Raw genomic sequence first — 57671 nt, forward strand, 5'->3', positions numbered from 1 at the left:
CATGGACTCCCTCCTCCGCCTTGCGATCGCACGCACCAGACCCCGCCGACCCCGCCCTCCGGGCGGACGACGCCGATGTGAAGACACTCCCTAGGGGACCGGTGGAACGAGTGGGGCCCGGCACCTCATGGTGCCGGGCCCCACTCACGGGCGCCGGTCCCCGACGCACGGACGTCAGCCCTGCAGCTTGGCCCAGAACTCGTCCCACGAGAGCTGCCCGTCACCGTCGGCGTCGCCGGCGTTGATCACGGCCTGCGCGACCGGCTCGGTGGTGTAGAAGTCGCCCAGCTCGGCCATGACCTTCTTGTACTCGGCCGCCGTGATCTGGCCGTCCTTGTCCAGGTCGTACCGGTCGAAAGCCCTCTTCGCTGCCTCGATGTCCGCCACGTGACCCGCCCCTTCTCTGTGCCTGATTGACGAGGCCAGATTATCGGGGATTCCGATCGGCAATTCCGTGGCGATAAATAAGTGCGACCGGTCGGTCGTCTTTCTGTTACGGTGCTGCCATGGCAGACAGCGAGCGGCCCGACGGCAGGCGCGTACGCGGCGAGCGGACGCGGCAGGCCGTGCTGGACACGGCCGTGGCCCTCGCCTCGGTGGACGGGCTCGACGGGCTCTCCCTGGCCCGGCTGTCCGGGGCGCTCGGGGTGAGCAAGTCCGGCCTGTTCGCGCACTGGCGGGACAAGGAGCAGCTCCAGCTGGACGTGATCGACCGGGCCCGCAAGCAGTGGGGCGCGCTCGTGATGCGGCCGGCGCAGGACGCGCCGCCGGGAGTGCGGCGGCTGCTGGCGCTGCACGAGGCACGGCTGGCCTTCTACGCCGAGGACGTGCTGCCCGGCGGCTGCTTCTTCGCCGCCGTGCAGACGGAGTTCGACGACCGGCCCGGCGCGGTGCGCGACCGCGTCGCGCAGTCGGTCACCGACTGGGTGCGGCACATCCAGGACCTCGTCGAGGAGGCGATGGCTCTCGGCGAGCTGCGGGCGGACGTCGACGCCGCCCAGCTGACGTTCGAGATCGACGCGCTCGGCGAGGCCGTCGTCACCCGCTCCCGCCTCATGGACCGCGCCACCGTGCACACCCAGGCGCACCGGGCCGTCCTGGAACGGCTCCGATCCTGCTGCACCGACCCTTCGATCCTCCCGGAGAGCTGACCCATGACGACCACCGCCCAGCCGCCGGCCGCCCCCGAGGCGCCGGCCGAGCAGATCTTCCCCGTCCAGGTCCACTTCGACGACCTCGACGCCCTGGGGATGGTCCACAACGCCCGCTACGCGCTGTTCGTCGAGCGCGCGATCACCGCCTACTGGGTCGACCGCGGGTGGTCGTACACCGCCGAGCGCACCCGGTACGACGACACGTTCCTCGCCGTCCGCGAGTTCCGGATCGAGTACCTGGCGCCGATCCTCGGCGCGGGCGACGCGGCCGTGCACATCTGGATCGAACACCTGGGACGCACCAGCATCGTGTACGGCTTCCGCCTGCTGTCGGCCGACCGCGCGACCGTGCACGCCACGGGACGCCGGGCCCAGGTCAAGCTGGACCCGGCCACCCTGCGCCCGAGCCCGCTCAGCAACGAACTGCGGGCGGCCGCGATCCCCCTGATGCTCACGGATTCCATACGCTCCACTGCATAGCGAATCGTTGGAAAGCAAGATCGAGTCACTTCTTATTCGTTGTTTACAAGGCAAGTGGCACAGTTCACTCGCCTATACGCAAGAGATTAGTGGCTAATAGTATCTATTGTCCCAAATAAGGGTTTGCCCGCTCCCTGCCCCCTGTGTCAGAGTCGGTGCCAACGGCCCCCTGACCCGGGCTGAGCCGTTCCTCAGGCGCCGCGGACCACACCCCCCTTGCTTCGCGGCGGTACGAAGAGGCCCTCCCCGTGTCGCACAACGACACCAGAGGGCCTCTTCGCGTTGTGCGGGGACATGCCGGAGGGTTCTTCTCAGCGGTCCAGGACGCGCAGTTCGAACCACGTCGTCTTGCCGCGCGGCTGGAGGTCGACGCCCCAGCGGTCGGAGAGCTTGTCGACGAGGAAGAGGCCGCGGCCGCTGCCGTCGAGTTCGCGGACCGGCAGCAGGCAGGGCAGCGCCCGCGAGGGGTCGCGGACCTCGACGCGGATCCAGCCGCGGCGGTGCAGCATGCGCAGGCCGAAGGTGCGGGCGCCGGTGTGCCGGACGGCGTTGCCGACCAGTTCGGAGACGAGTAACTCGACGGTGTCCGCGAGTTGCGGGAGCGCCCACTGGCGCAGCACCGAGACGGAGAGCCGGCGCGCGGTCGAGGCGGATTCGGGGCGCGAGGTCAGCCGGACCTCTTCCACCGACGGGTCCCCCACCAGATCGAGGGCTTGAGCGGCCTTCTCGTCGGCCACCGCCGACGGCCACTCCGCAGCGGCGATGGTCACCCGCTGCGGTTGCTCGGATGCTCCCCGGCCCGCCATGCGTTCATCATGGCCGCACAGCGAGCGGTTCGGGGTGGATCCGGGGGAATTCGCCGAGCGGAATGAAGGGTTCCACAAGCGTGCACAGGCATATGCCAAAGGCATTCAACGCCTACGAGAAGCTGCGATGACCTGCAGTGATGAGTCGTTGACGATCAGCTACGAGGTCCGTTCGCCGCAGAAATCTTAAGCCCGGCTTAAGGTCGCCTTAAGGTCCTGCCACCCGGTCGGCGCAACATCGACAGCCCCCGAAAGAGGGGCGGGAAAGGACCCGGGTCCACGCGGGACCCGGGCCCGGAGCGGTGCGGGCCGCCCCCGATCGAGCCGTGCCCGGCCCGCCCCCTAACGGAACTTGGCCTTGCCCGGCCCGTCCTCGACGAAGCTCCGCATGCCCGTCTCGCGGTCGGCCGTCGCGAACAGCCCGGCGAACAGGGCGCGTTCGATGGTCAGCCCGGTCTCCAGATCGGTCTCCAGGCCGCCGTCGATCGCCTCCTTGGCCGCGCGCAGCGCGTAGGCGGGGCCGCGGGCGAGGCGCTCGGCCCAGGCGCGCGCCTCGGCGTAGACCTGGTCGGCGGGGACGACCTTGTCGACCAGGCCGATGGCGAGCGCCTCCTCGGCCTTCACCATCCGGCCGGTGAAGATCAGGTCCTTGGCCCGGGAGGGGCCCACCAGGCGGGTCAGCCGCTGGGTGCCGCCGGCGCCCGGGATCAGGCCGAGCAGGATCTCCGGCTGGCCCAGCTTGGCGTTCTCCGCGGCGATGCGGATGTCGGCGCAGAGCGCCAGTTCGCAGCCGCCGCCCAGCGCGTAGCCGGTGACCGCGGCGACGACCGGCTTGGGGATCCTGGCGACCGCGGTGAAGGACTCCTGCAGCGCGCGCGAGCGGTCGACCATGCCCTCGTAGGACATGGCCTGCATCTCCTTGATGTCCGCGCCGGCGGCGAACACCTTCTCCCCGCCCCAGACGACCACGGCGCGTACGTCGTCGCGCCGCCCCGCCTCCTCCGCGACCACCCGCAGCCGGTCCTGGGTGGCGATGTCCAGTGCGTTCATCGGCGGGCGGTCGACGCGGATCGTGCCGACGCCTTCGGCGACTTCGAGGCTCACAGTCATGGTCCGGAGACTACTTCGCCGGGCGGGCCCGAAGAACAGGCCCGCCCGGCGACGGAGGTCACATCAAGGGTCGGTCGATCAGCTGGTCCACTCGCTCCAGGAGAGGTTCCAGCCGTTGAGGCCGTTGTACCACTGCACGGTCTTGTCCTTGGAGTTGATCACCTGGACGACGTCGCCCACGATCGACTGGTTGTAGAACCAGGCGGCCGGGGTGGACGGGTCGCCGGCACCCCGGGTGTCGGAGAGCCCCACGCAGCCGTGGCTGGTGTTGGAGCTGCCGAAGATCGACTTGGCCGCCCAGTAGTTGCCGTGGATGAAGGTGCCCGAGTTGGTCAGGCGGATCGCGTGCGGCACGTCCTTGATGTCGTACTCGCCGCCGAAGCCGACCGTGTCGCCGTTCATCCGGGTCACGTCGTACTTCTCGGTCATCACCATCTTGCCGTTGTACGTGGGGTTCGCCGGGGCGCCCGCGCTGATCGCGATGGTGCGGATCACCGAGCCGTCACGGCTGACGGTCATGGTGTGCTTCGCGGCGTCCACGACGCTGACCTGGCTGCGGCCGACGGTGAACTTCACGTCCTTGGACTGCTTGCCGTAGACGCCGGGGGCGCCCTCGACTCCGTCCAGCCGCAGGCTCAGCGTCACCTTGGTGCCCGCCGCCCAGTACTTCTCGGGGCGCAGGTCCAGCCGCTGGTTGCCGTACCAGTGGCCCTTGACGGGGACGGACGGCGAAGCGGTGACCTGGACGGCCGCCTCGACGGCCTTCTTGTTCGTGATCGCCCGGTTGAAGTTGAGCGAGACCTCCATGCCGACGCCGACCGTCTGGCCGTCCTCCGGCGTGTAGAAGCCCACGAAGGAGTCCTTCGGCGTGATCGTCGTGAACACCGCGTGCTTGGCGGACTCACGGCCGTCACTGTCCTTGGCGATCGCGTCCACCGTGTACTTGGTGGAGGTGCCCAGGTGGCCGTCCGGCGTCCAGCTGGCGCCGTCGGCGGCGATGTCGCCCTTGACCGCGGTGCCCTTGTCGTCCTTCACCACGACGGAGCTGAGCTTGCCGCTCGCGGCCGTGACCTTCAGGGCGCCGTTGGTGGCCACGTTGTTCGCGCCGTCCTTCGGCGTGATGGTCACCACGGCGGCCGAGGCCTTGGTGTCCGCGCTCGTACCGGCCTGCGCGCCGGCCGGCTTGTTGTTGCCCGCACCGCCGGTGCCGCCGTTGTCCGTGCCGCCGCCGCCACCGCACGCGGTGGTCACCAACAGCAGCGCCCCCAGCGCCAGTGCCAGCAATGTCTGCCTGGCGCCCGGCGCCGCCTGTATCGGCTTCAACTCTCTGCTCCCCTCACACGGCCGCCCGCCCACGCGTCCGGAATGCCCGACTACGGCACCCTGGTTGCGATTCTGCCCGGCCGATCCGACCCTGACCCCCCTGCACGTGGCCGCTGCAGAGCCGCTGGGGCTTCTGCGCGCATGATGCTCACGCAAGCGACAGATAATCACACGCAAGGTAGGGCCGGTGACACGGGATTGTCACCATTCAGTCCCAGTCGGCTGTGAACGCCGCATGAGGCGTCCCGAGGCTCCGGAACCGCTTCCGGAACTGGGGCCGGGCCCGGCCCCAGCCCGGCCGTCGGCCGGGGGCGGACCGGGCCCGGGGAGGGCCGCGGAGGTGCCGCGTCAGGAGGACGTCAGGAGGAGGGGTCGGCCTCCCGGGGCAGCGCCGAGCCCGCGCGCCACTGCTGCCAGCTGAGATTCCAGCCGCCCATGCCGTTGTCCGCCGCCACCGTGCGGTCGTGGGAGTTGACGACCTCGACGGTGTCGCCGACGAGCGAGTGCTCGAAGAGCCACCCCGCGGGCGTCGACGAGCGGCCGCCCTTCACGTCGGCGAGCCCGACGCAGCCGTGGCTGGTATTGGTGGCGCCGAAGGTCCCGGGCGGGGCCCAGTAGTTGCCGTGCAGGAAGGTTCCGGAACGGGTGAGGCGCATGGCGTGCGGGACGTCGGGGATGTCGTACTCCCCGCCGAAGCCGACCGTCTGGCCGTTCATCCGGGTCAGGGCGAACTTCTCGGCGATCACCATCGTGCCCTGGTACGTGGGGTGCTCCGGGCTGCCCGCCGAGATCGGCAGCGTCCTGAAGACCTGGCCGCCGCGCCGGACGGTCAGGGTGTGCGCCTCCGCGTCGACGGTGCTGCTCTGGTCGCGGCCGATGGTGAACCGGACGTTCTTGTCCTGGGTGCCGTACATCCCCTCGGCGCCTTGGACGTCCCGCAGCCGCAGCGACATCGTCACCACGGTGCCGGCCCGCCAGTGCTTCCTCGGGCGCAGGTCGAGGCGCCGGTTGCCGAACCAGTGCGCGGCCACGTCCACCGCGGGCTTCGCGCGGACGGTGATCGCCCGCTCGACCGCCGCACGGTCGGTCACCGGCCGGTTGAAGTTGACCGTGATGATCATGCCGGTGCCGACGGTGGAGCCGGCCTCCGGCGTGTAGAAGCCGATGAACTTGTGCTTGGGCACCAGCGTCGTGAACACGACGTGCTTGGCGGCCCGCCGGCCCTGCCCGTCCACCGCGTACGCGTCCACCGTGTACTGCGTGGACAGCGCCAGCTTGCCCGTGGGCAGCCAGCCGGCGCGGTCCTCCGCGAGGGTGCCGGCGACCGGGACGCCCTCGCTGTCGGCCACCTTGACCTGCGTCAGCTCGCCCTGCTCCACCCCGACCCGCAACTGCCCGGCGGGCAGCACGTCGTGCGCGGCGTCCTCCGGGGTGATGGTGATGACCGCCTGCGACACCTGCGGGACGACGTCCCCGGGGGCGGCCCCGTCGCTTCCGGGGACGTCGTCGCCGCCGCTGCCCCCGCCCGTCCCGCCGCATCCGGCGAGGAGCCCGCCGAGTACCACCGCTCCTACCAGTCCCGCCCCGGCGCGCAGGGCGCGCCTCACCACGTTCGTCACGCAGGGTCAACGAGAGGGGCACCCCTGGGGAAACGTCCGGCCGCCCACCTGTACGGAAACGGTTGCGCAACAGGTACGACACCGATCACACGTGTGACTCCACACGCTCCGATGGGAAGGAATGGTAGGAGGAGACGGCACCGACCCGGCACGGGACGCCGGGAAGGGCCGCGCCCGGCCACGGCTTTAGTGGGACGCGTGGGGTTCCGCCGTACCGTGGCCGCGGACGCGCATGGCCGGATCCTGTCGAGCCGCGGGAGGCGAGCACGTGTCAGAGACACGCGAGCACGAGGCCATGGAGGCTGCCCGGGCGGTCCCCCGGCCGAACGGCCTGCGGACGGCACCTCCGCCGACGCTTGCGGGGCCCGTCCAGGAGCGGTCCGCCGCGGCGGACCCGGGCGACGCGGCCGGCGGCGCGCCGCGCACCGTCTGGCCCGGCAGTTCCGAGCCGCTCGGCGCGCGCTTCCACACCGGCCCGGACGGCCGCCCGGGGACCAACTTCGCGCTGTGGGCGGGCGGCGCCGAGTCCGTCGAGCTCTGCCTGTTCGAGGCGGACGGCACCGAGACCCGGGCGCCGCTCACCGAGCTGACGCACGAGATCTGGCACGGCTTCGTGCCCGGCGTGCTGCCGGGGCAGCGCTACGGCTACCGGGTCAGCGGCCGCTGGGACCCGTGGACCGGGGCCCGCTGGAATCCCGCCAAGCTGCTGCTGGACCCGTACGCCCGCGCGATCGACGGGGAGTTCACGCTGCCGTCCGAGGTCTACGCGCACGTGCGCGACTGGCCGGAGCGGCAGATCGCCGACACCGTACGTGACAACCGGGACTCGGCCCCGTTCGTGCCCAAGGGCGTCGTCGTCCACGACGACGACGACTGGTCGGACGACCACCGCCCCAAGACGCCGTGGTCCGACTCCGTCATCTACGAACTGCACGTGAAGGGGTTCACCAAGCGCCATCCCGGCATACCGGAGGAGCTGCGGGGCACCTACGCGGGGCTGGCGCACCCGGCGGCGATCGAGCACCTCACCCGGCTGGGCGTCACCGCCGTCGAACTGCTGCCCGTCCACCACTTCGCGCACGAGGAGCACCTGGAGCGGGCCGGGCTGAAGAACTACTGGGGCTACAACTCCATCGGCTACTTCGCGCCGCACGCCGCCTACACGGCCGGCGGCACCCGCGGCGAGCAGGTGGGCGAGTTCAAGCGGATGGTGCGCGCCCTGCACGCGGCCGGCATCGAGGTCATCCTGGACGTCGTCTACAACCACACCGCCGAAGGCGGTGAGCAGGGCCCCACGCTCTCGCTGCGCGGGATCGACAACCGCGGCTACTACCGGCTGCAGGACGACCCGCGCCGCTACGCCGACTACACGGGCTGCGGCAACACCCTGCACGTCGTGCAGCCGCACGTGCTGCGGCTCATCACCGACTCGCTGCGCTACTGGGTGACGGAGATGGGGGTCGACGGCTTCCGCTTCGACCTCGCCGCGGCCCTCGCGCGCTCGATGCACGACGTCGACATGCTCTCCCCCTTCCTCGCCGTCATCGCGCAGGACCCGGTCCTGCGCCGGGTGAAGCTGATCGCCGAGCCGTGGGACGTCGGGATGGGCGGCTACCAGGTCGGCGCCTTCCCGCCGCTGTGGACGGAGTGGAACGACCGCTACCGGGACGCCGTGCGCGACTTCTGGCGCGGCGCCCAGCACGACGTGCGCGACCTCGGCTACCGGCTCTCGGGCTCCAGCGACCTGTACGCGTGGGGCGGCCGGCGCCCGTACGCCTCAGTCAACTTCATCACCGCGCACGACGGCTACACGCTGCGCGACCTGGTCTCGTACCAGTCCAAGCACAACGAGGCCAACGGCGAGGACAACCAGGACGGCACCCACGACAACCGCTCGTGGAACTGCGGCGCCGAGGGCGAGACCACCGACGCCTCGATCAACACCCTGCGCCGCCGCCAGCTGCGCAACCTGCTCTCCACGCTGCTGCTGTCCACCGGCGTCCCCATGCTGGTGGCCGGGGACGAGATGGGCCGCACCCAGGGCGGCAACAACAACGCGTACTGCCAGGACAACGAGATCAGCTGGATCGACTGGTCGCTGCTGGACGACCCCGACTGGCAGGGGCTGAGCACGCTGGCCGCCCGCCTCATCGCGCTGCGCCGCGCCCACCCGGTGCTGCGGCGCCGCGCCTTCTTCTCCGGCCGCTCGCAGACCCCCGGCGGGCTGCGCGACCTGACCTGGTTCACGGCCGCGGGCCGGGAGATGTGCGACGACGACTGGTACGCCCCGTCGGACACCATCGGCATGTACCTCTCGGGCGACGACATCCCGCAGCGCGACGCCCAGGGCGTCCCCATCACCGACGACAGCTTCCTGATCATCGCCCACACCTCGCACCGCCCCGCCCGCTTCACCCTCCCGGGCCGCCCCTGGGCCGCCTCCTACGAACTCCTCCTCGACACCACCGCCGAGGACCAGTCCCGGCCGCCGGGCACCGGCTACCCGGCGGGCGGCTCGGTGACGGTGCCGGGGCGCTCCCTGCTGCTGCTGCGCGCCCTGCCGGCCGGCACCGCTCCGGCCCCGAGGATGTCCACCGACTGAAACCCCTGGACACGGCGAATTGGTCCAGTCCACACTCGATCTCCGTGACCTCATCCGCACCCCAGCCCTTCGAGACCCCCCTCGTCACCGACCTGTCGGCCGAGCCGCCCAGCGCACCCGGCAGAGCCCCCGGGCTGTGGACGGTGAACTTCCGGCTGTACTTCACCGCCCGGTCGATCGCCATGCTCGGGGACTCGATGCTGCCGGTGGCGATGGCCGCCGGGCTGCTGCAGTACGGGTACGGGGCCGGGGCCGTCGGGCTGGTGATGGCGTCGTACATGGGGTGCTTCGCGGGGCTGGTGATCTTCGGCGGCGTGATCGCCGACCGGTTCAACGCCCGGCTGCTCATGATCGGCGCGGACCTCGTCCGGCTCGTGATGATGGGGCTGCTGGCCGGCCTGTTCTTCGCCGACCACGTGGTGCTGTGGCAGGTCTGCGCGATCACCGCCGTCAACGGTGTCGCCGCGGCGATGTTCCAGCCCGGCGTGGCCAGCACGGTGCCCCGGGTCGCCGCCGACGTGCAGGGCGCCAACGGGGTGGTGCGGACCGCCGAGTCGGTGATGGCGCTGGCCGGCCCGGCGGTCGCGGGCCTGCTGGTGGCGTTCGCGTCGGCGGGCGGCGTGATCGCGGTGGACGCGGTCACCTTCGGGGTGAGCGCGGTCTGCGTCTTCCTGCTCCGGCTGCCGCCCGTAGCCCACGAGACCACCGGGCCGAAGACCAGCACCTTCCGGGCCGACCTCGTCGAGGGGTGGCGGGAGTTCCGGGGCCGCACGTGGATGTGGACGGTCATCGTGATCTGGATGGTCTTCATGGTCGTGGTGATGGGCCCGGTCACCCCGCTCACCGCCGGCGAGATCCTGCCGGAGCACGGCCCGAAGGTCTACGGCCTGGTCAACTCCTGCCTGGGCGCGGGCACCGCGCTCGGGGCGCTGCTCGCGATGCGGTTCCGGTCGCACCGCCCGCTGCGCGCGGGCTCGATCGCGCTGTTCGGGAGCGCGCTGTACCCGGGCTCCGTCGGCCTGCACCTGCCGGTCCCGGCCATCTGCGGCTGCATCTTCATAGCGGGCGCCTCGTGGGCGTACTGGGGCGTGAACTGGGCGACGAGCGTGCAGACCCAGGTGCCCGGCGAGATCCTCAACCGGATCCACGCCTACGAGGTCGCCGGTTCTGTCGCCATGCTGCCGGTGGGCCAGGCCCTGTCCGGGCCCGCGTCGTCCGCGTTCGGCGCCCGGCACGTGCTGCTGGCGGGCAGCGTGGTGGCCGTACTGATCTGCGTGGTGCTGCTGTCGGTCCCCGCCATCCGCGATCTGCGGCGGGTTCCCCAGTCGGCGGAGAAAACCGGGTGAGCGCTGTCGGTGCTCGCCCGTATGGTCGATTCGATGCCTGAAGCGACTGGTGACCCCGTGCCCCCCAGACCCCGATCAGCCGTCCGGTCACTCCTGCGGCTGTGGCCCTACGTGCGCCCCATCCGCGGCCGGTTGGCGGCCTCCGCGGTCGCGGCCGTCCTCGCGTCGAGCATGGCCCTGCTGATCCCGCTGGTCCTGAAGTGGATGGTGGACGGCCCGGTCGCGGACCGCGACCCGTCCGGGGTGTGGCTGGGCGGCGGCGTGCTGCTCGTCCTCGGCCTGCTGGAGGCGGGGCTGTTCGGGCTGCGGCGCTGGCTGGTGGCGCGGCCGCTGGCGAGCGTCGAGGCGTCGATGCGATCCGCGCTGTACGGGCACCTGCAGCGGCTGCCCGTTTCCTTCCACGACCGCTGGGCCTCCGGGCAGCTGCTGTCGCGCGCCACGATGGACCTGCAGATCGTGCGGATGTTCCTGGCGTTCCCGCTGGTGTTCCTGGTGGTCAACGGCGCCGCGATCGTGCTGGGCTTCGCGATCCTGTTCTCCCAGGCCTGGACGCTGGGGCTGGTGCTGCTGCTGCCCATCGTGCCGCTGGTGATCCTCTGCTCGGTCTTCGAGGCCCGGTACTCGCTGGCCGCCCGCTCCGCGCAGGACCAGGCCGGCGACCTGGCCACGGTGGTCGAGGAGTCGGTGCTCGGCGTGCGGATCATCAAGGCGTTCGGGCGGCACCGCAGCCAGACCGAGGCGTTCCGCACGAAGGCGCACGGGCTGCGCCGGACCGAACTGCACAAGGCCGGGCTGCTGGCGGACATCTGGGCGCTGATCATGACGCTGCCCGAGATCGCCATCGGCGCCGCGCTGGTCTTCGGCATCATGCAGGTGTCCGACGGCGACCTGTCGGCGGGCACCCTCGTCGCGTTCCTGACCACCGCGCTCGCGCTGCGCTGGCCGGTGGAGTCGCTCGGCTTCCTGCTGGCGATCAGCAACGAGTCGGCGACGGCCGCGGACCGCTTCTTCGAGGCGATGGACGCCGTGGAGGCCGACGCCTCCGGCTCCGGCTCGGACGGGGCGGCCGGGGCCGCGGACGGTGTGCGCTTCGAGGGCGTCGGCTTCCGCTACCCGGACGCGCCGCGGGACACCCCGGACCTGCTGCACGGCATCGACCTGCACATCCGCCCCGGCGAGACGATGGCGCTGGTCGGCGCCACCGGCTGCGGCAAGACCACACTCACCGCGCTGATCCCCCGGCTGCACGACGCCACCGACGGCCGGATCACGCTCGACGGCGCCGACATCGCGGCGATGTCCCGGGAGCGGCTGCGCGAGCTGGTCGCCGTCGCCTTCGAGGAGCCGACGCTCTTCTCCGCGACCGTCCGGGAGAACGTGGCGATGGGCGCGGGTCCGGGCGGCGCCGACGAGGCGGCGGTCCTGCGCGCGCTGCGGACGGCGCAGTGCGACTTCGTCGCCCGGCTGCCGCACGGCCTGGACACCCAGGTCGGCGAGCAGGGCCTGAGCCTGTCCGGCGGCCAGCGGCAGCGGCTCGCGCTGGCCCGCGCGGTCGTCGGCAACCCGGCCTTCCTGGTGCTGGACGACCCGCTGTCCGCGCTGGACGTGCACACCGAGGCGCTCGTCGAGGCCGCGCTGCGCGAGGTCCTGGCGGAGACCACGGCGCTCGTCGTGGCCCACCGGCCGTCCACGGTGATGCTGGCCGACCGGGTCGCCCTGATGTCGCGGGGCCGCATCACCGCCGTCGGCACCCATCACGACCTGCTGGCCGAGAGCGCGGAGTACCGCCACCTGATGTCCGGCGACAGCGAGAGGAGCGTGGCCCGATGACCTCCGTGGCCGAACAGGCCGGGACGGCCGGTCCCGGGGAGGAGCCGGCCGGCGTCGCGGAGGACCCGATCCGCCCCCCGGCACCGGACGACCCCTTCACCAAGGACGTGCTCCCCTCCCCCGCGGGCGCGCAGCTGAGCCTGCTGAAGTCGCTGCTGGCCCCGCACACCCGCCGGGTCTGGCTGGCGGCGGTCCTGCTGCTGGTGCAGCAGGCCGCCGTGCAGGCCGGGCCGCTGCTGGTGGCGTACGGCATCGACCGGGCCATCCCGGCGCTGCGCGACGGGCGGCACGGGCCGCTGATCCTGCTCGGCTGCGTCTACCTGGGCTGCGCGCTGGCCTCCGGGCTGCTGCAGCGGTGGTTCATCCGGGTCGCGGCCCGGGTGAGCCAGGACGTGCTGATCGACCTGCGCGGCCGGATCTTCCGGCACGCGCAGGCGCTCAGCCTGGACTTCCACGAGCGCTACACCTCCGGCCGGCTGATCGCGCGCGCCACCTCGGACGTCGAGTCGCTGCGCGAGCTGCTGAGCGAGGGCCTGGAGGAACTGCTCGGCGTCATCCTGTCGTCGGTCTACATCTCGGTGATCCTGCTCTGGCTGGACTGGAAGCTGGGGCTGGCGGCGCTGTTCTCCTGCGGCCCGCTGTACCTGATGATCCGGTCCTTCCAGAAGCGCTCGATGGTCGTCTACCGCAAGCGCTCCACCGCCATCGCCGCGGTGATCGTGAAGTTCACCGAGACCATGAACGGCATCCGCCCGGTCCAGGCGTTCCGCCGCGAGAAGCCGAACGAGGAGGACTTCGCGCGGCTCAACGGCGTCCACGAGCGGATCAACGGGGACGCGATCCTGGAGATGGCGCGCTATGTCGTCGGATCGCGGCTGATGGCCAACGCGGCGATCGCCGGCATCGTGCTGTGGGGTGCCTACCGGGTGGCCGGCGGCGGTCTGGCGCTGGGGGTGCTGGCGGCGTTCGTGCTGTACCTGCGCCGGCTGTACGACCCCATCGACCGGCTCGGGATGTTCCTCAACTCCTACCAGTCGGCCGCCGCGTCGCTGGAGAAGATCGCCGGCCTGCTGGCGCAGCGCCCCTCGGTGCCCGAGCCCGCGGAGCCGCGCGAGCTGCCGGCCCGGGACGGCGCGCTGCCGGGCCGCGAGGTGCTCTTCGACGGCGTCCGCTTCGCGTACCGCACGGGCGGCGAGATCCTCCCCACCTTCGACCTGCGGATTCCCGCCGGGCAGACGGTGGCGGTGGTCGGGGCGACCGGCGCGGGCAAGTCCACCCTCGCCAAGCTGCTGGCCCGCTTCTACGACCCGACGGACGGCCGGATCGCGCTGGACGGCGTCCCCTTGCGGGAACTCGCGCTGCCGGAGCTGCGACGCGGGGTCGTGATGGTGACCCAGGAGGCCTTCTTGTTCTCGGGGACGGTCGCTGAGAACATCGCGATCGGCAGACCGGATGCCGGACGCGAGGAGGTCGAGCGGGCCGCGAAGGCGATCGGAGCACACGACTTCATCCGCGCGCTGCCGGACGGCTACGACACGGACGTCCGCAAGCGCGGCGGCCGGATCTCCGCCGGCCAGCGGCAGCTGGTGGCGTTCGCGCGGGCGCTGCTGGCCGACCCGGCCGTCCTCATCCTGGACGAGGCGACGTCGTCGCTGGACGTCCCGGGCGAGCGCGCGGTGCAGCACGCGATGGACACGGTGCTGCGCGGCCGGACCGCGGTGATCATCGCGCACCGGCTCTCGACGGTGGAGATCGCCGACCGGGTGCTGGTCATGGAGGGCGGCCGGATCGTCGAGGACGGCGCCCCCGCCGAACTGATCGCGGACCGTGGCCGGTTCGCGGATCTGCACACGGCCTGGCGGGACAGCCTGGTCTGAGCGCGGCGGCCTCGGCGGGCCTGGCCACACCCGCCGCCGACCGTCATCCGAAACGGCGGCGTCCGTATAACGGGCGCCGCTCATCGGTCAACGGACGGAAACCGGCCAACTTTCCGCCATCCCAATGACATGTACCGGTAAACAGTGGCACTCTTCCCGCAGCCGCCGTGCAGCTCTACCCCACCAGCACCACGGAGCAGTGCGGAAGCGGCGGTCACGCACGTCCCACCAGCACGTCGCTCTACCCGGGCAGCACACAACCCCACCTGCCCGTCTGTTCACGGCCCGACCCAGTGGCCGCCGCAGAAGGAGTTCCGTAGTGAGACGATCCCCCCGCAAGGCAGTCGCGGCAGGCGCACTCGCCGCCACCGCCGCACTGCTCGCCGTAGCCCTGCCTTCCGGCACCGCCGCGGCCGGCACCGACGCACAGAGCGCAGCCCACGTCCAGCCCCGAGCCGGCGGCCTGCCGGCCGCGCTGTCGCCCTCGCAGCGCGCGACGCTCCTGGCCGACGCCAACGCCAATCTCACCCGCACCGCGGGCGAGCTGCGGCTCGGCGCCAAGGAACGGCTCATCCCGACCAGCGTTCTGCGGGACGCCGACGGCACCGTGCACACCCGCTACCAGCGCACCTACGACGGCCTGCCCGTCCTGGGCGGCGACCTGGTCGTGGCGAGCACGCCGGCCGGCGCCACCACCAGCGTCAACCGGGCGACCAACGCCGAGATATCGGTGCCGAGCACCACCGCCACCGCGAGCGCCGACTCCGCGAAGTCCTTCGCGATCAGCCGGGCCAAGGCCGAAGGCGCCAAGAGCCCGGCCCTGGCCGGCTCCCCGCGCAAGGTCGTCTGGGCCGCCTCCGGCGTGCCGACCCTCGCCTGGGAGTCCGTCGTCGGCGGACTGCAGGACGACGGCACCCCGAACCAGCTGCACGTCATCACCGACGCCAAGACCGGCTCGCGGCTCTTCCAGTACCAGGGCATCGAGACCGGCGTCGGCAACAGCGAGTACAGCGGCCAGGTCACCATCGGCACCACGCTGTCCGGCTCGACGTACACGATGACCGACTCCGGCCGTGGCAACCACAAGACCTACAACCTCAACCACGGCTCCTCGGGCACCGGCACGCTCTTCTCGAAGTCCACGGACACGTGGGGCAACGGCCTCCCGTCCAACGCCGAGACAGCCGGCGTCGACGCGGCCTACGGCGCCCAGGAGACCTGGGACTTCTACAAGAACGTGATGGGCCGCACCGGCATCCGCAACGACGGTGTCGGCGCGTACTCCCGCACCCACTACGGCAACGCCTACGTCAACGCCTTCTGGGACGACGGCTGCTTCTGCATGACGTACGGGGACGGCAGCGGCAACAACAAGCCGCTGACGGCGATCGACGTCGCGGGCCACGAGATGAGCCACGGCGTCACCTCCAACACCGCGGGTCTGAACTACAGCGGTGAGTCCGGCGGGCTCAACGAGGCGACGTCCGACATCTTCGGCACCTCGGTCGAGTTCTACGCCAACAACAGCAGCGACGTCGGTGACTACCTCATCGGCGAGAAGATCGACATCAACGGCGACGGCACCCCGCTGCGCTACCAGGACAAGCCCTCGCGCGACGGGACCTCGCCCGACAACTGGTACTCCGGTATCGGCAACCTGGACGTGCACTACTCGTCCGGCCCGGCGAACCACTTCTTCTACCTGCTCTCCGAGGGCAGTGGCACCAAGGTCATCAACGGTGTCACGTACAACAGCCCCACCGCCGACAACCTGCCGGTCCCCGGCATCGGCCGGGACGCCGCCTCGAAGATCTGGTACAAGGCGCTGAGCGAGCGCTTCACCTCGACGACGAACTACGCCGCCGCCCGCACCCAGAGCCTGCAGGCCACCGCTGACCTGTACGGATCCGGCAGCGCGACGTGGAACACGGTCGCCAACACCTGGGCCGCCATCGGCGTCGGCGCCCGCGTGCCGACCAGTGGCGTCACCGTCACCAAGCCGGCCAACCAGAGCACCGTCGTGAACACCGCGGCGAGCCTGCAGATCCAGGCCAGCAGCACCAACGGCGGGGCGCTCACCTACTCCGCCACCGGTCTGCCGACCGGCCTGACGATCAACGCCTCCACCGGCCTGATCTCCGGCACGCCGACCACCGTCGGCACCTACAACCCGACGGTCACGGCGAAGGACTCCACCAACGCCACCGGCTCGGCCACGTTCACCTGGACGATCACCTCCACCGGCGGTGGCAACGTCTTCGAGAACACGACCGACGTCTCGATCCCGGACGCCGGCGCGGCGGTGTACTCCAACATCAGCGTCACCGGACGCACGGGCAACGCCCCGAGCACCCTGCAGGTGGGCGTCAACATCGTCCACACCTACCGCGGTGACCTGGTCATCGACCTGGTCGCCCCCGACGGCAGCACCTACCGGCTGAAGAACTCCAGCGGGTCGGACTCCGCGGACAACGTGAACACCACGTACACGGTCAACGCCTCCAGCGAGGCCGCGAACGGCACGTGGCGGCTGAAGGTGCAGGACGTCTACAGCGCCGACACCGGCTACATCAACAGCTGGAAGCTCACCTTCTGACCCGGAACGGTCGCCCTGAGGATCTCCTGAGGGCACCCCGGACCAGCTGAGCTGCTCGAAACGGCGGTCGCGCCGTGTGACGTGAGTCATGCGGCGCGACCGCTCTCGGGATGATCGTCCCGGGACGTTTCTGGTACAGTTGGCTGCGTTGCAGTTGTGGTACCCATGAACTCCATGTGCGCCCGGTCCTTGCGGCCAGGCGCACATTTGTTTTACCGGCGTCATGTCCGGTGTGGGGAGATCATCGCGGCGACGCGGCATCCGTAAAGTGCGGATGCTGTATTAACTGCACCCATTAGGGAGACAGACATGGCTACCGGAACCGTGAAGTGGTTCAACTCCGAAAAGGGCTTCGGCTTCATCGAGCAGGACGGCGGCGGCGCTGACGTCTTCGCCCACTACTCGAACATCGCCACCCAGGGCTTCCGTGAGCTGCTCGAGGGCCAGAAGGTCGAGTTCGACGTCACGCAGGGCCAGAAGGGCCCGCAGGCCGAGAACATCCGCCCTCTCTGAGGCACCCCTGAGCGCTCACCGCGCCCAGTAGTGAGAGGCCCGCACCGCCCGGCGGTGCGGGCCTCTCGCGCGCAGCGGAAACAAAACAAGTGCGGTGCTCCCCGAGCACCGCAGGACGCCGGTCCGCAGGCGTCGAAGAGGCAGTCCGCGATCCGCCGGACGGCCCCTGGCGCCGAGGGATCCCCCTCGTCTCCGTCACGAGGAAGGTTCCCCCTTGAAGTTGTTCTCCGAGCTCGCGCTCTCCCCCGCCCTGGTCACCGCGCTGAACGCCAACGGCGTCACCGAGCCGTTCCCGATCCAGGCCGCGACGATGCCCGACGCGCTCGCCGGCCGGGACGTGCTGGGCCGCGGCCGTACCGGCTCCGGCAAGACCCTCGCCTTCGGGCTCCCGATGCTGACCCGCACCGCCGGGCAGCGCTCCGAGCCCAAGCGCCCGCTGGCGCTCGTCCTGGTGCCGACGCGTGAGCTCGCGACCCAGGTCACCGAGGCGCTCGCGCCCTACGCCCAGGTGCTCGGGCTGCGCCAGACCACCGTGGTCGGCGGCGCGTCCATCACCCGCCAGATCGCCGCGCTGCGCGGCGGCGCCGAGATCCTCGTCGCCACCCCCGGCCGGCTCGCCGACCTGATCGACCGCCGGGCCTGCGCGCTCGACCGGGTCGAGATCACGGTCCTGGACGAGGCCGACCAGATGGCCGACATGGGCTTCCTGCCGCAGGTCACCAAGTTGCTCGACCAGGTGAAGCCGAACGGCCAGCGGATGCTCTTCTCCGCCACCCTGGACAAGAACGTCGACCGGCTGGTCAAGCGCTTCCTGCACAGCCCCGTCACCCACTCGGTCGACCCGTCGGCCGCGACCGTGACGACCATGGAGCACCACGTGCTGCACGTGGACGACGACACCAAGCGCGCCGTGACCGCCGAGATCGCCGCCCGCGAGGGTGGCGTGATCATGTTCGTCGACACCAAGCGCGGCGCCGACCGGCTGACCAAGCACCTGCTGGCCGCCGGCGTCACCGCCGTCGCCCTGCACGGCGGCAAGTCCCAGCCGCAGCGCAACCGCGCCCTGGACCAGTTCCGCACCGGCAAGGCCACCGCGCTGGTCGCCACCAACGTCGCCGCCCGCGGCATCCACATCGACGGGCTCGACATGGTCGTGAACGTCGACCCGCCCGGCGACCACAAGGACTACCTGCACCGCGGCGGCCGTACCGCACGGGCCGGCGAGTCCGGCACCGTCATCACCCTGGTGCTGCCCGCGCAGCGCCGGGAGAACGCCCGGCTGATGGCGCTGGCCGGCATCAAGCCGCACACCGCGCGGGTCCGCCCCGGCGACCCCGAGCTGGTGCGCGTCACCGGTGCCCGCAAGCCCTCCGGCTCCGCCGTCACCATCCACGACCCGGTGCACGCGGCCGCCCAGGAAGCCGCCAAGCCCAAGACGAACAAGGTCGCGGGCACCCGTGGCCGCGGTCGCCGTCCCGGCGGCGCGGCCGCTGCCGGTGCGGGCGCCACCGCCGCTCCGGCGGGCACGCCCCGCAGCGGCGGCAACACCCGCGGCGGTCGTGGCGGACGCCCCCGCACCGACGCCGAGGGCGCCGCGGCCGGCTCCGGCCGGGCCGGGGTCAACGGCCGCGGCGGCACCCCCGGGCGCCCGGCCGCCGGCAGCCGCACGGCCGCGGGCCGCGGTGGCGCCGTGGGCCGTCGCGCCCGCCGCGAGGACGGCACGGGCGGCGGCCGCCGCGCGGCCTGACCGCACGGCAGCACCCCTGGCATGACGCGACGGCCGGTACCAGGAGTTCCTGGTACCGGCCGTCGCCTCTGTGCGTCAGCGGAGTATGCCCGCCGTCATGCCCTCGGACTCTGCGGGAGTGGCGATGAGGCCGAGCTCCGCGGGGGCGGCGAGCAGCGGATGGGTGGGCAGCACCCGGACGGTGTAGCCGAAGGGGCCCGTCCGGTCGAGGGTCAGCGGGCCCTCGTAGAGCCTGCGGCCGTTGATGTCGGCGTGCGCCGTCGGTTTGAGGGAGATCACCGCCGGGTCGGCGATCCGGTCGGCGTCGTCCACCCGCCCGGAGAGCACCTGCACGTCGACGTCGCCGGTGTCGAGCTCGCCCAGGGTCACCTGGACCCGCAGGGTCAGGGTGGAGCCCAGCTCGGGGAAGCCGCCCACCGAACCGGTCTCCACGTGCTCGACGGCGACCTGGTTCCAGCCGCGGCGGACCCGGGCCTTCCAGGTCGCGAGCTCCCGGGCGGCGTCGCCCGCGATGGCCCGGTGCGCGCGGGCGGCCGGGGCGTAGAGCTGCCCGACGTAGTCGCGCACCATGCGTCCCGCGAGCACCTTGGGCCCCAGGGTCACCAGGGTGTGCCGGACCATCTCGATCCAGCGGGCGGGCATCCCGTTGGCGTCGTGGTCGTAGAAGCGCGGGGCCACCTGGTTCTCGATGAGCTCGTAGAGCGCGGTCGCCTCGATGTCGTCCCGGCGGTCTGGATCGCCGCCCGCGCTGGAGCCGTTCGCCCCGTCGTCGGCGGTGGGAATGGCCCAGCCGTTGTTGCCGTCGAACCACTCGTCCCACCACCCGTCGAGCACGGACAGGTTGAGGCAGCCGTTGAGGGCCGCCTTCATACCGGACGTGCCGCACGCCTCCAGCGGGCGCAGCGGGTTGTTGAGCCAGACGTCGCACCCGGGGTAGAGGTGCTGGGCCATGCCCATGTCGTAGTCGGGCAGGAAGACGATGCGGTGGCGCACCCGCGGGTCGTCCGCGAAGCGCACGAGCTCCTGGACGAGCCGCTTGCCGCCGTCGTCCGCCGGGTGGGCCTTGCCCGCGACGACGATCTGGATCGGCCGCTCGGGGTGCAGCAGCAGGTCCATCAGCCGGTCCTGGTCGCGGAGCATCAGCGTGAGCCGCTTGTAGGACGGGACGCGGCGGGCGAAGCCGATGGTCAGGACGTCGGGGTCCAGGACGTCGTCCACCCAGCCCAGCTCGGCGAGGCCGGCGCCGCGCTGGCGCCACGAGGCGCGCACCCGGCGCCGCACGTCCTCCACCAGCTGCTCGCGCAGCACCCGGCGCAGTTCCCACACGGCCGGGTCCGGGATCTCGGCGACGGGCTCCCAGCGCTGGGTCTCGCCGATCATCAGGGCGTCCTCGGCGCGCTGCGCGCCGATCTGGCGGGCGCCGAGCCGGAAGACCTCGGGGGCGACCCAGGTCGGGGCGTGCACGCCGTTGGTGATGGAGGCGATCGGCACCTCCTCGGGGTCGAACCCGGGCCACAGCCCGGCGAACATCTGCCGGCTGACGGCGCCGTGCAGGGTGGAGACGCCGTTGGCGCGCTGGGCCAGCCGCAGCCCCATCACCGCCATGTTGAAGACGTTCGGGTCGCCGCCCGAGTACGTCTCCATGCCCAGCTCCAGCACCCGCTGGATGTCGACGCCGGGCAGTTCGCCGCCGTCGCCGAGGTGCTGCCCGACCAGCTCGCGGTCGAAGCGGTCGATCCCGGCGGGCACGGGCGTGTGGGTGGTGAAGACGGTGCCGGCCCGCACCGCCTCCACGGCCGCGTCGAAGTCGAGCCCCTCCCCGCCGAGTTCGCGGATGCGCTCCAGGCCGAGGAATCCGGCGTGGCCCTCGTTGGTGTGGAAGACCTCGGGGTCCGGGTGGCCGGTGAGCCGGCAGTACGCGCGGACGGCGCGCACCCCGCCGATGCCGAGCAGCATCTCCTGCAGCAGCCGGTGCTCGCTGCCGCCGCCGTACAGGCGGTCGGTGACATCGCGTTCCGCGCGGTGGTTCTCCTCGACGTCGGAGTCGAGGAGCAGCAGCGGGACGCGGCCCACCTGGGCTTTCCAGATGTGGGCGGTCAGCGATCGGCCGCCGGGCAGGGCGAGGACGACGTGGGCGGGGGTGCCGTCTGACTCGCGCAGCAGGGTCAGCGGCAGTTCGTTGGGGTCAAGGACGGGATAGTGCTCCTGCTGCCAGCCCTCGCGGGACAGGCTCTGGCGGAAGTAGCCGTGGCGGTAGAGCAGGCCGACGCCGATCAGCGGCACACCGAGGTCGCTGGCGGCCTTGAGGTGGTCCCCGGCCAGGATGCCGAGGCCGCCCGAGTACTGGGGCAGGGCCGCGGTGATCCCGAACTCGGGCGAGAAGTAGGCGATGGCGGCGGGCAGTTCCGAGGACTGCCCCTGGTACCAGCGCGGATTGGTGAGGTAGTCGGTCAGGTCCTCGGCGGCCGCGGAGAGGCGGCGCAGGAATCTGCGGTCCTGGGCCAGAGCCCCGAGCCGTTCCTTCGAGACGGCGCCGAGCAGCCGCACCGGGTCGCCGGCAGCGGCCCGCCAGCCCTCCTCGTCGACGCTCTGGAACAGCTCTCTGGACTCGGAGTGCCAGGACCAGCGCAGATTCTGTGCCAGTTCGCCGAGCGGACGCAGCGGTTCCGGCAGGACAGTTCGCACGGTGAAACGACGGATTGCCTTCACGCTACGACGGTAGCGGGGTCCCGCCCCCCGATCCCTGTGCTCTCCACGATCCGGACGTTCAAACGCCCGAACGGACGTGCGCCGAGGCATCCGCCCCGGCGCGCGTCCGCTCAGTGCGCCGCGCGGGCGGCGGGGGCGTCGTACGGGGAGCCCTGGTTCACCGAGGCCGGGTCGAACGCGCCCGCGACGGCGTAGCGTCTGGCGATCGTCTCCAGCTCGGTGCGGGGGATCACGTCGTGGATGTCCGTGAAGCCGCCGGGGGCGCGTTCGTGGGCCATGTTGATGACCACCTCGGGGCCGAGGCGGCGGTTGGAGCGCTGCAGCTCGGTCATGGGCGGCCGGCGCTCGGCCTCGTACGCCAGCAGGGCCCGCGCGGGATCCTCGTGCGCGGCCATCGCGTGGGCCAGCGCCCGGCCGTCGATGATCGACTGGGTGGCGCCGTTCGAGCCGATCGGGTACATCGCGTGGGCGGCGTCGCCGATCAGCGTCACCCCGCCGAAGGTCCAGCGCACCAGCGGCTCGCGGTCCACCATCGGGTACTCGAAGGCGGCCTCGGCGGCGTCGATCACCTCGCCGACGTCGACGCCGTCGAAGACCCAGCCCTCGTAGTGGCGGCGGAACCGGTCGACGGGCACCGGGCGGTTCCAGTCGCTGCGGTCCAAGGCGGCGGCGCCGCGCTCGGCCGGCATCGCCAGCGCCCAGTTGACGAGCACCCGCTCGCCGGGCGCCGCCGGGACCGTCAGCGGGTAGACGACGGCCTTCTGCCGGTCGTTCCCCGCGATGAACATGAAGGTGCCGACGCGGTCGGCCGGCATCCAAGACACCCCGCGCCAGACCAGCACGCCGTTCCACGGCGGTGCGCCCTCACCGGGGTACATCGCGGCGCGGACCGCGGAGCGGATGCCGTCCGCGCCGATCAGGATCTCCGCGTCCAGGTCGGTCCTGGCCCCGCCGGCCCGGTTCCTGGCAGCCACCCGCAGCCGGGCGCCCGGCAGCTCGGCGAAGTCCTCCACCCGGGCGCCGGCGAGCACCGCGGCGCGGCCGAGCCGCTCCCGGACCGCGCGGGCCAGCACCTCCTGCAGCCGGCCCCGGTGGATCGACAGCTGCGGCCAGCGGTAGCCGGCGCCGATGCCGCGCGGCTCCCGCCAGACGAGGCTGCCGCTGCTGTGGTAGTACCGCAGCTCGCTGGTGGGCACCGACACGGCGGCCAGTTCCTCGTACAGCCCCAGCGCCGCCAGCTCCCTGACCGCGTTGGGCATGATGTTGAGCCCGGCGCCGACCGGCTGGACCTCCGGGGCGGCCTCGACGACCAGCACGTCGGTGCGGCCGGCGGCGTGCAGGCTGAGTGCCGCGGTGAGGCCGGCGATGCCGCCCCCCGCGATGACGACGCGGTTCATCGTTCCCCTTCGGTGGAGCGCCGGACCAGCGTCTCGTTCTCGCGGGTCAGGTCGAGTACGGAGCGCAGCAGTTCGACGGGGGCGCCGCCGCTGCCGTAGTCGTACAGCCGCAGCTCGTCGCTGTACGCCTCGCGGGCGATCCGGATGTGCCGGGCGCGGAAGGTCTTGAGGATGCGCAGCACCCGCGCCAGCGCGACGGCGCCGGCCCGCAGGGCGGGGGGAATCCGGTCCCCCTCCTCCCAGCTGAACGCGAAGGAGAGCTTGCCGACCGCGGAGGGGCTGCCCTGGTAGCGCGCGTGGAAGGCGCGCCAGGCGGGGAGGCTGTAGGGCACCGACTCGGCGAGGAACGTCTCGTACCGGCCCGCGTCGCGGTCGGACTGCCAGAGCGTCAGGTCGACCAGCCAGAGCGGGACCTGGGCCGCCGCCGGGCCGAGGTACGCGCGGCCGTCGAGGGTGACCTCCTCGAAGTAGGGGCGCAGCACCCGGGCGAAGAAGACCGGCGAGACGTTGGCGACGGTGAAGTCGATCGAGTCGACCATGGCCTGGACGAGTCCGGCGAGCCGGTCGAGGCAGGACGCGAACCGGATGTCGTGGGGTTCGAGCAGGGTCAGCTCCGAGCAGGCGTCGAGCGCGGCGCACAGGCTGGGGAAGACCATCCGCACGGCGTCCTGGAGGCAGGCCTCCATGGGGTCCCCGGTGTACATGCGCTGGCGCGCGCCGACCGGGTTCCACGCCGTGTAGTGGTGGACGGTGTCCCGCGGCACCATGCCGGTGCGCCGGCCCAGCGCGCGCAGCACCGGCAGCGCCTCCGGCACGGCGTCGAGCGGCTCGGTGCCGTGCCGCTTGATGGAGCCGAGGAAGATGCCCAGGTCCCGCATGGCGGCGAGGTTCTCGACGGTGGACAGGTCGTCGAGGACGTCGGGGGCCGGCAGGAGCTCGCGCAGCGCGGTGACCATCCCGGACACGTCGCCGTCCGCGTTCATGACACGGAGCTTCTCGCAGGCCTCGTCCGCTCCCAGCGGGTCGGCACCCCGTATCTCCTCGATCCGGTAGTAGGGCTCTTGGCCCTGGAGCACGTGGAGCACAGACATGTGGGGCACCGTCATTCCGAGGGTCACAGGGATGTGTGTGTGCTGGGCTTGGGGTCGGCGCTCTCCCGCGGCACGCCGCGCGGCAGCAGCGTCAGCAGGGCGGCGGCCGCGGCGAACGCGGCGCCGACGAGCAGCGCGGTGCGGAAGCCCGCGGTCTCGGCGGCGGCGCCGGGTCCTGCGGTCCGGGTGTGGGCCGCGGCCACGGCGACGAGGACCGCGAGGCCGAGGACCGAGCCGAATTGCTGGCTGGTGTTGACCAGCCCCGACACCAGTCCGGTCTCCCCGGGCGCCGCCTGCGCGGTCGCGGCGACGTTGGTGGTCACCATGACCAGCGGCAGCCCGATCCCGATCAGCAGGCTGGGGGCGAGGACCGTCGTGGCGAACGATCCGTCCGGCGACAGCGACAGGGCGAGCCACCCGGTGGCGGCGGCCACCGTCGCGAAACCGGCGGTCATCACCGGGCGCAGCCCGAAGCGCGCGACCAGCCGGCCGGTCCCGGGCGCGGTCAGCACGACGACGAGCGACAGCGGCAGCAGGCCGAGCCCGCCGGTGACCGGCGGGTACTCCAGCACGTCCTGGAGGTAGAGGCTGACCAGGAAGAACATCGGGAACAGCGCCATCTGCGCCAGCGCGCTGAGGAGGTTCGCCAGCCGGAGCGCCGGCCGGCCGAGCACCCCGGGCGGGACCAGCGGACGGGCGGCGCGGCTCTCGATGACCGCGAACGCCGCCAGCAGGAGCACCCCGGCGGCTCCGGCGAGGAGCGTGCCGCCGTCCGTCCATCCCGCGCTACCCGCGTCGACCAGCGCGTACGCGATCAGGCTGAGCCCGCCGGTGGCGGTGAGGGCGCCGCCGAGGTCGAACTCCCGCAGCCCCCCGGCGCGGCCTGCCGCCGCCCGGTCGCGGCGGGCCGGGACGGACGCCAGCGCGGTCGGCGTCAGGGCGATGAGCGCCGCGCCCACCAGCACGTTCAGCGCGAACGTGGAGCGCCAGCCCAGTCCGGAGGTCAGGACGCCGCCCAGCACCGTGCCCAGCGCGCCGCCCAGCCCGCCGAGCGCCGCGAAGACCCCCAGGGCGCGGTGCCGTTCGGGCCCGTCGGCGAAGAGCAGCAGCACCAGCGCGAACGCGGCGGCGGCCGCGCAGGCCGCGCCGACCCCCTGCAGGGCGCGGGCGGCCACGAGCAGCCGGGCGTCACCGGCGAAGGCGCCGCCGAGCGAGGACGCCGACAGCAGCGCCAGCCCCGCCGTGAAGAGCCGGCGGTGGCCGACGAGGTCGGCGACCCGTCCGGCCAGCAGCAGGAAGCCGCCGAAGGTGACCAGGTAGGCGTTGGCCACCAGGGAGAGGCCGGCGGCGTCGGTGCCGAGGTCCTCGCCGATGGACGGCAGGGCCACGTTGATGATCGCGGTGTCGAGGATCAGCAGGAGCTGGGTCGAGGCCAGCAGGGCGAGCGCGGTGCCGCGTCGGTGCGCCGTCGCCTCAGGCACGGGGCAGCGGAGGCAGTTCGTAGCCGTCGAGGCAGGTCCGGGCCAGGCTCTCGCAGGCACCGGTGTCGCCCTCCCACGCCTGCTGCATCAGGTAGACGTGCGGGGCGCCGTGGTAGAAGCGCTCGTACTGCTCGTGCCGTCCGGCGAACTCGGTGCCGAGCGCGTCCCAGGCGAGCTTGAGCAGCTTGATCCGGTCCTGCGCCGGGTGTCCCGGGGAGCGGATGTACTTCGCGATGACGGGGCCGATCTCCGGGTGCAGCAGGTCCTGCGCGGAGGCGGGGAGCTGGATGACGCCGCCGCCGGCCAGCAGCTTGATCTCGCTGATCGCCCGGGGGTAGATGTCACCGGCCATGATGCGGTGCGCGTACGAGATCTCCTTGTCGGGCATCACGCCACCGCGTCCGCCGTCGACCTGCTGGTACCCCGCCTCGGCGGCCAGCACCATCGACTTGGCCTGCGCCACCCAGCCCATCAGCCGGCCGATCTGGTGCTGGACCGGCGGCAGGTCGTAGGTGTTGTTGGCCTTGGCGAGCAGGATCGCGACGCCGGTGAGGAACTCCAGCTTGGTCCAGAAGCGGGTGGCCGCCTGGTGGACGAAGTTCACGTACGCCGGGGTCTGCCACCACTGGCCGAAGCAGACGTCGACGTTGCGGTACGCGAGCACGTTCTCCCACGGCACGAAGACGTCCTCGCAGACCAGCAGGGCGTCGTTCTCGTCGAAGCGCGAGGAGAGCGGGTTGTCGAAGACGCTGCGCGCCTGGGCCTCGTAGGAGGTGCGGGAGATGAACTTCAGGCCGGGGGTGTCGACGGGTATCGAGAAGCAGAGGGCGTGCTCGACGTCCTGCGGGGCCAGCGGCTCGATGGTGCCGACGAGGACCTCGTTGCCGAAGACCGCCGCGGTGCCGATCATCTTGGCGCCCCGCACGACGATGCCGCCGTCGCGCTCGGCCACCACCCGGACGACGAGGTCGTCCGCCTCCTGCTCGGACGCGGACTTCGTCCGGTCGATCTGCGGGTTGGTGATGGTGAACGTCGGATACAGGTCGCCCTGCGCCATCCGCCGGTGGTAGGCGGCGACGTTCGGCGCGCCGTCGAAGGTGTCCGTGGTGAAGAGGGCGGGTGCGGCGGCGAAGCCGGCGATGCCCGCCGCCATGTAGTCGGGGGTGCGTCCGAGATGGCCGAAACTCGCCTCTGCCCAGACCTTGTGCGCGCTACGCCGGGCGACCAGGTCCTCGTACGAACGGGGTATCAGGAAGGCACGGTGCACACCGTCCTGGGCGAGTACGGCGGAGTGCCGGGAGTCGTGGGACAGGTCGTACAGGCCCGCGATGGAGTCGACGGTGTTGCGGAAGGCCGGATGGACGGTGATGTCCTTGACCCGCTCACCGTCGATCCATATCTCGCGTCCGTCTCGCAGCGAATCCTTGTACTCCTGGCCGGACCTGGTCACCGTGTCTCCTCAACGATCTTCGACGCGCCGTTGAAGAGACTGCCTCATACACGTGTGCTAATCAATGAACGTCCTGCCGGTCCCGTTTATGAACCGGCCAGTTGCCGCGGTACTCACCGGGAGTCGTCCCGAACCACTTGCGGAACGCCAGGTGGAACCCGACGGCGCTCTGGTAGCCGACCCGCGGCGGCACGGCGGCCTGCGGAACCGCCGTCTCCGTCAGCAGCCGGGCGGCCTCCTGCATCCGGCGACCGGTCAGATGCCGGGCCGGCGCCTCGCCCACCAGTTCCCGGAAGGTGGCGGTGAAGGCCGAGCGCGACATGCCGACCTCACGGGCCAGCGCCTCGATCGTCCACGGTTCGGAGAAGCGGGTGGAGACGATGACGAGCGCCCTGCTGATGCCCGGGTGGCGCAGCGCGGGCAGCACCGCCGGGTTGGCGGACAGTTCGCGCAGCAGCGGGCGCAGCGCCAGCACGAAGGCCATCTCGAACGCCCGCAGGGTGACCAGCTGCGATCCCGGCTCGCCGCGCCGCTCGGCGACGGCGAGCGAGGCGAGCGTCTCGCGCAGCAGCGGTTCCTTGTCGACCTGCGTCCGGTCCAGCACCAGCGACCACGGCAGCGCCCGGTACAGCGATGTCGCCGCCGTCGCGTCGTAGTGCAGCCCGGCGCACAGGATGCGGCTGCGCTCCCCGGTCCCCTCCACGACGAGCACCCCTGACGTGCCCGGCTCGCGCTCCGGGAGGACCGCCTTGAGCGGGACGCCCTGCCGGTCGGGCAGGTCGGAGAGGCGGTGGGCGGTCCCGGTCGGGAAGACCGCCAGGTCCCCCTGGTGGAGCTGGATCGGCGGGCAGTCGCCGCCCGAGCTGATCCAGCAGTCGCCCTCGACCATGTAGTGCAGGATCGCGCAGCTCTGCTCGGAGTCCCCCTCGATGGCCCAGGGCGCCCGCACCGTCCAGAGGCTGTCGAAGACGCCGGTCAGGCGCAGTGGCCGAAGTAGTTCGCTGAGGAGGTCGTTCCCGCCAGATTCCATGGACGAACCCTTAATCCCCGTCCCGGTTTGCTTATTGCCGCCCCTGTGCGCCCCGTCCAGCCTGAGGTGAGGCGGAATCGCTGATTCATTCTAGCGAAGGGCGACACACCGATGTCGGGAGAGATTCACCAGCGCTGCTTGGTCGTGGGTGCGACCGGCTTCCAGGGGGGCGCCGTGGCCCGGCTGCTCGCCGGACGCGGGCACCGGGTACGCAGCCTGACGCGGCGTCCGGCCGTGGCGCGCCCCGACATCGCGGGCGTCTCGTTCGTGGCGGGCGACCTCGGGAGCCGGGACGACGTGATGTGGGCCTTCAAGGGCGCGACGCACGCAGTCGTGACCATGCCATTGGAGTACGACCCCCTACGTATAGAGACGTACGCGATCCACATCGCCGAGGCCGCGCTGGAGTCCGGGGTGACCCGGATCGTCTACAACGCGAACACCCGGGTGCCGCAGGACACCGCGGGAGTGGCCGCGTTCGAGACCCGCCGGATCGCCGAAGCGGTATTGGCGGACTGCGGGGTGCCGCTGGTCGTGCTGCGCCCGCCGGTCTACCTCGACAACCTGTTCAGCCCCTGGAACGGCCCGGCGCTGGTGGACGAGGGCGTCCTCGCGTACCCGCTCCCCGCCCACCAGCGGGTCGCGTGGATCTCGCACGACGACCTGGCCGTCGCGGTGGCCGCCGCGCTCTTCAACGACGGCCTCGAGGGTCGGGTTCTGGACATCGGCGGAGAGGCCCTCGACGGCGCCGAACTCGCCGCCGCCTTCGCCGAGGGCCTCGGCCGGCCCGTCGTCTACCGGGCGCTGCCGCCCGCCGCCTTCGAGGCCGCGCTGGCCAAGGCGATCGGCCCGAACGCGGCCGCGGGCGTCGCCGGGATCTACCACTACATGGCCGAGGGCACCGACGCCCGGCTGATGGACGGCGACCCGCGGGAGGCCGAGCAGGCGCTCGGCATCAAGCTCACCTCGGTGGCGGACTGGGTGGCCGCGCAGCCCTGGCAGACCTGGTCCAGCCGCCCGCTCTGACCTCTCCGGCACCCTCCCCGACCAGCCGTCCGGCCCCCACCGTCCCGCGGGGCCGGGCGGCTCTGCCGTGCCGGGCCCGGCCGGCTTTGCCAACTCCCCGCAAAGTACGCGCGGGTACCTCTTCCCGGGAGCTTTTGACTGGCATCCAATGGGAAGGCTCCCGGCTGTGCGGAGTCTTCCCATCCCCCATCACTCCGCCATTCGCCCGACCCTCCAACCGAGTGAACGCGGACAGGAGCGGCCATGCACGCGAGAACACATCCACAGGAGCAGATACAAAGAGCGGGAGCACGCAAGGAAGCTGCTCGCCGCGCCGCCGCCCGTCGGCGCAAGCAGCCCCCGGAGCACTCGTCTCCTGTCCATCCACCAGCGCTCCCAGGTGAGGCAATGATCGGTCGTATCCCCGTCCTCGACGTCCGCCCGCTCGTGGACTGCGGCCGCCGGCCCGCCAAGGCGGTCGCCGGCGAGACCTTCCAGGTCACCGCCACGGTCTTCCGCGAGGGCCATGACGCGGTCGCCGCCAATGTGGTGCTGCGCGACCCCAACGGCCGCTCGGGGCCATGGACCCCGATGCGGGAGCTGGCCCCCGGCACCGACCGCTGGGGCGCGGACATCACCCCGCCGGCCGAGGGCCGCTGGACGTACACGGTGGAGGCGTGGAGCGATCCGGTCGCCACCTGGCGGCACGTCGCCGCCATCAAGATCCCCGCCGGGATCGACACCGACCTGGTCCTCACCGAGGGCGCCCGGCTGCACGAGCTGGCCGCCGCGGGCGTGCCCAAGAACGACGGCAGGGCCGCCGTCCTGGCAGCCGTCGACGTGCTGCTCGACGAGAACAGGACCGCGGCCGAGCGGCACGCCGCCGCCGTCTCCTGCGAGGTCACCGCCGTCCTGGACCGGTTTCCGCTGCGGGAGCTGGTGACCGCCTCCCGCCCGATGCCGCTGCAGGTCGAGCGCGAGCGGGCGCTCTTCGGCTCCTGGTACGAGTTCTTCCCGCGCTCCGAGGGCGCGGTCGTCGAGCCGGGCCGCCCGCCGGTCTCCGGCACCTTCCGCACCGCGGCCGAGCGGCTGCCGGCCGTCGCCGCCATGGGCTTCGACGTCCTGTACCTGCCACCGATCCACCCGATCGGCACGGCCTTCCGCAAGGGACCGGACAACAGCCTGGTGGCGGGCCCGGACGACGTCGGCTGCCCCTGGGCGATCGGCTCGCCGGCGGGCGGGCACGACGCGGTCCACCCCGACCTGGGCACCATCGAGGACTTCGACTTCTTCGTCGAGCGCGCCCGTGAGCTGCGGCTGGAGATCGCCCTCGACTTCGCGCTGCAGTGCTCCCCCGACCACCCGTGGGTCGACAAGCACCCGGAGTGGTTCACCCACCGGCCCGACGGCTCCATCGCCTACGCCGAGAACCCGCCGAAGAAGTACCAGGACATCTACCCCATCGCCTTCGACGCCGACATGCCCGGCCTCGTGACCGAGACCCTGCGGGTGCTGCGGTACTGGATGGAGCACGGCGTCCGGATCTTCCGGGTGGACAACCCGCACACCAAGCCGGTGGTCTTCTGGGAGAAGGTCATCGCCGACATCAACCGCACCGACCCCGACGTGATCTTCCTGGCCGAGGCGTTCACCCGGCCGGCGATGATGCACACCCTGGCGAAGATCGGCTTCCAGCAGTCGTACACGTACTTCACCTGGCGCACGGCCAAGGAGGAGCTGACCGACTACCTGACGGAGCTGTCCGGGGACGCGGCAAGTTACATGCGCCCGAATTTCTTCGTCAACACGCCGGACATCCTGCACGCGTACCTTCAGCACGGCGGCCGCCCCGCGTTCGAGGTGCGTGCCGTGCTGGCCGCGACGATGTCACCCACCTGGGGGGTCTACGCGGGCTTCGAACTGTGCGAGGGCGACGCCGTACGGCACGGCAGCGAGGAGTACCTGCACTCGGAGAAGTACGAACTGCGTCCCCGCGACTGGGCCGCGGCCGAGGCGGAAGGACGTTCGCTGGCCCCGTTCATCACGCGGCTCAACCGGCTGCGGCGCCGCCATCCGGCCCTGCGGCAGCTGCGTGAGCTGGCATTTCACCGTACGGACAACGACGCGGTGCTCGCGTACTCCAAGCGCAGCGGCGAGGACGTCGTACTGGTGGTCGTCAACCTGGACGCCCACCACACCCAGGAGGCCACCGTCTCGTTGAACATGCCGGAACTCGGCCTGGACTGGGGCCAGTCCGTCCCGGTGCGCGACGAGCTCACCGGCGAGACCTACCACTGGGGCAGGGAAAACTATGTGCGCCTCGAACCGGGCCGTACGCCCGCGCACATCGTTCATCTGCGACCGTCTCCTTCGATCGGAGGGTCACTCAGTTGATCGTCAACGAACCCGTTCCTGACACCTTCGAGGACACACCGGCAAAGGACCGAGATCCCGACTGGTTCAAGCGGGCGGTGTTCTACGAAGTCCTCGTGCGGTCCTTCCAGGACAGCAACGGCGACGGTGTCGGTGACCTCAAGGGGATCACCGCCAAACTCGACTACCTGCAATGGCTCGGGGTGGACTGCCTCTGGCTGCCGCCCTTCTTCGCCTCACCGCTGCGCGACGGGGGCTACGACGTCTCCGACTACACCGCGGTGCTCCCGGAATTCGGCGACCTCGCCGACTTCGTGGAGTTCGTCGACGCCGCGCACCAGCGCGGCATGCGCGTGATCATCGACTTCGTCATGAACCACACGAGCGACCAGCACGAGTGGTTCCAGCAGTCCCGTGCCGACCCGGACGGGCCCTACGGCGACTACTACACCTGGGCCGACGACGACAAGGAGTTCCAGGACGCACGGATCATCTTCGTCGACACCGAGACGTCCAACTGGACCTTCGACCCGGTGCGCAAGCAGTACTACTGGCACCGGTTCTTCTCCCACCAGCCGGATCTCAACTACGAGAACCCGCAGGTCCAGGAGGAGATCCTGGCCGCGCTGCGGTTCTGGCTCGACCTGGGGATCGACGGCTTCCGGCTCGACGCGGTGCCCTACCTCTACCAGCAGGAGGGCACCAACTGCGAGAACCTACCGCAGACCCACCAGTTCCTGAAGCGGGTCCGCGCGGAGATCGACCTGCACTACCCGGACACCGTGCTGCTCGCCGAGGCCAACCAGTGGCCGGAGGACGTCGTCGACTACTTCGGCGACTTCCAGGCGGGCGGCGACGAGTGCCACATGGCGTTCCACTTCCCCGTCATGCCGCGCATCTTCATGGCGGTGCGCCGCGAGTCGCGCTACCCGGTCTCGGAGGTCCTGGCCAAGACCCCGGCCATCCCGCAGACCTGCCAGTGGGGCATCTTCCTGCGGAACCACGACGAGCTGACCCTCGAGATGGTCACCGACGAAGAGCGCGACTACATGTACGCGGAGTACGCCAAGGACCCGCGGATGCGGGCCAACATCGGCATCCGCCGCCGGCTGGCCCCGCTGCTGGACAACGACCGCAACCAGATCGAACTGTTCACCGCGCTGCTGCTGTCGCTGCCCGGCTCGCCGATCCTGTACTACGGCGACGAGATCGGCATGGGCGACAACATCTGGCTCGGCGACCGGGACGGGGTCCGCACCCCCATGCAGTGGACGCCCGACCGCAACGCGGGCTTCTCCTCGTGCGATCCCGGGCGGCTCTACCTGCCGACCATCATGGATCCGGTCTACGGCTACCAGGTCACCAACGTCGAGGCCGCGATGAGCAGCCCCTCCTCGCTGCTGCACTGGACCCGGCGCATGATCGAGATCCGCAAGCAGAACCCCGCCTTCGGCCTCGGCTCCTACACGGAACTGCCGTCGAGCAACCCCGCCGTGCTGGCGTTCCTGCGGGAGTACGGCGACGACCTCGTCCTGTGCGTGCACAACTTCTCCCGCTTCCCCCAGCCCACCGAGCTGGACCTGCGGACGTTCAACGGCCGGCACCCGGTCGAGCTCATCGGCGGGGTGCGGTTCCCCGCCATCGGCGAACTGCCGTACCTGCTGACCCTCGCCGGCCACGGCTTCTACTGGTTCCGGCTGCGCCGCGACCCCGTGTAGCGGCCCCCGGCCGACGCCGGGAGGCGCCGCCACCCGCTGGTCGCTCCCCCTTCGGCCCAGCGGTCCCGTCCTGACCGGCGGGCCCGCCCGGAACTCACCCGGGCGGGCCCGTACGGCGGTTTCCTGTCACCCGGCCGGGGCAGGCTCCCCGTGTCGCCGGACAGCCACCGCCCGTCATCCGGGAGGCTTACGCGCACCCCCCGCCGCATGCTTCCGGCGGGTGCGCGACTCCCCGGGGAAAGGACGTCATGTCGGACAGCTCCTGGACCCGCACCTCACCTACCACCGGCCGTTCACCGGCCACAGCCCCCGGGCTGCTGCACTCGCTCGGCCCCCTCCTGCTGGAATGGCTGCCGCAGCAGCGGTGGTTCGCCGGCAAGGGCCGGCCGGTCACCGGCTTCGACCTCGTGGCGGCGACCGAGCTGCTGCCCGTGGACGGCCGCCCCGGCACCCCGGGCCTGCTCCATCTGCTGCTCGACGTGGAACAGGACGGCCGGCGCGCCGACTGCTACCAACTGCTGCTCGGCACCCGCACCGTACTCCCGCCCGCGCTCTCCCCCGCCGCACTCGGCCAGGCGACCGGCGGGCCGCTCGACGGGCTGACGGTCTACGAGGGGCTGCACGACCCGCGCCTGACGGCGGTCCTGCTGGAACGTCTCCGCGCCCCGGGCCGCACCGGGCGGCTGCGCTTCCTCAGCGAGCCGGACGCCGCCGTCCCGGCCGGACTGGCGCCGCGGCTGTCCACCGCGGAGCAGTCGAACACCTCGGTCATCTACGGCGACCAGTACATCCTCAAGGTCTTCCGCCGGGTCTCCCCCGGCGCCAACCCGGACCTCGAACTCTCCCTCGCCCTGGCCCGCGACGGCTCCCGGCGGGTCGCGGCCCCGGCCGCCTGGTTCGAGTCGCTCCCGGCGCCCGCGCCGGACGGCGCACCGGACGGCGTCGGCGGGGAGCCCGCGACGCTCGGCGTGCTGCAGCGCTACCTGCTCGGCTCGACCGACGGATGGGAGCTGGCCCTGCGGGCCGTGGACGGCGGCACGGACTTCACCGCCGACGCCCGCGCCCTGGGCGCCGCCACCGCCGAGGTGCACGCGGCGCTGGCCCGCGCGCTGCCCACCGGTTCGCTGGACCGCCGCAGGATCCAGCTGGTCGCGGCCAACATGGCGCAGCGGCTGGACACCGCGGCGGCCGAGGTCCCGGAGCTGCGCCCGTACCGCACCCGGCTGCGGGCGGCCTTCCACGACCTGGCGGAACTCGGCGGCACCGGGGAGCGGGTGGCGGCCCAGCGCATCCACGGCGACCTGCACCTGGGGCAGGCGCTGCGCACCGCCGGCGGTGAGTGGCTCCTGATCGACTTCGAGGGCGAGCCCTCGCGCCCGCTGTCGGAGCGCCGGCTGTCCGCGCCGCCGGTCCAGGACGTCGCGGGCATGCTGCGCTCGTTCGACTACGCCGCCCGGCACCGCGACCCGGCCGCCCCGGCGGCCGGCGCGTGGGCGGAGCGGCACCGGGACGCGTTCTGCGCGGGCTACGCCGCCGCCTCGGGCACCGACCCGCGCGACCGGCCGGTACTGATACGCGCGTACGAGACCGACAAGGCCGTCTACGAGGTCCTGTACGAGGCCCGGCACCGTCCCGCCTGGCTCCCCATCCCGATGTCGGCCATCGACCGACTCGCCGCCAACCCCCCTCCGAGGAGGATCACACCGTGACCGAGCGCAACCCGTCTCCCCTCACGCCGGGCACGCCCGGCGCCGTGCCCCCCACCGCCGCGACCCCGGTGGAGAAGGCGCCGGGTGAGCCGCTCGGCCGGCCGCCGGTCGCCGTACCGCCCGCCGCCGCCGCGCCCGCGCCGGTGCCGACGGCGGCTCCCGCGCCCGCCCCCGCACGGGGCCCCGCCGCCCCCGCCCCGGTCCCGGCGGTCTCCGAGGCCGCCGCCCGGGGGTACGAGTCCGGCGTGACGCGTCCGCCCGCCTCGGGCAACGCCCCCCGGCACGCCGCGGACGCCGTTCCGCCGTCCCGCGGCGAGACCCGCGACCCCGGCGCCATCACCACCGACCGGCCCGCGCCTCCCGCGCCTCCGGCCGCCCCGCCGACCGCCCCTCCTGCCGCTCCCCCGGCCCCCGCCGCGCCCGCCGCACCGGTCCCGCCGCCCACCGCCGCGGCCCCGAAGGCCGCCCCGCTGCGCGTCGCCGGCCACGGCGTACGTCCCGCCGAACCGCTGGACGGCGCGGACCTCGGCCGGCTGCTGGACGGGGCGCACCACGACCCGCACGGGCTGCTCGGCGCCCACCCGGTGGACGGCGGAGTGCTCTTCCGGGTGCTGCGGCCGTACGCCCTGGGGGTGGCCGTCTCCGCGAGCGGGCTGCGCGCGGAGCTGCTGGACGAGGGCGACGGGATCTTCGCCGGGGTGCTGCCGCTGCGCGAGATCCCGGAGTACGAGCTGCTGGTGCGGTACGCGGACGGCGAGCACACCGTGCAGGACCCGTACCGGTTCCTGCCCTCGCTCGGCGACCTGGACCTGCACCTGATCGGTGAGGGCCGCCACGAGCAGCTGTGGCACGCGCTCGGTGCCCGGCCGATGACGCATCAGGGCGTCACCGGTACCCGGTTCGCCGTCTGGGCGCCCAACGCGCGCGGCGTGCGGGTCGCGGGCGGCTTCAACTTCTGGGACGGCACCGGCTTCCCGATGCGCTCGCTCGGCTCCACCGGTGTGTGGGAGCTGTTCGTGCCGGGGGTCGGCGAGGGCACGCCGTACAAGTTCGACATCGCCCTCCGGAACGGCGGGCACGCGCTCAAGGCCGACCCGATGGCCCGCAGCGCGGAGCAGCCGCCCGCGACGGCGTCGGTCGTCACGTCCTCGCACCACACCTGGGACGACGCCGAGTGGATGGCCCGGCGTGCGGCGGTCCCCGTCCACGAGGCGCCGTTCTCCGTCTACGAGGTGCACCTGACCTCCTGGCGGCCGGGCCTGACCTACCGCGAGCTGGCGGAACAGCTCCCCGCGTACGTCGCCGACCTGGGGTTCACCCATGTCGAGCTGATGCCGGTGGCCGAGCACCCGTTCGGCGGCTCCTGGGGCTACCAGGTGACGTCGTACTACGCGCCGACGTCCCGGCTGGGCTCCCCCGACGACTTCAAGTTCCTCGTCGACGCGCTGCACCGGGCCGGCATCGGCGTGATCATGGACTGGGTGCCCGCGCACTTCCCGAAGGACGACTGGGCGCTGGCGAACTTCGACGGCGTGCAGCTCTACGAGCACGGCGACCCCAACCGGGCCGAGCACCCGGACTGGGGCACCCTGGAGTTCGACCTGGGCCGCACCGAGGTGCGCAACTTCATGGTCGCCAACGCCGTCTACTGGTGCGAGGAGTTCCACATCGACGGGCTGCGGGTCGACGCCGTCGCCTCGATGCTCTACCTGGACTACTCGCGCGAGCACGGCGAGTGGACGCCCAACGAGCACGGCGGCCGGGAGAACCTGGACGCGGTGGCGTTCCTGCAGGAGATGAACGCGACCGTCTACCGGCGCTGCCCGGGGGTCGTGACGATCGCCGAGGAGTCCACCGCCTGGGACGGCGTGACCCGCTCCACCGACTCCGGCGGGCTCGGCTTCGGCCTGAAGTGGAACATGGGCTGGATGCACGACTCGCTGGAGTACGTGGCGAAGGAGCCGGTGCACCGCAAGTACCACCACCACGACATGACGTTCTCGATGGTCTACGCCTACTCCGAGAACTACGTGCTGCCGATCTCCCACGACGAGGTCGTGCACGGCAAGCGCTCGCTCGTCGCGAAGATGCCGGGCGACTGGTGGCAGCAGCGCGCCACCCACCGCGCGTACCTGGGCTTCATGTGGGCCCACCCGGGCAAGCAGCTGCTCTTCATGGGGCAGGAGTTCGCGCAGGGCGCGGAGTGGTCGCACGACCACGGGCCCGACTGGTGGCTGCTGGACGAGACGTACCCGGCGGCGGCCGACCACCGCGGGGTCCGCGACCTCGTGCGGGAGCTGAACCGCACCTACAACGCCACGCCGGCGCTGTGGCAGCGCGACACCGACCCGGGCGGCTTCTGCTGGATCGACGGCGGCGCGGCGGAGGACAACACCTTCTCGTTCCTGCGCTACGACGCGGACGGCGAACCGCTGGTGTGCGTCAGCAACTTCTCCCCGGTGGTCCGCGAGAACTACCGGATCGGCGTCCCCGACCGGGCCTGGCAGGAGGTGCTGAACACCGACGACGTGCGCTTCGGCGGCAGCGGCACGCCCGTCGGCGCGACGGGTCAGCCGGTCATCAAGCCGGAGGCGACGTCCTGGCACGGCCAGGAGCGGAGCGTCCTGCTCACCCTGCCGCCGCTGGCCACGGTCTGGCTGCGACCGGCCTGACCTCCGCACTCGTACGTTCCTCCGAACCGGTGGCGTATTCACGCGCCCCGGTTCGGCGGTCCGCACGATGTGGACGGGGGACCGGCGCCCCTACGCTGACCCCGTGCACCGACCCTCTTCTGATCCACCCCGGTTGCCGTTCGACGCATCCGCGATCAGACGGCTCCGTGCCCAGCTCGGGATGAACCACTCCCACATAGCCCACGCCATGTGGATCTCCTACGGCACTCCCGTCAGGCCCGAGACCGTCGCCGCCTGGGAGCGCGGTGAACTCGTGCCGCGCGCCTCCGAGCTGCCCGCGCTCGCCGGCGCCCTGTGGTGCGACCCGTCCGACCTCATGAGCACGCCGACCACCCTGCTGGAGCACCGCTGGGCCCGCGGCATCGCCCCCTCCGACCTGGCGCGGGCGATCGGCATGTCGCTCTCCGACTACGAGCGGATGGAGGCCCAGGGCCGCTGGACCGGCAACGAGCGGCAGACCACCGCGCTCGCCGACGTGCTCGGCCTGTCGCTGCCGGAACTGCTGACGGTCACCGGCGGCGACCGGCGGCTGGACGCGCTGCTGCGGGAGGCCGTGGCGACCCGCTGGCAGGCCTACGTCAAACCCGTGACGGCCCTGGTGCCGCTGCCCCGGCACCGGATCGAACCGGTGCTGCGCGGGCTGCACTCGGAGTACCAGTCCGTCATGGTGGCGACCCTCAACTGGGGCAACGACGTGCCCGCGGCGGGCGGCGCGGGCGGCCGGGCCTTCCTCGACACGGTCAGCGACCGCTTCTGGGCGGGGCTGCGGGACCTGTAGGCCCGCGTCCTCCCCCCTCCCCCGGACCGGCCTAGGCCGGTGCGATCTCGCGGTCCCGGGGGGCCGGCAGCGGGTCGGCGTGCTTGCCGTCGGCGTCCGGGGCGGTTCCGGCGTGGTCGTCCACCAGCGTGGCCTCGTCGAAGGGCAGCTCCCCCGCGAAGACCCGCCCGGCGCGCTCCTTGTCGAACTCCTTGGTCCAGGTCCCGACGAGGACGGTCGCGACGGCGTTGCCCGCGAAGTTGGTCAGGGCGCGGGCCTCGCTCATGAAGCGGTCGATGCCGATGATGAGCCCGACGCCGTCGACCAGCGCGGGCTGGTGCGACTGCAGGCCGCCCGCCAGGGTGGCGATGCCGGCGCCGGTGACCCCGGCCGCGCCCTTGGAGGCGATGATCATGAAGAGCAGCAGGGAGATCTGCTGGCCCACCGACAGCGGATCGCCCATCGCCTCGGCGATGAACAGCGAGGACATCGTCAGGTAGATGGCGGTGCCGTCGAGGTTGAACGAGTAGCCGGTCGGCACGGTGATGCCGACCACCGGGCGGCTGACGCCCAGGTGCTCCATCTTGGCGATCAGCCGCGGCAGCGCCGACTCGGACGACGAGGTCGACAGGATCAGCAGGAACTCGCGGCCAAGGTACTTCAGCAGGTCGAAGAGGTTCACCCCGGCGACCAGCCGCAGCAGCGTGCCGAGCACCACGACGACGAACAGCGCGCAGGTGAGGTAGAACCCGATCATGATCACGGCCAGCGACTTCAGCGCGTCCGTGCCGGTCTCGCCGACCACCGCCGCCATCGCGCCGAACGCGCCCACCGGCGCCGCCCACATGATCATCGCCAGCACCCGGAAGACGAGCCGCTGGATGTGCCCGACGCCCCGCAGCACCGGCTCCCCGGCCTTGCCGAGCGCCTGGACGGCGAAGCCGACCAGGAGCGCGACCAGCAGCGTCTGCAGCACCTGGCCCTCGGTGAAGGACGACACCATCGTCTTGGGGATGATGCCGAGCAGGAAGTCGACCGTCCCCTCGCTGCCGGCCGCCTGCTTGTGCCCGGCGGCCTTCGCCGCCGAGGTCAGGTGCAGGGTGCTGCCGGGGTGCAGGATGTTGCCGACCACCAGGCCGATGGCGAGCGCCACCGTCGACATCACCATGAAGTAGCCGAGCGCGAGCCCGCCCACGGCGCCGACCTTGGCGGCCTTGCGGACCGAGCCGATGCCGAGCACGATCGTGCAGAAGATGATCGGCGAGATCATCATCTTGATCAGGTTCACGAAGCCGGTGCCCAGCGGCTTGAACTCCTTGGCCACGCCGGGCGCGGCCAGCCCCAGCACGATCCCGGCGAGGACCGCCGCGATCACCGCCAGGTACAGGTAGTGCGTGCGGTCCTTCTTGCGGATCTCCGCTGTCTGCGGTGTCACGTCGCGGCTCTGCGTCGTCACGTCTGCCTCCGAGGTCTCGGTAACTTCGGTGACTATGCGCGGCCCGGTGACCGGGGTCACGTTTGCGTTCATTGAGTTCGCGGCGGGACGTGCACACTGTGGGACATGCCGACCATCCGGCGCGCACCCCCGCGCCCCCGCAGCCTCGCCGGCCAGCTGTTCGCCATGCAGGTGGTGATCGTGGCCGCCGTGGTCGCGGGCTGCGCCGTGCTCGCCTACGTGCAGGCGCACAGCCGGGCCGAGGACGCGGCGGACGGCCGGGTGCGGGCGGTGGCCGCGTCGATCGCCGACTCCCCCACCGTCCGGCAGGCCGCCCTCGCGGCGCCCGGCACCGACCCGAGCACGGTGCTCCAGCCGTACGCGCAACTGGTCGTCGCGGACGCCGGCGTGGACTTCGTGACGATCATGGCCCCGGACGGCATCCGCTGGACCCACCCGGACCCGCTGCGCATCGGCGAGCCGTTCCTCGGCCACACCGCGCGCGCCCTGCGCGGCGAGACCTTCACCGAGACGTACACCGGCACCCTCGGCCCGTCGGTGCAGGTCGTCGCCCCGGTGCGGGACGCGGCCGGCGGCCGGGTCGTCGCGCTGGTCAGCGTCGGCATCACGGTGGACGCGATCAGCCACGAGGTGCGCGGGCAGCTGACCGCGCTGATCGGCGTCGCCGCCGCCGCGCTCGCGGTCGGCGGCCTCGGCACGTACCTCGCCAACGCGCGGCTGCGCCGCCACACGCACGGCATGGCCGCGGCCGAGCTGAGCCGGATGTACGACTACCACCAGGCGACCCTGCACGCGGTGCGCGAGGGGCTGATCCTGCTCGGCGCCGACCGCCGGGTGCTGCTCTGCAACGACGCGGCGCGCGAGCTGCTGGGCCTGACCGGCGAGGTCGTCGGCGGCTACGTGGACGGCCTCGGGCTGCCCGCGTCCCTCACCGGCGCGCTGCTCGCCGCCGAGCCCCGCGTGGACGAGGTGCACCTGACCGCCGAGCGGGTGGTGGTCGTCAACACCTCGCCGGTGCACGGCGGGGAGCGCCGCGGCACCGTCGTCACCCTGCGGGACCACACCGACCTCCAGGCGCTGACCGGCGAGCTGGACTCGGTGAGGGGGTTCGCGGAGGCGCTGCGCTCGCAGGCGCACGAGGCCTCCAACCGGCTGCACACCGTCGTCTCGCTCATCGAGCTGGGCCGCGCCGAGGAGGCCGTGGAGTTCGCCACCGCCGAACTGGAGCTGGCGCAGACCCTCACCGACCAGGTCGTCGGCGCCGTCGGCGAGCCGGTGCTCGCCGCGCTCCTGCTGGGCAAGGCGGCCGAGGCCAACGAGCGCGGGGTCGAGCTGACCGTCACCGAGGACAGCCGGATCGACGACGGCGTGCTGCCCGACGGGTTCGCGGCCCGCGACCTGGTGACGATCCTGGGCAACCTCGTCGACAACGCCCTGGACGCGGCCGTCGAGGGCGCCGGCCGCCCGCGGGTCGCCGTCACCGCCCGGACCGAGGGCAACGAGCTGCTGCTGCGGGTCACCGACACCGGCCGGGGCGTGGACCCCCAGGTGCTGCGCGAGGTGTTCCAGCGCGGCTGGACGACGAAGAGCGAGGGGCGCGGGCTGGGCCTGGCCCTCGTGGAGCAGGCCGCGCGGCGCGGCGGCGGCACGGTGGAGCTGGGCCAGGACGACCGGGGCGGCGCGGTCTTCACCGTCCGCATGCCCCTGCTGCGGGAGGTACGGACATGAGCGGCACCGCGAGCGGCGGGCAGCCGGGCGCCGGCCGCGTCCTGGTGGTCGAGGACGATCCGATCGCCGCCGCGGCGCACGCGCTGTACGTCGGGCGGGTGGCCGGCTTCACGGTCGTCGGCACGGTGCACTCCGGCGGGGACGCGCTCCGCTTCTGCCGGCAGCACCCGGTGGACCTGGTGCTGCTCGACCTCCACCTGCCGGACGGCCACGGGCTGCAGGTCGTCCAGGCGATGCGGGCGGCGGGCCACACCGCCGACGTCATCGCGGTGACCTCCGCCCGCGACCTGGGGATGGTGCGCCAGGCGGTCTCGGCCGGCGTCGTGCAGTACCTGCTCAAGCCGTTCACCTTCCCGACGCTGCGCGACCGCCTCGACCGGTGGGCCCGCTTCCGCCGCGAACTGGCCGGGGGCGAGGCCTCCGGCCAGGACGAGGTGGACCGGGCGCTGGCGTCGCTGCGCAGCCCGGAGTCACCGGTGCTGCCGAAGGGGCTCAGCGGCCCGACGCTGGAGGCCGTCACGACCGTGCTGCGCGAGGCGGACGACGGGATCTCGGCGAACGCGGCGGCGGCCGCCGTCGGCGTCTCGCGGATCACCGCCCGGCGGTATCTGGAACACCTGGTGGACACCGGGCGGGCGGAGCGCAGCCCGCAGTACGGACAGGTGGGGCGGCCGGAGCTGAGCTACCGCTGGCACAGCAATAGGAAACTTTCCTAACCAATCTCTTGTCGCAGGCATGCGGGGCCACTAGCGTTCACGCAGCGTCCCAGAGCCAACTCCCGTACACGCTAGGAGTTCCCCCCATGCTCTTCTTCCCGCACTCCCGCCGCGGCCGCGTCGCGCTGGCCGCGACCGTGGGCCTCGCCGCGGCGACAGCGCTCGGCGCGACCGCCCAGGCGACCACCCCCGGCGCCGCGAAGGCCGCCCCGCAGGCCGCCGCCGCTCTCCCCAGCGGCATCGCGGCGCCGTACCTGTACCTCGGCTGGGGCACGCCGCCATCCGCGACGTCCGTGATGTCGGCCACCGGCATCAAGCAGTTCACGATGGCCTTCATGCTCTCCGACGGCGGCTGTAACCCCAAGTGGGACGGGAGCCGCGGCCTCACCGGCGGCACCGACCAGTCGACCATCAACGCGATCCGGAACGCGGGCGGCGACGTCACCGTCTCCTTCGGCGGCTGGAGCGGCAACAAGCTCGAGGAGAAGTGCACCTCGGCCTCCGCACTGGCCGGGGCGTACCAGAAGGTCATCAACGCCTACCAGCTGAAGTCGATCGACATCGACATCGAGGCGTCGGCGGTCGAGAACGCCACGGTCCGCAAGCGCACCGTGGACGCGCTCAAGACCATCAAGACCAACAACAGCGGCGTGAAGGTCTACCTCACCTTCGGCACCACCCCCACCGGCCCCGACGCCAACGGCAAGGACCTGATCAAGAAGGGCGCCGCCGCCGGTCTGAACGCCGACGGCTGGGCGGTCATGCCGTTCGACTACGACCAGGGCGCCGTCGACATGGCCGCCACCACCAAGTCGGCGGTCGACGGGCTGAAGAGCGCCGTCGCGAGCGCCTACGGGCTCTCCTCGGACGCGGCCTACCGCAAGGTCGGCTTCTCCTCGATGAACGGCATCACCGACAGCGCGGGCGAGAAGGTCACCCTCGCCAACTTCAAGTCGATGGTCTCCTACGCGACCAGCCACCACCTGGCCCGCGTCAGCTTCTGGTCCGTCAACCGCGACCGCAAGTGCGGCTCGGGCACCGACCCGGACGCCTGCAGCGGCATCACCCAGAACACCTGGGACTTCACCAAGGCGCTCGCCGTCTACACCGGCTGATCCCGCCCCGCCCGAACTCCGCGCCCCGGCCCGCAGCCCCGAGCTGCTGTCCGGGGCGCGGTCACGCGGTGGCGCGGTCCCGGTCGTGGAAGCGGCGGCAGCCGCGCGCCACCGCGTGCGCGACCCCGGCCGCCGCCAGCGCGGGCACGACCAGCATCGACAGCCCGGAGCCGCCGGAGAAGAACTGCTCGACGGCGCCCTCGGAGGTGAACGCGTCGACCGTGCCCAGCTCCAGCACGACCACCGCCGCGGCGGCCGCCGAGGGCGCCGCGGCCGGGGCGAACGCCCAGCGCGGCGGCAGGCAGACCAGCAGAGCGCCCGCCAGGCCGCCGCAGACCGCTCCGAGCAGGCCGCCGACGATCGGCCCGAGGGCGAGATAGGTGTACTGCCCGTACTCGGTGAACTCGAAGAGGCTGCCGCCCAGCGCGCCGCCCAGCAGACCCGCGGCCGCCAGGCAGAAGAACAGCGTCCAGCGCCAGCCGGCCGGGCCGTGGTCGGAGCCGTACCCCGGCGCCTCGTCCACTGTCGTCGCCACGCGGGAGCACCCTCTTCCATCCGCCCGGGTCGTCGGATGGATCAGAGTGCACCGCCGGTGCCCGCCGGATCAAGTGCGTGGCGCGTTCGGGGTACTTACCCCCCATCACCCACAAATGGCGGTGATGTCCCCTTGCTAGAAGACCGACTCGGCCTCGTCCATCCGCTCGTCCGGGACCCGCTTCAGCTCGACCACCGCGTCCGCGAGCGGCACCATCTCGATCTGGGTGCCGCGCAGCGCCGTCATGTGGCCGAAGGCCCCCTTGTGGACGCCCTCGACCGCGTGCCAGCCGAAGCGGTTGGCCAGCACCCGGTCGTACGCGGTGGGAACGCCGCCACGCTGGACGTGGCCGAGGATGACGGGGCGCGCCTCCTTGCCGAGCCGCTGCTCCAGCTCGACGGCGAGCCGGGTGCCGATGCCGCCGAACCGCTCGTGGCCGAACTTGTCCACCGCGCCGACGCCGTAGTCCATGGTCCCGGCGGCCGGGTGCGCGCCCTCGGCGACGCAGATGACGGCGAACTTCTTGCCGCGCGCGAAGCGCTCCTCGACCATCGCGACCAGGTCGGCCGGGTCGAACGGCCGCTCCGGCACGCAGATCCCGTGCGCGCCGCCCGCCATGCCGGACTCCAGGGCGATCCAGCCCGCGTGCCGGCCCATCACCTCGACGACCATGACCCGCTGGTGGGACTCGGCGGTGGTCTTCAGCCGGTCGATGGCCTCGGTGGCGACCATGACGGCGGTGTCGAAGCCGAAGGTGCGGTCGGTGGCCGAGATGTCGTTGTCGATGGTCTTCGGCACGCCGACGACGGGCATCCCGGCGTCCGACAGCATCTTGGCGGCGGTCAGGGTGCCCTCGCCGCCGATCGGGATGAGCGCGTCGATGCCGTACTGGCGGCACAGCTCCTCGGCGTTGTCCGCGGCCTCGCGCAGCCGGCCGCGCTCCAGGCGCGCCGAGCCGAGGATGGTGCCGCCCCGGGCCAGGATGCCGCTGACCGAGTTGAGGCCGAGCGGCCGGAAGCGGCCCTCGAGCAGCCCGACGAAGCCGTCCTCGAAGCCGATGACCTCGTCGCCGTGCCCGGTGAGCGCGCGGTGCACGACGGACCGGATGACGGCGTTGAGGCCGGGGCAGTCGCCGCCTGCGGTGAGGACTCCGATACGCATGGGCTGGTCTCTCCTGGGGGGTTACGGGCTCTGGGGTGCTGCGGGCTTGCTGGTACTTCGGCCGGACGCCGGAGCCGCCCGTTCAGGTCGACATGCTCCACGGCCGGCTCGACACGGGCTGGACCGGCCGGGACGCGCCGGCCCGGCGGCTTCCGTCCCGTCACTCCAGCCGCATCACCGTATTTCACCCTATGGGAACCATGCGGTGATGCGTACCGCCCCGCGCCTGGGCACGCGGGGCGGCGTCGAGCGGTTCGTACGGTCCCGCACGGCGCTTGGGACCGGCCAAAGCGCCGCCACGCCTCCCCCTACCGGGGGCATTGTCCCAGGTGAACGAGGGAATGACAGCATGAGGCCGACCGATGGCGGGCGCGGTGCGGGCCCGGGGTCGGCAAGCGACGGCCCCAGCGTCGCGTTAGCGTCATGGGGTAGGGACGAACCGGAGCGCGGCGGCGGGATCCAGCCGCGTCGGGACGTCCGGCCGGCAGGCGGCGAGAGCAGTGAAGCGGCGAGAGCAGTAGTGATACAGCAGCGATGAAGAGCAACCCAGCGCGACGATGGATCGGAGAACGCGCGTGACGCGCAGCGTCTATGTAACGGGGATCGGCCGCGGCGACGGACGGCAGGTGGTCGAGCTGGGGGTGATGGAGCTCCTGACCCGGCAGGTCGACCGGGTGGGGGTGTTCCGGCCGCTGATGCACGACGGGCCCGACCGGCTGTTCGACCTGCTGCGCAGCCGGTACCGGCTGACGCAGGACCCGTCCACGGTCTACGGCATGGGGTACGAGGCGGCCGCCGCGCTCCAGGCCGAGCAGGGGCACGCCGCGCTGACCGCCCTGCTGGTGGACCGCTTCCACGAGGTCGCCCGGGAGTACGAGACGGTGCTGATCCTCGGCTCCGACTTCGCCGAGACGAACCTCCCCGCCGAGCTGGGCGTCAACGCCCGGCTCGCCAACGAGTGCGGTGCCTCCGTGCTGCCGGTGGTCGGCGGTGTCGACCAGACGGCCGAATCGGTGGTCGCCGAGGTCCGCAACGCCTACCTCGCCTACACCAACCTCGGCTGCGACGTCATCGCCGTGGTCGCCAACCGGGTCGCACCGGCCGAGGCGGCCGAGGCCGGCCGCCGGCTCGACCGCCGGCCCGAGGTGCCCGTCTACGTCATCCCGGAGGAGCCCGCGCTGTCGGCGCCCACCGTGGCGCAGATCGTCGAGGCGCTCGGCGCGGACGTCCTGCTCGGCGACGAGGCCGGGCTCTCCCGTGACGCGCTGGACTTCGTCTTCGGCGGCGCGATGCTGCCGGCCTTCCTGCCCGCCCTGACCCCCGGCTGCCTGGTGGTCACCCCCGGCGACCGCGCGGACCTGATCATCGGCTCGCTCGCCGCGCACTCGGCGAGCGCGCCGCCGATCGCGGGCGTGCTGCTCACCCTGGACGAGCGGCCGGGCCCGGACATCCTGGCGCTGGCGGCCCGCCTCGCGCCCGGCACCCCCGTGATCGCGGTCGCGGCCGGCAGCTTCCCGACCGCGGCCGAGCTGTTCGCGCTGGACGGCAAGCTCGGCGCGGGCACCCCGCGCAAGGCGGAGACCGCGCTGGGGCTGTTCGAGACGCACGTGGACACCGCCGATCTGACGCAGCGGCTGTCGGTCGCGCGCAGCGAGCGCGTCACCCCGATGATGTTCGAGCACACCCTGATCGAGCGGGCCCGGTCCGCCCGGCGCCGCATCGTTCTGCCGGAGGGCGCGGAGGAGCGCATCCTGCACGCCGCCGAGGTGCTGCTGCGGCGCGGGGTCTGCGACCTGATCCTGCTCGGCGACGAGGACGTGATCCGCAAGAAGGCCGCCGACCTGGGCATCAACCTCGACCAGGCGGGCGCCACGATCGTCGACCCGCAGACCTCGCCGCTGCGCGAGCGGTTCGCCGAGCTGTACGCGAAGCTGCGCGCCCACAAGGGCGTCTCGTACGAGCTGGCCTTCGACGTCGTCTCCGACGTCTCGTACTTCGGCACCCTGATGGTGCAGGAGGGCCTGGCCGACGGGATGGTGTCGGGCGCGGTGCACTCCACCGCGGCCACCATCCGCCCGGCCTTCGAGATCATCAAGACCGCGCCGGGCGCGGAGATCGTCAGCTCGGTGTTCTTCATGTGCCTGGCCGACAAGGTCCTGGTCTACGGCGACTGCGCCGTCAACCCGGACCCGGACGCCGAGCAGCTGGCGGACATCGCCATCCAGGCGGCGGCCACCGCCGCCCAGTTCGGCGTGGAGCCGCGGATCGCCATGCTGTCGTACTCGACCGGGACCTCGGGCTCCGGCGCGGACGTCGACAAGGTCCGCAAGGCCACCGAGCTGGTGCGCGAGCGCCGCCCGGACCTGGCCGTCGACGGCCCGATCCAGTACGACGCGGCCGTCGAGCCGTCGGTCGCGGCGACCAAGATGCCGGACTCGGCGGTGGCGGGCCAGGCCACGGTGCTGGTCTTCCCCGACCTGAACACCGGCAACAACACCTACAAGGCCGTCCAGCGGTCGGCCGGCGCGGTCGCCGTCGGACCGGTGCTGCAGGGCCTGCGCAAGCCGGTCAACGACCTGTCGCGCGGGGCCCTGGTGCAGGACATCGTGAACACGGTCGCCATCACGGCCATCCAGGCGCAGGGCGAAGGAGAGAGCCAGTGAGCAGCCCCGACGGCGGGTCCGGCACCCCCTCCCGCGTCCTCGTCCTCAACTCCGGCTCGTCGTCGGTGAAGTACCAGCTGCTGGACATGGCCGTCGCCCCGGGCCCTGACGCGCGGCTCGCCTCCGGGCTGGTCGAGCGGATCGGCGAGGGCGAGGTCCCCGACCACGACGCTGCGCTGCGCAAGGTCGCCGAGGAGCTGGACGGGCAGGGCCTGGGCCTGGACTCCGCCGAGCTGGCGGCGGTCGGCCACCGCGTCGTGCACGGCGGCACCCGGTTCACCGAGCCGACGCTGATCACCGACGAGGTCGTCGCGGCGATCGAGGAGCTGGTGCCGCTCGCCCCGCTGCACAACCCGGCGAACATCACCGGCATCAAGGTCGCCCGCGAGCTGCGCCCCGACCTGCCGCAGGTGGCGGTCTTCGACACCGCCTTCCACTCCACGATCCCCGAGCACGCCGCCCGGTACGCGATCGACACCGCGACGGCGGACGAGCACGGGATCCGGCGCTACGGCTTCCACGGCACCTCGCACGCGTACGTCTCGCGGGCCGCCGCGAAGCTGCTCGGCAAGGAGTCGTCGCAGGTCAACGTGATCGTGCTGCACCTGGGGAACGGCGCTTCCGCCTCCGCGGTGGCGGGCGGGGTCTGCGTGGAGACCTCGATGGGCCTGACGCCGCTGGAGGGTCTGGTCATGGGCACCCGTTCGGGCGATCTCGACCCGGCGGTAGTCTTCCACCTGGCGCGCGTAGCTGGAATGACGGTGGACGAGATCGACACCCTGCTCAACAAACGCAGTGGCCTGCTCGGCCTGTGCGGTGACAACGACATGCGCGAGATCGGACGCCGCATGGCCGAGGGCGACGAGGCCGCCCGGCTGGCGTTCGACATCTACGTCCACCGCCTGCGCAAATACGTGGGCGCGTACACCGCCGTACTGGGCCGGGTGGACGTCGTCGCCTTCACCGCCGGGGTCGGCGAGAACTCCGCCGCGGTGCGCGAGGCGGCCCTGCGGGGCCTGGGCGCCCTCGGTATCGAGGTCGACGCCGTACGCAACGCCGTCCGCGGCCACGCCGCGCGGCTGATCTCCACGGACACCAGCAGCGTCGCTGTGGCCGTGATCCCCACCGACGAGGAGCTCGAGATCGCCCGCGCCACCTACGCGTTCGCCCAACGTTGACCACGCTTCATACCCAAGACGCCCCAGGAATATTCCGGAGCGGAACAAACCCGATAGGATTGCGCCCATGCGCCGAGCAAAGATCGTTTGCACCCTGGGTCCCGCCGTCGACTCCTACGACCAGCTGAAGACGCTGGCCGAGGCCGGCATGAACGTGGCCCGCTTCAACTTCAGCCACGGAACACACGCCGAGCACGAGGAGCGCTACCAGCGCGTGCGCAAGGTCGCGGAGGAGACCGGCCGAGCCATCGGCGTCCTCGCCGACCTGCAGGGCCCCAAGATCCGGCTGGCCAAGTTCGCCGACGGGCCCGTCGAGCTGGTCTCGGGTGACGAGTTCACCATCACCGCCGACGAGGTCCCCGGCGACAAGACCATCTGCGGGACCACGTACAAGGGCCTGCCCGGCGACGTCAGCAAGGGCGACCCGATCCTGATCAACGACGGCAACGTCGCGCTGCGCGTCATCGAGGTCGACGGCCCGCGCGTGCGCTGTCTCGTCGTCGAGGGCGGAGTGATCTCCGACCACAAGGGCATCAACCTGCCCGGCGCGGCCGTCAACGTCCCGGCGCTGTCCGAGAAGGACATCGAGGACCTGCGCTTCGCGCTGGCGATGGGTGTCGACATGGTCGCCCTGTCGTTCGTCCGCGACGCCTCGGACGTCAAGGACGTCCACCGCGTCATGGACGAGGAGGGCCGCCGGGTCCCCGTCATCGCCAAGGTGGAGAAGCCGCAGGCGGTCGAGAACATGGAGGCCGTCGTCATGGCCTTCGACGCGGTCATGGTCGCGCGCGGCGACCTCGCCGTGGAGTACCCGCTGGAGCGGGTGCCGGTCGTCCAGAAGCAGCTCATCGAGCTCTGCCGCCGCAACGCCAAGCCGGTGATCGTCGCGACCCAGATGATGGAGTCGATGATCACCAACTCGCGCCCGACCCGCGCCGAGGCCTCCGACGTCGCCAACGCCATCCTCGACGGCGCCGACGCGGTCATGCTCTCCGCCGAGTCCTCCGTGGGCAAGTACCCGATCGACACGGTCAAGACGATGTCCCGCATCGTCGAGGCCGCCGAGGAGGAGCTGCTCAAGCGCGGCCTGCAGCCGCTGGCGCCCGGCAAGAAGCCGCGCACCCAGGGCGGCGCCGTGGCCCGTGCCGCGGCCGAGCTGGCCGACTTCCTGGACGCCAAGACCCTGGTCGCGTTCACCCAGTCCGGCGACACCGCCCGCCGCCTGGCCCGCTACCGCGTCCCGGCCCCGGTGCTGGCGTTCACCACCGACCCCTCGACCCGCAACCAGCTCGCGCTGACGTGGGGCGTCGAGACGTACGTGGTCCCGTACGTCGACAACACCGACGCCATGGTGGAGGTCGTCGACACGGAGATGCTCAAGCTCAAGGAGTACAACGCGGGTGACACCGTGATCATCACCGCCGGCTCGCCCCCCGGCGTCCCCGGCAACACCAACATGGTCCGGGTGCACCACCTGGGCGACGATCTCAGCAAGTAGTCACACCGCTCCACCCCTCCCCTCCCACGACGCCATCGCACAGGTCGTCGCGGGCGGGGGCGGACGCGGACGCGCCGAGGGCGCCGACCCCACTGGGGTCGGCGCCCTCGGCTTTTGTGCGGCTCCCGGACGGGTCTGTGCGGGCTCGGTACGCGTGCGTACGGGCCCGGTGCGGGCTCGTTACGGGTACGAGCCCTCGGTGATCGTCTGGTGCAGGTTGCTGATGTGCAGTGTGCCGCCGAACTGGCCGGCCTGACGGATCTTGACGTTGGTGAAGACCGCCAGCGGGACGTTGATCGGCGGGGGCGTGTCGGGGCTGAACGTCACCGGGATGAGGCCGAAGAGGTTGCCCTTCAGCTCCTCGGTGTACATCGTCACGGTGCCGTTCTGGATCGTGGACGTCGTGCCCGGACCCTGCACGTGGTAGACGTGCCCGTTCGCGCTGACGATCTGGTGCAGGTCCTTGATGTCCAGCGAGCTGGCGGTGAACTTCAGGACCTTCTTCACCACGCCGCCGGACGTCTTGACCTCGACGATGCCCTTGTAGTCCAGGCCCTTGAGCGTCAGCACGCTGGACTCCAGGTACCAGGGCTGGTCCGGCAGCGGCGCCGGGGTCTTCTCGTACTCGGCCTCGGCCAGCGCCTTGGCGTCGTGCGTCGGGCACGGGAACGGGGTCTTGCCGTCCGCGCCGGTCGCGGAGGGCGACGGCGTGGCGGTCTTCCCGGCATCCGCCGCCTTGTCGGCCGCGTCCTCGACTGCCTTCTCGGCCTTCTTCGCCAGGGCCGGCGGTGAGGACGTCCTGGCCGCGGGCGCCGTGGTGGTGGGGCTCGTGGTCGGCGCCTTGGTGGGCGCCGTCGTGGGAGCCGTCGTCGGCGCGGTGGTGGGCGCCGTCGTCGGGGTGGCGGGCTTGTTCAGGCCGAGGACGTCCTTGATGGCGTCACCGACACCGAGCGGGTCCCACGGGTTGAACGACTTCGTCGGGCTCGGCGTCGCCTTCGGGGCGGCCGGCGGCGTCGTGGTGACGGCCTTCGGCGCGGTCGTGGCGGCGGCCTTCGGCAGCGTCTTGGAAGCGGACTGCGGCTCGGCCGTGGTCGCCGACGGGCTCGGCTCGGACGTCGGCTTCGTACCCGGCTCGGCGCTCTCCCCGGCGGAGGGCTTCGCGGCCGGCTTCGTGGTCGTGGCGTCCGGCGACGGCGTGTCGGACTGCGTGACACACGGGCCGGGGGCGTACGGGTTCTTGGGCATCTCGTCGGCGAGCGCGAGATGCGGCGTTATGCCCATGCCCATCAGAACCGCCGTGGGCATCGCGGCGATGGCTATCGCCTTGCCGGCCGGCATCTGGAGCTTGGTGAAGAGCGACTTCCGCGGCGCCGCGTGGCGCGGTGCCAATCTGGTACGGGGTCCGTCGCCGTGGGCCGGCAGAGCCTCGTCACCCCGCACTACGCCCTCCTATGGTTGTTGGTCGTCTCGTCGTCCGCGCCGGCCGTGTGGTCCGTTCCGGCCGGGTTCTTCTCCAGCTGCGGTTCCCACAACTCCTGGCGCGATACCGCGGCGCCGCCGTCGGCCGGTGCTGCGTCCGGCAGTGCGGCGGCTGCGTCGGGCTCGGCCGTCACCGGAACACCGGGGGCCCAGGCGACAGCAAGCGCTCCGCCCACCAGGGCCAGCAGGAAGCCGATCAGGAATCCGCCGAAGTTCGACACAGGGATGGACACCAGTGCCAGCAGGATCGCGGCCACACCCGCGAAGATGCGCACGAGCGGCTGGAACCACATCGTCAGACCTAGCACCATCAACAGGATGCCGATGACCAGCGAACTGGAGCCGGTCGTCGTGGACATCCTCACAGTGAGCTGCCCGAGGGTCATGTTCGCGTAAGGGAAGTACGCGATGGGGACCCCGCTCAGGAGGGTCAGCAGGCCCGCCCAGAACGGTCGCTGCCACCGCCAGTTACGGAACCGCGTGTGGGCGGTGTGGAAGGCATTCGGTTGGTGATGACGCAGCCCTGGCGACTCGGCACTCATGGAACAGCTCCCTGGGACTGGCTTTTGCGCAAGAAAGTTGGAGGAGAACCGGGTGCGGGGCGAGGCCCCGCACCCGGCCTTTCAAGTGCCTAGTAGCACTCGTGCACGCCGGGCTTGACCGACATGCTGAGGCCCTTCAGCTTGAAGGTGCCCGCGCTGGTCGCCCAGGCGGTCTGCTTCACCTTGGTCAGGGTGGCCGTGCGGGCCTCCTGGGCGAAGCTGTTCGGCAGGGCGGGAGCGCCCTGGCCGGACGTCTGCGCCGGACCCTGGGCCTTGTTCGTCGACCCGGCCGCGACACCGATGTTGATGTCCTCGAAGACAGCGTCGGCGTCGAGCTGGTTCAGGTCGATGTAGAGGTTGTCGGCCTCGACCCGCTGATCCTTGTTGTCGCCGTTGTCGCCCTTCATGCCCGCGTTGAGGTTCAGCGAGACGCTGCCGAAGCCGGGGACCGGCACGACGACGGACTGGCACATCTTGGTGATGTAGGCCTTCTTGAAGCCCGAGACGGCGACCGCCTCAGGGGCACCCCCGCCGGAGTGGGCGTCAAGACCGCCGTACTGAACGAAGCCCTCGCCGTCGAGACGCTCGGCGGAGACCTTGAAACTCTGGCCGGACACCGCGAACGACGCGGCGAGCGCGCCCTGGGCGAGCGCCATGCCGATCACTGCCGTGGCAGCAACACTCGGCACCATGACTACGGCGAACCGCTTCCACTTGGTGCCGCCTCTAACGACCGACTCCATGACTTTCCTCCTGATCGGACGTACACATCCGGCCGGATACGGAGATCCGGGGCCGGGATGGGGAGAAGAGCTACGTCCTCGGGAAAGGGAGCGCCGTCACCGAAGGCCGGTCCGCGGGTATGCGGACGGCACAGTCCGATTCATCAGCGATCACCCCCGAGCGACAACCACTGGCCACGCTCTCGCGCAACCTGCTGGACAGGCCCTGCTGGGTGGGCAGAGACCCCCCTGTCCGAAAGCGGCGGCAGGTGCGCCGTCCGCTTCCACTCGGTGGGGACCCTCCCCCGGCTTCCGCCGAGGGTCGCCCCCTGCCGTGCCGACTGGCTGTCGGATGGTCGGGGGTACAGGACCGAGCTTGGCCGATGGTGGTCCATTCCCAGCCGTCGCACAAGAGGTCTCGTTACTAGCGAGTAACGGAAGCATGACGGGGGCGCGATCATCGAGCGCCGCGATATCACGCAGCGTAGTTGCGACGAGGGTGTGAATGTCCGGCAAAGAGGAAGATTGCCGCACGAAAGGGTTTCGATCTTTCACCCGACGTGACAGCGACCGCACTTCATCACGATTGCGTAAAGTGCGGTCGCCGAATCCCGGAATCGGCCGGGGTCAGAACAGCACGCGTGCCAGTGCTACACGCGCAGTGACCACGCGGGGGTCCTCGGAGCCGATGACGTCGAAGAGTTCCAGCAGGCGCAACCGCGCCGCGTCCCGGTCGTCACCGGCCGTACGCCGCACGGTGTCCACGAGCCGCCCGAAGGCGTCCTCGACATGTCCGCCGACGAGGTCGAGATCCGCGGCGGCCAGCTGGGCGGGCACGTCGGCGGGGTTGTCGGCGGCGGCCTTGCGGACCGCCTGCGGGTCGGCGTCCTGCACCCGCTGCAGCAACTCGGCCTGGGCCAGGCCGAGCTTGGCCTCGGCGTTGGCCGGCTCGGTCGCCAGCACGTTCCGGTACGCCTGGACGGCGCCGCCCAGGTCGCCCGCGTCCAGCGCGTCGTGCGCGGCGGACAGCGCCAGCTCCTGCGGGGTCGCGGGCCGCGGCTCGGGGGCGGCGGCCGGAGCGGCCGCGCCTGCCTCGACGGGGGTGCCGACGATGCCGAAGCGCTGCTCGCCCACGGCGATCAGCTGGTCCAGCACCTCGCGGATCTGGGCGTCGGCGGCCGCGCCCTGGAAGAGCGGCATCGCCTGGCCGGCGAGCACCGCGAAGACGGCCGGCACGCCCTGGGCGCCGAACTGCTGGAACAGCAGCTGGTTGGCGTAGACGTCCGCGCGGGCGAGGAGGAAGCGGCCGGCGTATTCGCCGGCCAGTCGCTCCAGCGTCTCGTTGAGCTGCTTGCTCTGCTCGGCCTGTTCGGCCCAGAAGCTGATGACGACCGGGACCTCGGAGGAGCGCTGCAGGACAGCGCTCTCGAAAGTCTCCTCGGTGACATCGATGACGAGCGGGGAGGCGGCGGAAGGGGCGGGGGCGCCGGCGTCCTGCCGTTGGGCCCTGGCCTGCTCGGCCTTCGCCTTGGCCTCACCGGCCGCCTTCAGCGCGGCGAGGTCGACCACGCCGCTCATGGACATGTTCCGTGGCTGCATGAGGTCAATCCTCCCCCCTCGTCGTAAAAAAGTGTGAACGGCCCCCGGCCACTCCGCCGGATCGCGGAGAGCCGGGAGCGTCCCCAGCTGTTCAAGAGTGCCCTTCTCGGCGTGGGTCCCCACCTGCGCCAGTGGTCATCGCTCTTTCGCTACGAGTCGTAGCGTAACTGCTGGATGTCCAATCCCCGCAAGCGTCAACCCCGTCGAGGGGCGTGATCTGGGTCACGGTGCGGCCGCGGGCCCCCCGACGTACTGGCCGGTATGGTCCCAGCCATGCACAACGGCACTTCAGCGAAGAAGACCGGCCGCCCCCGCAGCGCCGACGCCGACCACGCGATCCTGGAGGCCACCAGGGCCGCCCTGGTCGAGCTGGGCTGGGGCAAGCTGACGATGGGCGACGTCGCCACCCGGGCGGGCGTCGCCAAGACGACGCTCTACCGCCGCTGGGCGGGCAAGAACGAGCTGGTCGTCGACGCGGTCGCGGTGCTCTTCGACGAGCTGGAGCTGCCCGACCGGGGCAGCCTGCAGGCCGACATCGAGGACGTGGTGCTGCAGTTCGCGGCGCTGCTGGCGCTGCCGGAGGCGAGGACGGCCCTGATGGCCGTGGTCGCCGAGTCCACCTCCGACGACGCGCTGCGGCAGCGCATCCGCGAGGCCATCGTGGACCGCCAGAAGCGCCTGGTGGTCCAGGGCCGCCGCCGCGCCCAGGAGCGCGGCGAACTCCCCCCGGACGAGCCCCAGGACCCCGACGGCCCGGACGCCACGACCCAGATCGACCTCATCTTCGACGTCATCGCCGGCGCGGTCGTCCACCGCACCCTGGTCAGCGGCGAACCGGCGGACCCCGCCTGGGCCCGCACCTTCACCACCCTGCTCCTGGGCGGCCTGTCAGCCATCCGCTGACGCGGGCTCCTCCGCGAACGCGTCGAACTCCCCCGCCTTGACGCCCTTCACGAACGCCTCCCACTTCGCGGGGCTGGTGACGGCCACGATCTCCGGCTCGTCCGTCTCGCGGATGTAGATCATCCCGTCGTCCCCGACAGTCGCCTCAAGTGCCATGGCCTGCGCCTTCCGATGGAGCGGTAACGAAGCGCCATCGTCACCCGAGCACGCGAGCGCACGCAACGGCGCGCGGCCGTCGCGTGCGCTCAGGAGTCGGTGTCCTTGGGGTGCCGGGTCGCGGCGTGGACGAGGTGCACGGTCCGCCGCGCCTCGTCGACGAGGTAGCGCACCCGCCCGCCGGCTGTCACCTCGTACTCCCACTGCGGATAGGAACGCCCGCCGAGGACGCCGAGAGCGAGCCGGCCGCGCAACCGGTGCTGCCGGTCCACGTCGGCCGGCGACAGGGGGTCGCGCCGCAACGCCTCGAAGCAGCGCCGGGTGTTGCCCGGCGCCTCCGCTCCCAGCTCGCCCCAGCCCTTCGCCGCCTCATTGGTGGCGAACCTGACCCGCCACTCCTCACCGACCGGCGGCGGTGCGACATCGTCGCCGCGCTTGGGACTCACGGGGCCGTCACCTCGCCGTGGTCCTCGTCCGGGAGGGCGCGGGTGAGCTGCGCGGCCAGTGCGGGGTCGGCCAGGACGCGGGCCGTGGCCCGCCATTCCACTATGGTCCGGTGCAGATTCGCGTGCACATCCAGGTCCGCGGCGTCACGCGCGCCGTTCACCAGATCGCCGACGAACTCCCGCAGTTCCTCGGTGGACAGGTGGCGCACCCAGGGGAAGACCGACGGGAGCGCGAGTTGTATCACCCGCACCCCGTCGCCGCTGTCCAGCAGCGCCGCGAAGAGACGGGCGGTGACATCCGCCGTCTCTTCGCGCTGCTGATCATGGCCTGCGGTCGTCAGGTACAGGTCCTCGCCGTCGCGACGGGTGACGTGGACCTTGTGCGCCCTGTCCACCACGTCCGCGACACGCTTGGAGTTCTTCGACAACTCGGAGAATGAAACGGTAGGTGTGGACATGTCCGGATGGTACTTCGGAACGTATTCCGAAGTCCACCGCGAACTTGAGCGTCAGAAGCGGGCCGGCTCCGTGTACGTGCCCCATTCCTCGCGGAGGACGTTGCAGATCTCGCCGAGGGTGGCTTCGGCGCGGGCCGCGTCGAGCATCGGGGCGATCATGTTGGAGCCGTCGCGGGCCGCGGCCAGCATGGCGGCGAGGGCGGCCTGGACGGCGCTGTCGTCGCGGGCCGCCTTGCGGGCGGCCAGGACGCGGACCTGCTCGCGCTCGACCTCATGGCTGACCCGCAGGATCTCCAGGTCGCCGGTGACCGAGCCGTGGTGGCAGTTGACGCCCACGACGCGCTTCTCGCCCTTCTCCAGGGCGCGCTGGTACTGGAAGGCCGACTCCGCCGTCTCGCCGGTGAAGTAGCCGTCCTCGATGCCGCGCAGGATGCCGCTGGTGATGGGGCCCACCGCGTGGTTGCCGCTGGGGACCGCCTTCGCGCCCAGCGCCCGGATCTTGTCGAAGATCTTCTCGGCGTCGGCCTCGATCCGGTCGGTGAGGGCCTCGACGTACCAGGAGCCGCCGAGGGGGTCCGCGACGTTCGCGACGCCGGTCTCCTCCATCAGCACCTGCTGGGTGCGCAGCGCGATCTCCGCGGCCTGCTCGCTCGGCAGCGCCAGCGTCTCGTCCAGCGCGTTGGTGTGCAGCGAGTTGGTGCCGCCCAGGACGGCGGCCAGCGCCTCCACGGCGGTGCGCACGACGTTGTTGTACGGCTGCTGGGCCGTGAGCGAGACGCCCGCGGTCTGGGTGTGGAAGCGCAGCCACTGCGCCTTGTCGGTCTTCGCGCCGTACTCGTCGCGCATCCAGCGCGCCCAGATGCGGCGGGCGGCGCGGAACTTGGCGATCTCCTCGAAGAA

44 protein-coding genes (1 of these 44 running past the window's edge) are annotated in these 57671 nt (G+C 71.9%); 22 read left to right on the top strand and 22 right to left on the bottom strand.

Annotated features, from left to right (window positions below):
• Positions 1 to 174: 174 nt before the first annotated feature.
• A complete protein-coding gene (locus tag ABZ721_RS06525; RefSeq protein WP_358787472.1) occupies positions 175 to 387 on the bottom strand; it encodes an EF-hand domain-containing protein in 213 nt (70 codons plus the stop codon).
• Between the two features lie 119 nt (positions 388 to 506).
• Between ABZ721_RS06525 and ABZ721_RS06530 the strand changes: the two genes are divergently transcribed.
• Together ABZ721_RS06530 and ABZ721_RS06535 are read left to right on the top strand one after the other, a co-directional pair.
• Complete coding sequence (locus ABZ721_RS06530; protein ID WP_358787473.1) at positions 507 to 1151, top strand: TetR/AcrR family transcriptional regulator; 645 nt, start codon at positions 507 to 509, stop codon at positions 1149 to 1151.
• Positions 1152 to 1154: 3 nt separating this feature from the next.
• Positions 1155 to 1634 carry a thioesterase family protein gene (locus ABZ721_RS06535; protein ID WP_358787474.1) on the top strand — a complete coding sequence of 160 codons (480 nt, stop codon included), beginning with the start codon at positions 1155 to 1157 and terminating at the stop codon, positions 1632 to 1634.
• 311 nt (positions 1635 to 1945) lie between these two features.
• Here the strand turns inward: ABZ721_RS06535 and ABZ721_RS06540 are convergent, their stop codons facing one another.
• The 4 genes from ABZ721_RS06540 to ABZ721_RS06555 all read right to left on the bottom strand — a co-directional run bounded on the left by ABZ721_RS06540 (position 1946) and on the right by ABZ721_RS06555 (position 6492).
• Positions 1946 to 2440, bottom strand: coding sequence for an ATP-binding protein (locus tag ABZ721_RS06540; protein WP_358787475.1), 495 nt, complete (start codon positions 2438 to 2440; stop codon positions 1946 to 1948).
• Positions 2441 to 2782: 342 nt separating this feature from the next.
• The gene (locus ABZ721_RS06545; RefSeq protein WP_358787476.1) at positions 2783 to 3550 is read right to left on the bottom strand and encodes an enoyl-CoA hydratase-related protein; all 768 of its coding nucleotides are present in this window, start codon (positions 3548 to 3550) and stop codon (positions 2783 to 2785) included.
• A gap of 78 nt (positions 3551 to 3628) precedes the next feature.
• Positions 3629 to 4873, bottom strand: a complete 1245-nt coding sequence (locus ABZ721_RS06550; protein ID WP_358787477.1) for an Ig-like domain-containing protein — start codon at positions 4871 to 4873, stop codon at positions 3629 to 3631.
• Positions 4874 to 5232: 359 nt separating this feature from the next.
• Positions 5233 to 6492 carry an Ig-like domain-containing protein gene (locus ABZ721_RS06555; RefSeq protein WP_358787478.1) on the bottom strand — a complete coding sequence of 420 codons (1260 nt, stop codon included), beginning with the start codon at positions 6490 to 6492 and terminating at the stop codon, positions 5233 to 5235.
• A gap of 268 nt (positions 6493 to 6760) precedes the next feature.
• Between ABZ721_RS06555 and glgX the strand changes: the two genes are divergently transcribed.
• The 7 genes from glgX to ABZ721_RS06590 all read left to right on the top strand — a co-directional run bounded on the left by glgX (position 6761) and on the right by ABZ721_RS06590 (position 19003).
• Entirely contained in the window at positions 6761 to 9094 is a 2334-nt protein-coding gene (gene glgX, locus ABZ721_RS06560) for a glycogen debranching protein GlgX (protein ID WP_358787479.1), read from the top strand.
• A 134-nt stretch (positions 9095 to 9228) separates the two neighbouring features.
• Positions 9229 to 10440 (top strand): MFS transporter, encoded by a 1212-nt coding sequence (locus ABZ721_RS06565; protein ID WP_358787649.1) that lies wholly within the window; start codon positions 9229 to 9231, stop codon positions 10438 to 10440.
• 33 nt (positions 10441 to 10473) lie between these two features.
• Positions 10474 to 12270, top strand: a complete 1797-nt coding sequence (locus ABZ721_RS06570; RefSeq protein ID WP_358787480.1) for an ABC transporter ATP-binding protein — start codon at positions 10474 to 10476, stop codon at positions 12268 to 12270.
• Positions 12267 to 14147: an ABC transporter ATP-binding protein gene (locus ABZ721_RS06575; protein ID WP_358787481.1), complete on the top strand. Its 1881-nt coding sequence runs from the start codon at positions 12267 to 12269 to the stop codon at positions 14145 to 14147. Before ABZ721_RS06570 ends, ABZ721_RS06575 begins: the two co-directional genes overlap by 4 nt.
• Positions 14148 to 14466: 319 nt before the next feature.
• Positions 14467 to 16743: a M4 family metallopeptidase gene (locus tag ABZ721_RS06580; RefSeq protein WP_358787482.1), complete on the top strand. Its 2277-nt coding sequence runs from the start codon at positions 14467 to 14469 to the stop codon at positions 16741 to 16743.
• Positions 16744 to 17052: 309 nt separating this feature from the next.
• Positions 17053 to 17256 carry a cold-shock protein gene (locus ABZ721_RS06585; protein ID WP_138354888.1) on the top strand — a complete coding sequence of 68 codons (204 nt, stop codon included), beginning with the start codon at positions 17053 to 17055 and terminating at the stop codon, positions 17254 to 17256.
• Positions 17257 to 17470: 214 nt separating this feature from the next.
• Positions 17471 to 19003, top strand: coding sequence for a DEAD/DEAH box helicase (locus tag ABZ721_RS06590; RefSeq protein ID WP_358787483.1), 1533 nt, complete (start codon positions 17471 to 17473; stop codon positions 19001 to 19003).
• 75 nt (positions 19004 to 19078) lie between these two features.
• Here the strand turns inward: ABZ721_RS06590 and glgP are convergent, their stop codons facing one another.
• The 6 genes from glgP to ABZ721_RS06620 form a co-directional block, all read right to left on the bottom strand.
• Entirely contained in the window at positions 19079 to 21712 is a 2634-nt protein-coding gene (gene glgP / locus ABZ721_RS06595) for an alpha-glucan family phosphorylase (RefSeq protein ID WP_358787484.1), read from the bottom strand.
• 110 nt (positions 21713 to 21822) lie between these two features.
• Complete coding sequence (locus tag ABZ721_RS06600; RefSeq protein WP_358787485.1) at positions 21823 to 23109, bottom strand: flavin-dependent oxidoreductase; 1287 nt, start codon at positions 23107 to 23109, stop codon at positions 21823 to 21825.
• The gene (locus ABZ721_RS06605) at positions 23106 to 24200 is read right to left on the bottom strand and encodes a monodechloroaminopyrrolnitrin synthase PrnB family protein (protein ID WP_358787486.1); all 1095 of its coding nucleotides are present in this window, start codon (positions 24198 to 24200) and stop codon (positions 23106 to 23108) included. Before ABZ721_RS06605 ends, ABZ721_RS06600 begins: the two co-directional genes overlap by 4 nt.
• A gap of 23 nt (positions 24201 to 24223) precedes the next feature.
• The gene (locus tag ABZ721_RS06610; RefSeq protein ID WP_358787487.1) at positions 24224 to 25681 is read right to left on the bottom strand and encodes an MFS transporter; all 1458 of its coding nucleotides are present in this window, start codon (positions 25679 to 25681) and stop codon (positions 24224 to 24226) included.
• Positions 25674 to 27131, bottom strand: coding sequence for a 4-hydroxyphenylacetate 3-hydroxylase N-terminal domain-containing protein (locus tag ABZ721_RS06615; RefSeq protein WP_358787488.1), 1458 nt, complete (start codon positions 27129 to 27131; stop codon positions 25674 to 25676). Before ABZ721_RS06615 ends, ABZ721_RS06610 begins: the two co-directional genes overlap by 8 nt.
• A 61-nt stretch (positions 27132 to 27192) precedes the next feature.
• A complete protein-coding gene (locus tag ABZ721_RS06620; protein ID WP_358787489.1) occupies positions 27193 to 28161 on the bottom strand; it encodes an AraC family transcriptional regulator in 969 nt (322 codons plus the stop codon).
• A gap of 111 nt (positions 28162 to 28272) precedes the next feature.
• Between ABZ721_RS06620 and ABZ721_RS06625 the strand changes: the two genes are divergently transcribed.
• From ABZ721_RS06625 to ABZ721_RS06650, 6 genes are all read left to right on the top strand, one after another.
• Complete coding sequence (locus tag ABZ721_RS06625) at positions 28273 to 29187, top strand: NmrA family NAD(P)-binding protein (RefSeq protein ID WP_358787490.1); 915 nt, start codon at positions 28273 to 28275, stop codon at positions 29185 to 29187.
• Positions 29188 to 29574: 387 nt separating this feature from the next.
• Positions 29575 to 31560 carry an alpha-1,4-glucan--maltose-1-phosphate maltosyltransferase gene (locus ABZ721_RS06630; RefSeq protein ID WP_358787491.1) on the top strand — a complete coding sequence of 662 codons (1986 nt, stop codon included), beginning with the start codon at positions 29575 to 29577 and terminating at the stop codon, positions 31558 to 31560.
• Positions 31557 to 33257, top strand: a complete 1701-nt coding sequence (gene treS, locus ABZ721_RS06635; protein ID WP_358787492.1) for a maltose alpha-D-glucosyltransferase — start codon at positions 31557 to 31559, stop codon at positions 33255 to 33257. The genes ABZ721_RS06630 and treS overlap by 4 nt, the downstream gene beginning before the upstream one ends.
• Before the next feature lie 248 nt (positions 33258 to 33505).
• Positions 33506 to 34966, top strand: coding sequence for a maltokinase (locus ABZ721_RS06640; RefSeq protein ID WP_358787493.1), 1461 nt, complete (start codon positions 33506 to 33508; stop codon positions 34964 to 34966).
• Entirely contained in the window at positions 34963 to 37638 is a 2676-nt protein-coding gene (glgB, locus tag ABZ721_RS06645; RefSeq protein WP_358787494.1) for a 1,4-alpha-glucan branching enzyme, read from the top strand. The genes ABZ721_RS06640 and glgB overlap by 4 nt, the downstream gene beginning before the upstream one ends.
• Before the next feature lie 181 nt (positions 37639 to 37819).
• On the top strand, positions 37820 to 38437 hold the full coding sequence (locus tag ABZ721_RS06650; RefSeq protein ID WP_358787495.1) for a helix-turn-helix transcriptional regulator: 618 nt from the start codon (positions 37820 to 37822) through the stop codon (positions 38435 to 38437).
• A gap of 31 nt (positions 38438 to 38468) precedes the next feature.
• Here ABZ721_RS06650 and ABZ721_RS06655 read toward each other — a convergent pair whose 3' ends face one another.
• A complete protein-coding gene (locus tag ABZ721_RS06655) occupies positions 38469 to 39872 on the bottom strand; it encodes a cation:dicarboxylase symporter family transporter (protein WP_358787496.1) in 1404 nt (467 codons plus the stop codon).
• 105 nt (positions 39873 to 39977) lie between these two features.
• Between ABZ721_RS06655 and ABZ721_RS06660 the strand changes: the two genes are divergently transcribed.
• From ABZ721_RS06660 to ABZ721_RS06670, 3 genes are all read left to right on the top strand, one after another.
• Positions 39978 to 41600, top strand: coding sequence for a sensor histidine kinase (locus ABZ721_RS06660; protein WP_358787497.1), 1623 nt, complete (start codon positions 39978 to 39980; stop codon positions 41598 to 41600).
• Positions 41597 to 42316: a response regulator gene (locus ABZ721_RS06665; protein WP_358787498.1), complete on the top strand. Its 720-nt coding sequence runs from the start codon at positions 41597 to 41599 to the stop codon at positions 42314 to 42316. The genes ABZ721_RS06660 and ABZ721_RS06665 overlap by 4 nt, the downstream gene beginning before the upstream one ends.
• Before the next feature lie 86 nt (positions 42317 to 42402).
• Positions 42403 to 43431, top strand: coding sequence for a chitinase (locus tag ABZ721_RS06670; RefSeq protein ID WP_358787499.1), 1029 nt, complete (start codon positions 42403 to 42405; stop codon positions 43429 to 43431).
• A 61-nt stretch (positions 43432 to 43492) separates the two neighbouring features.
• Here the strand turns inward: ABZ721_RS06670 and ABZ721_RS06675 are convergent, their stop codons facing one another.
• Both ABZ721_RS06675 and ABZ721_RS06680 read right to left on the bottom strand, forming a co-directional pair.
• Positions 43493 to 43966: a hypothetical protein gene (locus tag ABZ721_RS06675; RefSeq protein ID WP_358787500.1), complete on the bottom strand. Its 474-nt coding sequence runs from the start codon at positions 43964 to 43966 to the stop codon at positions 43493 to 43495.
• A 135-nt stretch (positions 43967 to 44101) separates the two neighbouring features.
• On the bottom strand, positions 44102 to 45127 hold the full coding sequence (locus ABZ721_RS06680) for an ATP-dependent 6-phosphofructokinase (RefSeq protein ID WP_358787501.1): 1026 nt from the start codon (positions 45125 to 45127) through the stop codon (positions 44102 to 44104).
• Positions 45128 to 45702: 575 nt separating this feature from the next.
• On the opposite strand from ABZ721_RS06680, the gene pta reads away from it, so the two are divergent.
• From pta to pyk, 3 genes are all read left to right on the top strand, one after another.
• On the top strand, positions 45703 to 47790 hold the full coding sequence (gene pta / locus ABZ721_RS06685; protein ID WP_358787502.1) for a phosphate acetyltransferase: 2088 nt from the start codon (positions 45703 to 45705) through the stop codon (positions 47788 to 47790).
• Positions 47787 to 48968 carry an acetate kinase gene (locus ABZ721_RS06690; RefSeq protein ID WP_358787503.1) on the top strand — a complete coding sequence of 394 codons (1182 nt, stop codon included), beginning with the start codon at positions 47787 to 47789 and terminating at the stop codon, positions 48966 to 48968. Before pta ends, ABZ721_RS06690 begins: the two co-directional genes overlap by 4 nt.
• 67 nt (positions 48969 to 49035) lie before the next feature.
• Positions 49036 to 50466, top strand: coding sequence for a pyruvate kinase (pyk, locus tag ABZ721_RS06695; RefSeq protein WP_358787504.1), 1431 nt, complete (start codon positions 49036 to 49038; stop codon positions 50464 to 50466).
• A 180-nt stretch (positions 50467 to 50646) separates the two neighbouring features.
• Here the strand turns inward: pyk and ABZ721_RS06700 are convergent, their stop codons facing one another.
• From ABZ721_RS06700 to ABZ721_RS06715, 4 genes are all read right to left on the bottom strand, one after another.
• A complete protein-coding gene (locus ABZ721_RS06700) occupies positions 50647 to 51906 on the bottom strand; it encodes a hydrogenase expression protein HypF (RefSeq protein WP_358787505.1) in 1260 nt (419 codons plus the stop codon).
• Positions 51906 to 52487, bottom strand: coding sequence for a DUF6114 domain-containing protein (locus ABZ721_RS06705; RefSeq protein ID WP_358787506.1), 582 nt, complete (start codon positions 52485 to 52487; stop codon positions 51906 to 51908). The genes ABZ721_RS06700 and ABZ721_RS06705 overlap by 1 nt, the downstream gene beginning before the upstream one ends.
• Before the next feature lie 89 nt (positions 52488 to 52576).
• Positions 52577 to 53230, bottom strand: a complete 654-nt coding sequence (locus tag ABZ721_RS06710) for a DUF6230 family protein (RefSeq protein WP_358787507.1) — start codon at positions 53228 to 53230, stop codon at positions 52577 to 52579.
• Between the two features lie 606 nt (positions 53231 to 53836).
• Complete coding sequence (locus ABZ721_RS06715; RefSeq protein WP_358787508.1) at positions 53837 to 54808, bottom strand: tetratricopeptide repeat protein; 972 nt, start codon at positions 54806 to 54808, stop codon at positions 53837 to 53839.
• A gap of 273 nt (positions 54809 to 55081) precedes the next feature.
• On the opposite strand from ABZ721_RS06715, the gene ABZ721_RS06720 reads away from it, so the two are divergent.
• Positions 55082 to 55711, top strand: a complete 630-nt coding sequence (locus ABZ721_RS06720; RefSeq protein WP_358787509.1) for a TetR/AcrR family transcriptional regulator — start codon at positions 55082 to 55084, stop codon at positions 55709 to 55711.
• On the opposite strand, the gene ABZ721_RS06725 is transcribed toward ABZ721_RS06720, so the two are convergent.
• From ABZ721_RS06725 to ABZ721_RS06740, 4 genes are all read right to left on the bottom strand, one after another.
• Complete coding sequence (locus ABZ721_RS06725; RefSeq protein ID WP_358787510.1) at positions 55697 to 55867, bottom strand: DUF397 domain-containing protein; 171 nt, start codon at positions 55865 to 55867, stop codon at positions 55697 to 55699. The genes ABZ721_RS06720 and ABZ721_RS06725 overlap by 15 nt on opposite strands.
• Positions 55868 to 55956: 89 nt before the next feature.
• Complete coding sequence (locus ABZ721_RS06730) at positions 55957 to 56313, bottom strand: hypothetical protein (protein WP_358787511.1); 357 nt, start codon at positions 56311 to 56313, stop codon at positions 55957 to 55959.
• Complete coding sequence (locus ABZ721_RS06735; protein ID WP_358787512.1) at positions 56310 to 56771, bottom strand: prevent-host-death family protein; 462 nt, start codon at positions 56769 to 56771, stop codon at positions 56310 to 56312. Before ABZ721_RS06735 ends, ABZ721_RS06730 begins: the two co-directional genes overlap by 4 nt.
• Before the next feature lie 51 nt (positions 56772 to 56822).
• A protein-coding gene (locus ABZ721_RS06740) for a methylmalonyl-CoA mutase family protein (protein ID WP_358787513.1) crosses the window boundary here: on the bottom strand, positions 56823 to 57671 show its 3' end. 852 nt of this gene lie beyond the right edge of the window; only the last 849 of its 1701 coding nucleotides appear in the window; the start codon falls outside the window, past its right edge; it ends in the stop codon at positions 56823 to 56825.

Origin of the sequence: Streptomyces sp. NPDC006733 (assembly GCF_040636125.1) — a bacterium.
In the GTDB taxonomy this organism is placed as follows: Bacteria; Actinomycetota; Actinomycetes; order Streptomycetales; family Streptomycetaceae; genus Actinacidiphila.

Coding starts and splice junctions, on each gene's coding strand:
- ABZ721_RS06530 (WP_358787473.1), top strand. CDS start 507: ATGGCAGACAGCGAGCGGCCCGACGGCAGGCGCGTACGCGGCGAGCGG.
- ABZ721_RS06535 (WP_358787474.1), top strand. CDS start 1,155: ATGACGACCACCGCCCAGCCGCCGGCCGCCCCCGAGGCGCCGGCCGAG.
- ABZ721_RS06540 (WP_358787475.1), bottom strand. CDS start 2,440: ATGGCGGGCCGGGGAGCATCCGAGCAACCGCAGCGGGTGACCATCGCC.
- ABZ721_RS06545 (WP_358787476.1), bottom strand. CDS start 3,550: ATGACTGTGAGCCTCGAAGTCGCCGAAGGCGTCGGCACGATCCGCGTC.
- ABZ721_RS06570 (WP_358787480.1), top strand. CDS start 10,474: ATGCCTGAAGCGACTGGTGACCCCGTGCCCCCCAGACCCCGATCAGCC.
- ABZ721_RS06575 (WP_358787481.1), top strand. CDS start 12,267: ATGACCTCCGTGGCCGAACAGGCCGGGACGGCCGGTCCCGGGGAGGAG.
- ABZ721_RS06585 (WP_138354888.1), top strand. CDS start 17,053: ATGGCTACCGGAACCGTGAAGTGGTTCAACTCCGAAAAGGGCTTCGGC.
- ABZ721_RS06600 (WP_358787485.1), bottom strand. CDS start 23,109: ATGAACCGCGTCGTCATCGCGGGGGGCGGCATCGCCGGCCTCACCGCG.
- ABZ721_RS06605 (WP_358787486.1), bottom strand. CDS start 24,200: ATGTCTGTGCTCCACGTGCTCCAGGGCCAAGAGCCCTACTACCGGATC.
- ABZ721_RS06620 (WP_358787489.1), bottom strand. CDS start 28,161: ATGGAATCTGGCGGGAACGACCTCCTCAGCGAACTACTTCGGCCACTG.
- ABZ721_RS06625 (WP_358787490.1), top strand. CDS start 28,273: ATGTCGGGAGAGATTCACCAGCGCTGCTTGGTCGTGGGTGCGACCGGC.
- ABZ721_RS06630 (WP_358787491.1), top strand. CDS start 29,575: ATGATCGGTCGTATCCCCGTCCTCGACGTCCGCCCGCTCGTGGACTGC.
- ABZ721_RS06640 (WP_358787493.1), top strand. CDS start 33,506: ATGTCGGACAGCTCCTGGACCCGCACCTCACCTACCACCGGCCGTTCA.
- ABZ721_RS06650 (WP_358787495.1), top strand. CDS start 37,820: ATGAACCACTCCCACATAGCCCACGCCATGTGGATCTCCTACGGCACT.
- ABZ721_RS06660 (WP_358787497.1), top strand. CDS start 39,978: ATGCCGACCATCCGGCGCGCACCCCCGCGCCCCCGCAGCCTCGCCGGC.
- ABZ721_RS06665 (WP_358787498.1), top strand. CDS start 41,597: ATGAGCGGCACCGCGAGCGGCGGGCAGCCGGGCGCCGGCCGCGTCCTG.
- ABZ721_RS06670 (WP_358787499.1), top strand. CDS start 42,403: ATGCTCTTCTTCCCGCACTCCCGCCGCGGCCGCGTCGCGCTGGCCGCG.
- ABZ721_RS06680 (WP_358787501.1), bottom strand. CDS start 45,127: ATGCGTATCGGAGTCCTCACCGCAGGCGGCGACTGCCCCGGCCTCAAC.
- pyk (WP_358787504.1), top strand. CDS start 49,036: ATGCGCCGAGCAAAGATCGTTTGCACCCTGGGTCCCGCCGTCGACTCC.
- ABZ721_RS06705 (WP_358787506.1), bottom strand. CDS start 52,487: ATGAGTGCCGAGTCGCCAGGGCTGCGTCATCACCAACCGAATGCCTTC.
- ABZ721_RS06710 (WP_358787507.1), bottom strand. CDS start 53,230: ATGGAGTCGGTCGTTAGAGGCGGCACCAAGTGGAAGCGGTTCGCCGTA.
- ABZ721_RS06715 (WP_358787508.1), bottom strand. CDS start 54,808: ATGCAGCCACGGAACATGTCCATGAGCGGCGTGGTCGACCTCGCCGCG.
- ABZ721_RS06720 (WP_358787509.1), top strand. CDS start 55,082: ATGCACAACGGCACTTCAGCGAAGAAGACCGGCCGCCCCCGCAGCGCC.
- ABZ721_RS06725 (WP_358787510.1), bottom strand. CDS start 55,867: ATGGCACTTGAGGCGACTGTCGGGGACGACGGGATGATCTACATCCGC.
- ABZ721_RS06735 (WP_358787512.1), bottom strand. CDS start 56,771: ATGTCCACACCTACCGTTTCATTCTCCGAGTTGTCGAAGAACTCCAAG.